The 57,064-nt window shown below is 55.4% G+C and carries 56 protein-coding genes and 1 tRNA gene (2 of these 57 running past the window's edge); 28 read left to right on the top strand and 29 right to left on the bottom strand.

The features are described from left to right. The 4 genes from NR195_RS08925 to NR195_RS08910 all read left to right on the top strand — a co-directional run. A protein-coding gene (locus NR195_RS08925) for an extracellular solute-binding protein (RefSeq protein ID WP_010252044.1) crosses the window boundary here: on the top strand, positions 1–969 show its 3' portion. It extends 363 nt beyond the left edge of the window; the window shows 969 of its 1,332 coding nt (coding positions 364–1,332); its start codon lies beyond the left edge, outside the window; its stop codon occupies positions 967–969. A gap of 57 nt (positions 970–1,026) precedes the next feature. Beyond that, on the top strand, positions 1,027–1,899 hold the full coding sequence (locus NR195_RS08920; protein WP_010252041.1) for a carbohydrate ABC transporter permease: 873 nt from the start codon (positions 1,027–1,029) through the stop codon (positions 1,897–1,899). Next, on the top strand, positions 1,899–2,714 hold the full coding sequence (locus NR195_RS08915; protein WP_010252038.1) for a carbohydrate ABC transporter permease: 816 nt from the start codon (positions 1,899–1,901) through the stop codon (positions 2,712–2,714). Before NR195_RS08920 ends, NR195_RS08915 begins: the two co-directional genes overlap by 1 nt. 103 nt (positions 2,715–2,817) lie before the next feature. Then, positions 2,818–4,149, top strand: a complete 1,332-nt coding sequence (locus tag NR195_RS08910) for a glycoside hydrolase family 28 protein (RefSeq protein WP_033759728.1) — start codon at positions 2,818–2,820, stop codon at positions 4,147–4,149. Between the two features lies 1 nt (position 4,150). On the opposite strand, the gene NR195_RS08905 is transcribed toward NR195_RS08910, so the two are convergent. Continuing rightward, positions 4,151–5,221 carry a tartrate dehydrogenase gene (locus tag NR195_RS08905; protein WP_033787519.1) on the bottom strand — a complete coding sequence of 357 codons (1,071 nt, stop codon included), beginning with the start codon at positions 5,219–5,221 and terminating at the stop codon, positions 4,151–4,153. Positions 5,222–5,285: 64 nt separating this feature from the next. On the opposite strand from NR195_RS08905, the gene NR195_RS08900 reads away from it, so the two are divergent. Together NR195_RS08900 and NR195_RS08895 are read left to right on the top strand one after the other, a co-directional pair. Further along, positions 5,286–6,224 (top strand): LysR family transcriptional regulator, encoded by a 939-nt coding sequence (locus NR195_RS08900; protein ID WP_022625248.1) that lies wholly within the window; start codon positions 5,286–5,288, stop codon positions 6,222–6,224. A 201-nt stretch (positions 6,225–6,425) separates the two neighbouring features. Next, positions 6,426–7,520 carry a YncE family protein gene (locus NR195_RS08895; RefSeq protein ID WP_187511252.1) on the top strand — a complete coding sequence of 365 codons (1,095 nt, stop codon included), beginning with the start codon at positions 6,426–6,428 and terminating at the stop codon, positions 7,518–7,520. 30 nt (positions 7,521–7,550) lie between these two features. Here NR195_RS08895 and NR195_RS08890 read toward each other — a convergent pair whose 3' ends face one another. The 4 genes from NR195_RS08890 to NR195_RS08875 form a co-directional block, all read right to left on the bottom strand. Beyond that, positions 7,551–7,844: a DUF1330 domain-containing protein gene (locus NR195_RS08890; RefSeq protein WP_010252030.1), complete on the bottom strand. Its 294-nt coding sequence runs from the start codon at positions 7,842–7,844 to the stop codon at positions 7,551–7,553. Between the two features lie 10 nt (positions 7,845–7,854). Further along, complete coding sequence (gene yghU, locus NR195_RS08885) at positions 7,855–8,718, bottom strand: glutathione-dependent disulfide-bond oxidoreductase (RefSeq protein ID WP_022625250.1); 864 nt, start codon at positions 8,716–8,718, stop codon at positions 7,855–7,857. A gap of 218 nt (positions 8,719–8,936) precedes the next feature. Beyond that, positions 8,937–9,815, bottom strand: a complete 879-nt coding sequence (locus NR195_RS08880) for a sugar phosphate isomerase/epimerase family protein (protein ID WP_256844425.1) — start codon at positions 9,813–9,815, stop codon at positions 8,937–8,939. Between the two features lie 18 nt (positions 9,816–9,833). Beyond that, a complete protein-coding gene (locus NR195_RS08875; RefSeq protein WP_256844424.1) occupies positions 9,834–10,877 on the bottom strand; it encodes a Gfo/Idh/MocA family protein in 1,044 nt (347 codons plus the stop codon). A gap of 330 nt (positions 10,878–11,207) precedes the next feature. On the opposite strand from NR195_RS08875, the gene NR195_RS08870 reads away from it, so the two are divergent. From NR195_RS08870 to NR195_RS08860, 3 genes are all read left to right on the top strand, one after another. Continuing rightward, the gene (locus NR195_RS08870) at positions 11,208–12,233 is read left to right on the top strand and encodes a LacI family DNA-binding transcriptional regulator (RefSeq protein ID WP_010252022.1); all 1,026 of its coding nucleotides are present in this window, start codon (positions 11,208–11,210) and stop codon (positions 12,231–12,233) included. 150 nt (positions 12,234–12,383) lie between these two features. Then, the gene (locus NR195_RS08865; RefSeq protein ID WP_256844423.1) at positions 12,384–13,301 is read left to right on the top strand and encodes a TIM barrel protein; all 918 of its coding nucleotides are present in this window, start codon (positions 12,384–12,386) and stop codon (positions 13,299–13,301) included. A gap of 10 nt (positions 13,302–13,311) precedes the next feature. Beyond that, the gene (locus tag NR195_RS08860) at positions 13,312–14,481 is read left to right on the top strand and encodes a Gfo/Idh/MocA family protein (RefSeq protein WP_010252017.1); all 1,170 of its coding nucleotides are present in this window, start codon (positions 13,312–13,314) and stop codon (positions 14,479–14,481) included. Between the two features lie 101 nt (positions 14,482–14,582). Here NR195_RS08860 and NR195_RS08855 read toward each other — a convergent pair. The 6 genes from NR195_RS08855 to aspA all read right to left on the bottom strand — a co-directional run bounded on the left by NR195_RS08855 (position 14,583) and on the right by aspA (position 20,310). Then, positions 14,583–14,658 (bottom strand) — tRNA-Phe (locus tag NR195_RS08855). A 107-nt stretch (positions 14,659–14,765) separates the two neighbouring features. Next, positions 14,766–15,341: a transcriptional regulator gene (locus tag NR195_RS08850; protein ID WP_010252014.1), complete on the bottom strand. Its 576-nt coding sequence runs from the start codon at positions 15,339–15,341 to the stop codon at positions 14,766–14,768. Positions 15,342–15,404: 63 nt separating this feature from the next. Next, positions 15,405–17,105, bottom strand: coding sequence for a protein-disulfide reductase DsbD (locus NR195_RS08845; protein WP_245115658.1), 1,701 nt, complete (start codon positions 17,103–17,105; stop codon positions 15,405–15,407). Next, on the bottom strand, positions 17,081–17,395 hold the full coding sequence (gene cutA / locus NR195_RS08840; protein ID WP_010672018.1) for a divalent cation tolerance protein CutA: 315 nt from the start codon (positions 17,393–17,395) through the stop codon (positions 17,081–17,083). The genes NR195_RS08845 and cutA overlap by 25 nt, the downstream gene beginning before the upstream one ends. A gap of 65 nt (positions 17,396–17,460) precedes the next feature. Next, positions 17,461–18,762, bottom strand: a complete 1,302-nt coding sequence (locus NR195_RS08835; RefSeq protein ID WP_033759606.1) for an anaerobic C4-dicarboxylate transporter — start codon at positions 18,760–18,762, stop codon at positions 17,461–17,463. Between the two features lie 111 nt (positions 18,763–18,873). After that, positions 18,874–20,310 carry an aspartate ammonia-lyase gene (gene aspA, locus NR195_RS08830; protein WP_010251996.1) on the bottom strand — a complete coding sequence of 479 codons (1,437 nt, stop codon included), beginning with the start codon at positions 20,308–20,310 and terminating at the stop codon, positions 18,874–18,876. Positions 20,311–20,638: 328 nt separating this feature from the next. On the opposite strand from aspA, the gene NR195_RS08825 reads away from it, so the two are divergent. The 5 genes from NR195_RS08825 to NR195_RS08805 all read left to right on the top strand — a co-directional run bounded on the left by NR195_RS08825 (position 20,639) and on the right by NR195_RS08805 (position 24,577). Continuing rightward, a complete protein-coding gene (locus NR195_RS08825) occupies positions 20,639–21,100 on the top strand; it encodes an FxsA family protein (protein ID WP_010251992.1) in 462 nt (153 codons plus the stop codon). 460 nt (positions 21,101–21,560) lie between these two features. Beyond that, positions 21,561–21,854, top strand: coding sequence for a co-chaperone GroES (locus NR195_RS08820; protein ID WP_022625257.1), 294 nt, complete (start codon positions 21,561–21,563; stop codon positions 21,852–21,854). A 49-nt stretch (positions 21,855–21,903) separates the two neighbouring features. Further along, entirely contained in the window at positions 21,904–23,553 is a 1,650-nt protein-coding gene (groL, locus tag NR195_RS08815; protein ID WP_010251987.1) for a chaperonin GroEL, read from the top strand. A gap of 217 nt (positions 23,554–23,770) precedes the next feature. Beyond that, on the top strand, positions 23,771–23,926 hold the full coding sequence (locus NR195_RS08810) for a DUF1508 domain-containing protein (RefSeq protein ID WP_073999522.1): 156 nt from the start codon (positions 23,771–23,773) through the stop codon (positions 23,924–23,926). Between the two features lie 303 nt (positions 23,927–24,229). Further along, positions 24,230–24,577 carry a DUF4156 domain-containing protein gene (locus NR195_RS08805; RefSeq protein WP_010251983.1) on the top strand — a complete coding sequence of 116 codons (348 nt, stop codon included), beginning with the start codon at positions 24,230–24,232 and terminating at the stop codon, positions 24,575–24,577. A 53-nt stretch (positions 24,578–24,630) separates the two neighbouring features. On the opposite strand, the gene epmB is transcribed toward NR195_RS08805, so the two are convergent. Then, positions 24,631–25,659, bottom strand: coding sequence for an EF-P beta-lysylation protein EpmB (gene epmB, locus NR195_RS08800; protein WP_033770862.1), 1,029 nt, complete (start codon positions 25,657–25,659; stop codon positions 24,631–24,633). Positions 25,660–25,702: 43 nt separating this feature from the next. Here epmB and efp point away from each other — a divergent pair, with 43 nt between their 5' ends. The 3 genes from efp (at position 25,703) to NR195_RS08785 (ending at position 26,689) form a co-directional block, all read left to right on the top strand. Continuing rightward, positions 25,703–26,269, top strand: coding sequence for an elongation factor P (efp, locus tag NR195_RS08795; protein WP_010251979.1), 567 nt, complete (start codon positions 25,703–25,705; stop codon positions 26,267–26,269). 51 nt (positions 26,270–26,320) lie between these two features. Further along, positions 26,321–26,452 (top strand): entericidin A/B family lipoprotein, encoded by a 132-nt coding sequence (locus tag NR195_RS08790; protein WP_003848306.1) that lies wholly within the window; start codon positions 26,321–26,323, stop codon positions 26,450–26,452. A gap of 102 nt (positions 26,453–26,554) precedes the next feature. Continuing rightward, a complete protein-coding gene (locus NR195_RS08785; RefSeq protein WP_003848302.1) occupies positions 26,555–26,689 on the top strand; it encodes an entericidin A/B family lipoprotein in 135 nt (44 codons plus the stop codon). Positions 26,690–26,744: 55 nt separating this feature from the next. On the opposite strand, the gene NR195_RS08780 is transcribed toward NR195_RS08785, so the two are convergent. Next, on the bottom strand, positions 26,745–27,269 hold the full coding sequence (locus NR195_RS08780) for a lipocalin family protein (RefSeq protein WP_010672015.1): 525 nt from the start codon (positions 27,267–27,269) through the stop codon (positions 26,745–26,747). Positions 27,270–27,404: 135 nt separating this feature from the next. On the opposite strand from NR195_RS08780, the gene epmA reads away from it, so the two are divergent. Beyond that, positions 27,405–28,382, top strand: a complete 978-nt coding sequence (gene epmA, locus NR195_RS08775; RefSeq protein WP_003848297.1) for an elongation factor P--(R)-beta-lysine ligase — start codon at positions 27,405–27,407, stop codon at positions 28,380–28,382. A gap of 151 nt (positions 28,383–28,533) precedes the next feature. Here the strand turns inward: epmA and degS are convergent, their stop codons facing one another. From degS to zapG, 3 genes are all read right to left on the bottom strand, one after another. After that, positions 28,534–29,595 carry an outer membrane-stress sensor serine endopeptidase DegS gene (gene degS / locus NR195_RS08770; protein WP_010251964.1) on the bottom strand — a complete coding sequence of 354 codons (1,062 nt, stop codon included), beginning with the start codon at positions 29,593–29,595 and terminating at the stop codon, positions 28,534–28,536. An 89-nt stretch (positions 29,596–29,684) separates the two neighbouring features. Further along, the gene (degQ, locus tag NR195_RS08765) at positions 29,685–31,058 is read right to left on the bottom strand and encodes a serine endoprotease DegQ (protein ID WP_010251960.1); all 1,374 of its coding nucleotides are present in this window, start codon (positions 31,056–31,058) and stop codon (positions 29,685–29,687) included. Between the two features lie 110 nt (positions 31,059–31,168). Next, positions 31,169–31,570: a Z-ring associated protein ZapG gene (gene zapG, locus NR195_RS08760; RefSeq protein WP_003848291.1), complete on the bottom strand. Its 402-nt coding sequence runs from the start codon at positions 31,568–31,570 to the stop codon at positions 31,169–31,171. 178 nt (positions 31,571–31,748) lie between these two features. Here zapG and zapE point away from each other — a divergent pair, with 178 nt between their 5' ends. The 5 genes from zapE (at position 31,749) to sspB (ending at position 35,402) form a co-directional block, all read left to right on the top strand. Further along, the gene (gene zapE, locus NR195_RS08755) at positions 31,749–32,876 is read left to right on the top strand and encodes a cell division protein ZapE (protein ID WP_191914273.1); all 1,128 of its coding nucleotides are present in this window, start codon (positions 31,749–31,751) and stop codon (positions 32,874–32,876) included. Between the two features lie 227 nt (positions 32,877–33,103). Next, complete coding sequence (rplM, locus tag NR195_RS08750; RefSeq protein WP_008925400.1) at positions 33,104–33,532, top strand: 50S ribosomal protein L13; 429 nt, start codon at positions 33,104–33,106, stop codon at positions 33,530–33,532. Positions 33,533–33,547: 15 nt separating this feature from the next. Further along, the gene (gene rpsI, locus NR195_RS08745) at positions 33,548–33,940 is read left to right on the top strand and encodes a 30S ribosomal protein S9 (protein ID WP_008925401.1); all 393 of its coding nucleotides are present in this window, start codon (positions 33,548–33,550) and stop codon (positions 33,938–33,940) included. Positions 33,941–34,271: 331 nt separating this feature from the next. Then, the gene (gene sspA / locus NR195_RS08740) at positions 34,272–34,913 is read left to right on the top strand and encodes a stringent starvation protein SspA (protein WP_009092481.1); all 642 of its coding nucleotides are present in this window, start codon (positions 34,272–34,274) and stop codon (positions 34,911–34,913) included. Between the two features lie 3 nt (positions 34,914–34,916). Beyond that, a complete protein-coding gene (gene sspB / locus NR195_RS08735) occupies positions 34,917–35,402 on the top strand; it encodes a ClpXP protease specificity-enhancing factor (RefSeq protein ID WP_256844422.1) in 486 nt (161 codons plus the stop codon). A gap of 111 nt (positions 35,403–35,513) precedes the next feature. On the opposite strand, the gene NR195_RS08730 is transcribed toward sspB, so the two are convergent. After that, a complete protein-coding gene (locus NR195_RS08730; RefSeq protein ID WP_031592002.1) occupies positions 35,514–37,271 on the bottom strand; it encodes a sulfite reductase subunit alpha in 1,758 nt (585 codons plus the stop codon). A gap of 185 nt (positions 37,272–37,456) precedes the next feature. After that, positions 37,457–42,988 carry a glutamate synthase-related protein gene (locus NR195_RS08725; RefSeq protein WP_256844421.1) on the bottom strand — a complete coding sequence of 1,844 codons (5,532 nt, stop codon included), beginning with the start codon at positions 42,986–42,988 and terminating at the stop codon, positions 37,457–37,459. 889 nt (positions 42,989–43,877) lie between these two features. Here NR195_RS08725 and arcB point away from each other — a divergent pair. Both arcB and mtgA read left to right on the top strand, forming a co-directional pair. Then, entirely contained in the window at positions 43,878–46,211 is a 2,334-nt protein-coding gene (gene arcB, locus NR195_RS08720; protein ID WP_010251930.1) for an aerobic respiration two-component sensor histidine kinase ArcB, read from the top strand. A gap of 888 nt (positions 46,212–47,099) precedes the next feature. Beyond that, a complete protein-coding gene (gene mtgA / locus NR195_RS08715; protein ID WP_010251926.1) occupies positions 47,100–47,819 on the top strand; it encodes a monofunctional biosynthetic peptidoglycan transglycosylase in 720 nt (239 codons plus the stop codon). Between the two features lie 3 nt (positions 47,820–47,822). On the opposite strand, the gene npr is transcribed toward mtgA, so the two are convergent. The 11 genes from npr to NR195_RS08660 form a co-directional block, all read right to left on the bottom strand. After that, positions 47,823–48,095 carry a PTS phosphocarrier protein NPr gene (gene npr, locus NR195_RS08710; protein WP_010251923.1) on the bottom strand — a complete coding sequence of 91 codons (273 nt, stop codon included), beginning with the start codon at positions 48,093–48,095 and terminating at the stop codon, positions 47,823–47,825. After that, the gene (rapZ, locus tag NR195_RS08705; RefSeq protein ID WP_010251920.1) at positions 48,092–48,946 is read right to left on the bottom strand and encodes an RNase adapter RapZ; all 855 of its coding nucleotides are present in this window, start codon (positions 48,944–48,946) and stop codon (positions 48,092–48,094) included. The genes npr and rapZ overlap by 4 nt, the downstream gene beginning before the upstream one ends. Before the next feature lie 47 nt (positions 48,947–48,993). After that, positions 48,994–49,473: a PTS IIA-like nitrogen regulatory protein PtsN gene (gene ptsN / locus NR195_RS08700; RefSeq protein WP_010251916.1), complete on the bottom strand. Its 480-nt coding sequence runs from the start codon at positions 49,471–49,473 to the stop codon at positions 48,994–48,996. Between the two features lie 152 nt (positions 49,474–49,625). Then, a complete protein-coding gene (gene hpf, locus NR195_RS08695; protein WP_010251913.1) occupies positions 49,626–49,913 on the bottom strand; it encodes a ribosome hibernation promoting factor in 288 nt (95 codons plus the stop codon). 21 nt (positions 49,914–49,934) lie between these two features. Then, on the bottom strand, positions 49,935–51,368 hold the full coding sequence (gene rpoN / locus NR195_RS08690) for an RNA polymerase factor sigma-54 (RefSeq protein WP_010251911.1): 1,434 nt from the start codon (positions 51,366–51,368) through the stop codon (positions 49,935–49,937). Positions 51,369–51,416: 48 nt separating this feature from the next. Further along, entirely contained in the window at positions 51,417–52,142 is a 726-nt protein-coding gene (gene lptB, locus NR195_RS08685; RefSeq protein WP_003851107.1) for an LPS export ABC transporter ATP-binding protein, read from the bottom strand. Between the two features lie 5 nt (positions 52,143–52,147). Then, positions 52,148–52,699: a lipopolysaccharide ABC transporter substrate-binding protein LptA gene (gene lptA / locus NR195_RS08680; protein ID WP_010672013.1), complete on the bottom strand. Its 552-nt coding sequence runs from the start codon at positions 52,697–52,699 to the stop codon at positions 52,148–52,150. Then, positions 52,674–53,246, bottom strand: coding sequence for an LPS export ABC transporter periplasmic protein LptC (gene lptC, locus NR195_RS08675; protein WP_010251907.1), 573 nt, complete (start codon positions 53,244–53,246; stop codon positions 52,674–52,676). The genes lptA and lptC overlap by 26 nt, the downstream gene beginning before the upstream one ends. Continuing rightward, positions 53,243–53,809: a 3-deoxy-manno-octulosonate-8-phosphatase KdsC gene (gene kdsC, locus NR195_RS08670; protein WP_010251905.1), complete on the bottom strand. Its 567-nt coding sequence runs from the start codon at positions 53,807–53,809 to the stop codon at positions 53,243–53,245. Before kdsC ends, lptC begins: the two co-directional genes overlap by 4 nt. Before the next feature lie 13 nt (positions 53,810–53,822). Then, positions 53,823–54,806, bottom strand: a complete 984-nt coding sequence (gene kdsD, locus NR195_RS08665) for an arabinose-5-phosphate isomerase KdsD (protein WP_010251903.1) — start codon at positions 54,804–54,806, stop codon at positions 53,823–53,825. Positions 54,807–54,822: 16 nt separating this feature from the next. Further along, complete coding sequence (locus NR195_RS08660) at positions 54,823–55,803, bottom strand: calcium/sodium antiporter (RefSeq protein WP_010251901.1); 981 nt, start codon at positions 55,801–55,803, stop codon at positions 54,823–54,825. On the opposite strand from NR195_RS08660, the gene NR195_RS08655 reads away from it, so the two are divergent. The 3 genes in view from NR195_RS08655 to mlaE are tightly spaced (at most 4 nt apart) and all read left to right on the top strand, a layout consistent with a single transcriptional unit that may run on beyond the window. After that, on the top strand, positions 55,802–56,059 hold the full coding sequence (locus NR195_RS08655) for a hypothetical protein (protein ID WP_124889623.1): 258 nt from the start codon (positions 55,802–55,804) through the stop codon (positions 56,057–56,059). The genes NR195_RS08660 and NR195_RS08655 overlap by 2 nt on opposite strands. Continuing rightward, positions 56,031–56,846, top strand: a complete 816-nt coding sequence (gene mlaF, locus NR195_RS08650; RefSeq protein ID WP_010251897.1) for a phospholipid ABC transporter ATP-binding protein MlaF — start codon at positions 56,031–56,033, stop codon at positions 56,844–56,846. The genes NR195_RS08655 and mlaF overlap by 29 nt, the downstream gene beginning before the upstream one ends. 4 nt (positions 56,847–56,850) lie before the next feature. Next, positions 56,851–57,064, top strand: the 5' portion of a protein-coding gene (mlaE, locus tag NR195_RS08645) for a lipid asymmetry maintenance ABC transporter permease subunit MlaE (RefSeq protein ID WP_010251894.1). 569 nt of this gene lie beyond the right edge of the window; the window shows 214 of its 783 coding nt (coding positions 1–214); it begins with the start codon at positions 56,851–56,853; the stop codon falls past the right edge of the window.

Below are 57,064 nucleotides of genomic sequence, written 5' to 3'. Positions count from 1 at the left end.
AGCAACGGCTGGACCACACGCTTCCCGGACTCGATTCTGAAACGTAACCGCTGGTCAGACAGCGGCGAGTTCGGCAGCGGCAAACTCTATGGCGTCGCCAGCCTGGGCGAGATGGTCGGGCTCTATTACAACAAAGCGCTGCTGGATAAAGCAGGTATTGCCGTGCCGAAAACGCTGGCTGAGCTGGAAAGCGCGATGGCGAAACTGAAGCAGCAGGGCACCGCGCCGATGATGCTCGGTCTGCTGGATGGCAACATGGGCCAGCAGCTGCTCAGCACCCTGTGGCAGGCGCAGATTGAGAGCCACGACCGCAAGACGCTGGATAATCTGATTTACGATGTGGGCGGCACCTTCAAAGACAGCAAGCTGGTCAATGCCGCCTCTATGATGAAGAGCTGGACCGACAAAGGGTACTTCTTCCCTGGCTTCCAGGGCATCGGTCACGACGATGCGGCGACGCTGTTCCAGAACGGCCAGGCTGCGTTCCTGGTCAGCGGCACCTGGTATCTCGGCCAGTTTAAAGACAACAAAGATATTCACTTTGCCGCGATGCCTGCCGGTGAAGGCGTGAAGCAACCGCTGATGGTGGGCGGTACCGATCTGGCGTTCTCCATCACCAGCACTGCCAAAGGCAAAGACCAGCAGGAAGGTGCGGCGAAGTTCATCAACTATATGGTCTCTGATGCCATGGCGAACCGCTGGCTGAAGGTGGGCTTCCTGCCTGCCAGCACCAACAAAGCGGCGAAAATGCCAGCGGACAATCCGCTGCTGGCCGAGGCGTATCAGGTCTGGCTGACACTCAATGATTACGACGGTTTAGGTCACTACGTGGACTGGGCGACACCCACCATGAACGCCGAGCTGAATCAGAACGTTCAGCTGCTGCTGGCAGGCCGTCAGACACCCGATCAGATGGTAGTTAATTTTGATAACAACTATCAGCGTTACCTGAAAACGCTGAAGCATTAAGCCGGAGGCCCGGCGAACAGCCGGGCCTGAGCCTCGTTCTGAACCACGAGTAGAGTTATGTTGAATTTAAGTGGCTGGCGTAATTTTCTCTATGTTCTGCCTGCGGTGCTGGTCTATGCGGTGTTTCTGCTGTTCCCGCTACTGGCCTCGCTGGGCATCAGTTTTACCGAATGGGACGGCACCTCGCTGCCGGTGTTTAGCGGCGTCAGCAACTATCTGCGGATGTTCAGCGATCCGGTGTTCTGGATTGCGCTGGGCAATAACGCCATCCTGATGCTGTTCTATACCCTGTTGCCGATTGGCGTCGGCCTGCTGCTCTGCAGCTTTCTGTATGACACGCGCAACAACAGCGAACGCAGCGTGCTGCGCATTCTCTTTTTCCTGCCCTACATCATGCCGATGGCGGTGCTGGGCGTGGTGTGGCGCTGGCTCTATAACCCGGCGTTTGGTCCGATCGACCAGATATTACGCGCAATCGGGTTGCCCCAGCTGGCGCTCTCCTGGCTGGGTGATTTTACCTGGGCGCTGCCCGCCGTGGGTCTGGTCGCCACCTGGTACTTCTTCGGTTTCTGTCTGGTGCTGTTTATGGCGGGCCTGCAGCGCATGGATCCCTCACTGCTGGAAGCGGCCGATCTCGATGGCTCGTCGCGTCGCCAGAAGTTTATGCGCATTACGCTGCCAGGCCTGCGACCCGAGCTGCGGATTGCCCTGCTGCTGACGGTGATCGCCAGCCTGAAAGCCTTTGACCTGGTCTATGTGATGACGCAGGGCGGCCCGGGCACCTCCACCATGGTGACCAACATCTTTATGTATAAGCAGGGCTTTGATCTGCACTACTTTGGCTACGCCTCGTCGGTGGCGGTGTTCAGCATGGTCATTGTTTTAGGGATTAACTATCTGATCCATCTGGCCTTAAAGGAGCGTTACTGATGCGAAGCACGCCGGTGATTTCACGCGCGCTGATCTGGATCGTGGCGCTGATGACGATTCTGCCGTTCCTGATGGCGCTGATGACGTCGTTCAAAACCCAGATGGAGCTGTTTCAGGGGGTCTTCACGCTGCCCGCCTCGCTGAATTTCAAAAACTACCTGACCGCGTGGCAACAGGGCCACTTCAACGTCTACTTCCTCAACTCGGTGCTGGTGGTGATTCCGGTGGTGCTGTTCAGCGTGCTGCTGGGCATTCTGGCCGGGTTCGGTTTCGCGTGGCTGAAAATCCCTGGTAAAAAAGTCATCGGAGCGATGCTGGCGCTGGGGATGGTATTGCCGAGTGAAGCCTTTATCATTCCGCTCTATCACGAGCTGCGCTGGATGGGGCTGACCAACACCTATCTGGCGCTGATCCTGCCGCAAATTGCCCTGTCGCTGCCCTTTACCACGCTGATGATCGCCAGTGCTTTCCAGCAGGTGCCGAAAGAACTGGTGGAAGCGGCGGTAATGGATGGGGCATCGCGGGTCAAAATTCTGTGGGGCATTCTGGTGCCCGCTATCTGGCCGACCCTCTCAACGCTGGGGCTGCTGCTGTTTATCTGGACCTGGAATGAGTTCCTGATCCCGCTGATTCTGGTCAACAAGGATGAGTTACGCACACTGCCAATTGGCATGATGTTTTTCCAGAACAAAAACACCATCGACATTCCGGTGCTGATGGCGGGCGCGATGATTGTGATTATGCCGCTGATCGTGGTGTTCCTGATTTTCCAGCGCAAGTTCATCAGCGGCGTCACCGAAGGGGCCGTGAAGTAATCTTTGATAGCCCGCACGAAACGGCGCACTGGCGGCCAGACAAAGGTTTGCCGCGCCGTATCGTGCTGCAATTCCTCCTCCTCAATCCTGCGGGAGACGCATGATGCACCTTTCCCTTGCTGATTTTCACCCTGTCGCCGATGGCGAAACCCCGGACACGGCCGTGCTGCAACGCGCTATGGATCAGATTGCGGCGGCGGGCGGTGGCCGTCTGACCCTGCCTGCCGGGCGTTATCGCAGCGGCTGCCTGAATCTGCCCTCTGATTTTGAACTCCATCTTGAAGCGGGCGCGGTGCTGATCGCCAGTCAGCGGCTGGCTGATTACCAGGCGGTACAGGCGCTGAGCTGTGCTGAGAAGTCCCACAATGTGCTGCTCTATGCGCTGGGCCAGCGCAATATCACCATCAGCGGCACCGGCCGTATAGACGGTGACGGTGAAGCCTGGTTTGCCGCTGAGCGTGACGAGCAGGGCTATCGCCTGCCGCGTGCGGACCGGCCGCGGATCATTGTGTTTGAAGATTGCGAGCAGGTAACGCTGACCGCCTTTACCATCGTGCAGGCGCCGATGTGGACGGTGCATCTGGTGAGCTGTCGCCATGTGCATATCGACCACCTCACCATCGACAATGCCATGACCATGCCGAATACCGATGCGCTCGATATCGACAGCTGCGAAGCGGTGTTTGTCAGCAACAGCTATCTCAGTGCCGCCGATGATGCCATCTGCATCAAAACCACCCATAAACCGGCCGCGCTGCGGCGTCCGGCGCGGCAGATTATGATCACCAACTGCCTGCTGCGTAGCTACAGCTGCGCCTTTAAAATCGGCACTGAAACCTGGGATGATGTGGAAGATGTCACGGTGACCGGCTGCACCATTTTTGATTCCAACCGTGGCATCGGCATTCTGTCGCGTGACGGTGGCGCGATGCGGCGTCTGCTGTTCAGTAATCTGACTTTTGCCTGTCACCATGCGCCGCCCTGTCACTGGGGAAAAGCCGATCCGCTGCATATTTCGGTGCGCAGGCGCGATCCCGCCATTACGCCCGGCATCGTAGAGCAGGTGCAGTTCAGTAACGTTACGGGCGTGGCGGAAGGGGCGATTAACCTGCATGCGGCAGAACCGGGCTGGATACGCGATGTGGTCATCAGCCAGCTGCAGATGCGGCAGACCGTGGCACCGGTTGCACAGGGACACTATGACGTACGGCCGCCCTGTAACCCGGACTCCCCGACCGGCATGGGGCTGGATAACGCCTACAAACTTGACCCGAAAACCGGCGAAGCTTTTGGCGTAGAGCGCTATCCCGGCGGGCTGCCGGGCCTGTTTGCACGCGGGGTGGAGAACCTGCAACTGCACAGCCTGGCGATAGTACGGCCGGAACCGTTACCGCCAGGCTGGCACCCCGAGTGCGTGGTGCAGTTGCCGGACTAAATCACAGCGCGGCGGCGATGGCCATACCGAGCTGTTCGGTGCTGGCGCTGCCGCCGAGATCGCGTGTCAGGTGCTCGCCCGCTGCCAGCGTGCGTTCAATCGCGTCTAACACCGCATCACCTGCCGCTTTGTAGCCGAGGTGCTCCAGCATCATCGCGCCACACCAGATCTGTCCGATGGGATTGGCGACGCCTTTACCGGCGATATCGGGCGCAGAACCGTGAACCGGCTCAAACAGGCTGGGGAACAGGCCTTCCGGGTTGATATTGGCCGAAGGGGCGATGCCGATAGTGCCGGTACAGGCCGGGCCGAGATCGGAGAGGATATCGCCAAACAGATTGCTGGCGACCACCACATCAAACCAGTCCGGATGCAGCACGAAGTTAGCGGTGAGAATATCGATGTGATACTTATCGACGCGAACATCGGGGAACTGACCGGCCATGGCTTCAACGCGGCTATCCCAGTAGGGCATGGTGATGGCAATGCCGTTCGATTTGGTGGCGGAGGTCAGGTGTTTCTTCGGCCGACTCTGCGCCAGCTGATAGGCAAACTTCAGGATGCGATCGACGCCGGTGCGCGTCATCACCGTCTCCTGAATCACCACTTCACGTTCGGTGCCGGGGAACATGGTGCCGCCGACGCTGGAGTATTCACCCTCAGTGTTTTCGCGTACCACATAGAAGTCGATATCGCCGGGCTGACGGTTCGCCAGCGGCGCTTTGACGCCTGGCATCAGTCGCACCGGACGCAGATTCACATATTGATCGAACTCCCGGCGGAACTGCAGCAGCGAGCCCCACAGTGAAACGTGGTCGGGCACCACATCGGGCCAGCCGACTGCGCCAAAATAGATCGCATCAAAGGCTTTCAGCTGTGGAAACCAGTCGTCAGGCAACATTTTGCCATGCTGCTGCCAGTAGTCGGCACTGGCGTAATCGAACCACTCCCAGCGCAGCGGAATGTTAAATTTCTCTGCGGCCGCATTCATTACACGGACGCCTTCCGGCATCACTTCTTTGCCGATGCCGTCGCCAGGGATCACGGCAACAGAGTGAATTTTGTCAGTCACAGGGTACCTTTCCGGTTGATGTTCGAATTGTGTACGCAGTATAACTGTCGCTTACGGGGAAATAATGAGCCTGAAAGGCAATCCAGTGTTGAATAAAAGTAGAGAATCCCGCACCTCCACCGATGATTTAGCCTTCTTTGTTCGCCTGGCTGCGCTGGATAGCCTGACTGCGGCGGCGCGCGAACTGGGACTGTCGCTGGCGGCGGTCAGCAAACGTCTGAGCCAGCTGGAACAGCGGCTTGGTGTGCAACTCCTGCGCCGCACCACGCGACGACTGGAGCTGACGCCGGAAGGGCGCCGTTATCTGGCGGGTGCGCGTCCGTTGCTGGATCAGCTGGCGGCGCTGGAAGAGGCGGTCAGCGGCGAAACCGCTCAGCTGCGCGGCACACTTAACATTAACGCCTCATTTGGCTTTGGCCGTCGGCATATTGCGCCCTGCGTCTCGGCTTTTGCCGCGCTGCACCCGGAACTCTCGCTGTCGCTGCAGCTCAGCAGCCAGCCACTTAATTTTCTTGATGCCCACATGGATATTGATATCCGCGTCGGGGAACCGCCCGACTCACGGCTGGTGGCGCGCAAACTGCGTACCAATCCGCGCATTCTCTGCTGCTCACCCGCCTATGCCGCCCGGCACGGTCTGCCGGAGACAGTGCGCGATCTGGCACAACACAACTGCATTTTACTGCGCCAGCACGACAGCGATTTTACCCTGTGGCGACTGACCAGCGGCGAACAGAGCATCAATCAGAAAGTGCGCGGCAGTCTGATCACCAACGATGGCGAAGTGGCGATGCGGCTGGCGATGGATGGACATGGCATCTTGCTGCGTTCCTGGTGGGATGCGCAGCACAGTCTGGCGACGGGCGAACTGCTGCCGGTGTTACCCGACTGGCAGGCACCGGATGGCGATATTTTTGCGGTCTGGCAGGCGCAGCGTCAGCTTCCGGCGCGTATTACCGCATTTGTGGCGTTTCTGCAGAGCAATCTGCAATCGGTTGATTAGTAAGGCTTTTAAAGGCAGTTTCTGGCGCAGCCAGACGCCTGCGGACAATAAATATACCGCATTAAGCTGATTCGGTTGCGTCATCATGCCGCTGCGTTTACAGCGTTTTAGCGGCTGCGTATGATTCTTATTCTTTTTATTTCCTGCCTGTCCTCTGCGTTGTGGCCAGCCGGGAGCAGCAGGCAGATAGGGGAGTTAAGTATGAAAGCGTTGTTCAGTCCGCGTACAGCGGCACTTACACTGGCGATGGTGACCACCTTCAGCCTGACGGCGTGCCAGATGCCGGCGAAAAAAGTGGATGCCAGTGCGCCGGTGGTGATGCAGCCCTCCAGCCCTGATAACCTGATTCAGCGCGAGCTGGGTGAAGGTTTGTATGAGATGGCCTATCTGCCAGCAAAAAATGCCCTCTATGTCGCCAGCGCGCAGGGATTTAAAGATATCAGCGGCGGCATGATCTACCGTCTTGATGCTTCCACGCTGCAGAGCACCGGCGCGGGACACTTCGACCTGAAAAACTTTGGTCTGATCAGTGCGCCTGACGGCAACGCACTCTACGCCACCAACACGCTGGATGGCGGTATCTCTAAGATCGATCCTGATAACGGTAAGGTGCTGAAGCGCCTGATGTTTGACGAGAAAAACGAGAAAGGCATGCCCTATGGCACGCGTGAAATCTTTCTGCATGACGGGCTGCTCTATGTCGGCGGCGTGGGCGATCCAGGCGTGATCTGGGTGGTTGATGCTAAAACCCTGACGCTGAAAACCCGGATAAAAAATGCCGGGAAGTGGGTCACAGGCATCATCTTCTCGCCGGTCAGCGACCGTATTTATGCGGCGAACGGCAGCGGAGAAATCCTGGTGATCAATCCGCGCAATAACAAAATCGAGCAGCGCCTGACGGCGGGTGACGGGCAGGAGTATCTGTTCCTGAATATGGCCGAGGATCCGGCAACCGGTCGTCTGTTTGTTACGGATAATTCAAAAGCGAAAAATACGCTGGTGTTTGATGAGCGCAGCGGCAAGGTCATTAAGCGTCTGAATCCGGGCGACTCACTAGGGATTAAGTTTAATGGCAAGCGCAATGAGATTTATATCAGCCAGCGCGAATCGAAGAAGGTGCTGCAGCTGGATGGCACCACCTATGAGGTGAAAAACAGCTGGTCATTTGATAGCCACCCCAACAGTCTGCTGGTCTCACCGGACGGGCAGACCCTGTTCGTCACCCTGAAGCAGGGCTTCAATGACGATCACAGCAGTCAGGGGCTGGATGGCGTGGCGCGTATCACACTGCAATAAGAAAAGGCGGCATCGCTGCCGCCTGCATCTTTACTTAGCCACACCTTCTACCAGCACCACGCGATAGTTCGCGCCTTTCAGACGGTGCGCTTTGGCAGCCTGATATTCCGGGCTGTCATACCAGGCATGTGCGGCTTCGCGGCTCGCGAATTCCAGAATCACCACGCCTTCTGCTTCCTGTCCTTCCAGCGTTTCCAGTTCGCCATAAAAGGCGAGAGGATTGATCTGATGATCGCCGCGAGCCTCGCCCGCTTTCTCGGCATAGATCGCCATTTCGTCCTGGTTCAGGGTGTTATCACGAATAAATACAACATATGCACTCACAGATCTCTCCTTAAGCTTTTTTATCCTGGGTTTTGGTATCGAAGTCAGCGGCATCATGACGCTCGTGCAGCTGATCGGCCGGGTCGCCCATGACACGGTTGACCTTGCGGCCACGAATTACAGCAGGTCGCAGCGCGATCTCTTTCGCCCAGCGCACCACATTTTTATAGGAGTGCACATCCAGGAATTCGGCACCGCCATACTGGTCATTCAGCACCATGTTGCCGTACCACGGCCAGGTGGCGATATCAGCGATGGTGTAGTCATCACCGGCCAGATAGCGGTTATCTGCCAGCTGACGATCCAGCACGTCGAGCTGACGCTTCGCTTCCAGCGTGAAGCGGTTAATGGCGTACTCAATTTTTTCTGGCGCGTAGTGATAGAAATGACCGAAACCACCGCCCAGGTAAGGCGCTGAGCCCTGTAACCAGAAGAGCCAGTTCAGGGTTTCGGTGCGGCCAGCGATATCTTTCGGCAGGAAGTAGCCATACTTCTCCGCCAGATAGAGCAGGATGTTGCCCGATTCAAATACCCGAATCGGCGGCGTTGCTGAGTGGTCGCTCAGCGCCGGGATTTTCGAGTTCGGGTTTACGTCGACAAAACCGCTGGAGAACTGATCGCCTTCGCCGATACGGATCAGCCAGGCATCATATTCCGCATCGTTGACGTTAAGCGCCAGCAGCTCTTCCAGCAGGATGGTCACTTTCTGGCCGTTAGGCGTGCCAAGCGAATAGAGCTGTAAAGGATGCTTGCCGACCGGCAACGCTTTTTCATGGGTGGGACCAGCGAACGGACGATTAGTTTTAGCGCCGTTACCTTTGGCTTCAGGGTCCCAGGTCCAGACTTTTGCGGGCTGATATGCATTTTCCGACATAATGAAAGTTCGCCTTATGGTGTGGTATTGGTCTGGAGTGTAGCAGGTGCTGCGAAGGGAGTTTAACTCTGCTGGCTGCGCAAGGCCGTGCTGCAGGGGGCTGATGTCAGGCGGGCAGCGGCACAGGAGAAAAGTGAATAAAAGTGTGTCAGGCAGGTGGTTCGTTATCCTGAGCGGAGGTGGCCGTGCAGTCAGCAGCGACTGCACGGCAGGCAGGGTTACAGCAGTTCACGCTCAATCAGTTCGCGGGTTTCTACCGCCTGAACCTTCATCTTTTCCGGGTAGCCAAACAGAGACGCCGCGATGATCGGTTCACCGCCGACTTTATAACTGCGGGTGGCAAAGCCGTTGTCGCGCAGCGTTTTAAACAGGGTGTCGAAGTCCACTTCGCCTTCGCCCACGCCGACATGCTGGTGAATGGTGGCATCCACCCCTGGCGGGTTAACGATGTAGCGACAGTGTTTTGTATGGTTCATGGTGTCGGCGATCAGCATGTGTGACAGATCGTCACCGGCATACTCCAGCATCGGTTTCACATCACCTTTGCCTTTGTCATAAAAGAAAGTGTGTGGCGCGCTGTAGATATACTTCACATTATCGCTGCGGAACGACTTCACGATATCCACGGTTTCGTTGTTCTCTTCGCAGAAATCCCATGGATGCGCCTGGATTTCGACGCGGATGCCTTCACGTTCGATGATCGGCAGCAGCTCTTCCATGGAGCGATAGAACATCTCTTCACAGATTTCCGGCTCGTTAGGCGTGCCGGAGAGCTCGGTGTTGATCACCTGCACACCCATCTCAACCGCGATCTCAATCATCCGCTTCCAGTTCTTCACCGCCGCCTGACGACGCAGCTCATCCGGGCCGGACCAGCGATAGACCACGATAAACGAGGAGATCTCCAGCCCGGTGGCGTTTAACGCATTCTTATACTCGGTGATGATTTCACGGCTGGCTTTAGGATGCTTATAAAACGGGTTGATCTGCGGATGCGGCGACTGTTCGATATATTTGTATCCCCAGTCGGCCACCTGATGAACCATACGGGTGATGCCTAAATCTTTAATCACATCCACATCAAAAGCGATTTTCATCTTTCTGCTCCGGGCACATTAAGGTTGCTGTTCTTCATTGAAGGTCACGCCAATCTGCAGCCTGACGTTGTCCATCGCGGCCAGGGTGGTAATCGCCTGGTCAAGCGAATGGATGGGTGAATCGATCCGGTTCTGACCGATACACCAGGCGAAATGGTTAATTTCATGACAGAGCTGTTCATAGCGGCTGGCAGGCTCCTGCCACTGCAGGCGATGACGCCGATCGCTGGAGGTCAGGGTGAAGTTACCGGGCGCATAGAACTGTCCCGCCAGTTCCAGCGTGGCCTCGCGTCCGGCGATCACCGCGCCGCCTGGCGTGTTGCTGAACAGGGTGGTATTCAGCACCGAATGCATGCCGTGCTGATGGGTAAACAGCATCGACGTCTGACCGTTTACACGCCCATCCGGGACGGACTGGCCCCGGGCGACGATCGTGTCAGGCGCACCGCCGCCAACAAACACGCTAAGCGCCACCAGATAGCTGCCCAGATCCAGCATCGGGCCGCCCGCCAGATCGGCATTGAAGATGCGATGGTCCGGGGTGAAAAACTCGCCATGATCGGCAATCAGGGTGTGAACATCGCCGAGCACGCCATCCTCCAGCAGCTGACGGATAACGTCATATTTCGGTGTGAAGTTGCACCACATCGCCTCCATACAGAGCAGGTTCGCGTCAGCGGCGGCCAGTTTAAGCTGTGTCGCCTGTTGAGCATTCAGCGCCAGCGGCTTTTCAATCAGCAGATGCTTTCCGGCGGCAATCGCGCGCAGACCATCGGGAAAATGGTGGTTGTGGGGCGTGGCGATATAGACCGCATCAACATCCTCCCGCGCCAGCAGCACGTCGATACTGCCCGTGGCATGGCTGATTGACCATTTGTCGGCAAAGGCCTGCGCTTTTGCCGGGTCACGCGCAGCCACCGCCGTGATCTGCTGATGGGTATGCTTGCGCAGTGCATGGGCAAAATGGTCGGCGATCCAGCCCGGCCCGATAATGCCCCAGCGCAACTGTGGTACCTGGCTGGCAGCGGTCAGGCGTGGAACCGGAAGCGTTGAAGGGAACATAACTTTTCCTTTTGTACGTGCAGGCAGGTGCTGCTCAGGGCTCCACTATAGAAAGCCCGCCGTCGTCGCTCTAACCTTTTAATGATGTGATCCCATCAACCCGATCGGCGCAGGATTTTTATCCGTTTTAGCAAATGGGCGTTTTAAAGAGAATGCAGAAAGAAATGAATGTTTCATTTTGCGAGGAAGATCAAGATTAACGCTGACTTTCTATCAAATAAATGAGAGGAAATGGCTTTGCCGCGATAGAGTGTTGATGTCTCAGACAACAGAATATTTAGGCGTAGCCGTCAGCCAGCGCTACAGAGAGCAGAAGCAGGGAGAAGGATGATGTCAAAAGTGACGATGACCGCTATTGCGCAGGCGGCGGGCGTGGGCGTGGCCACCGTGGATCGGGTGCTGAATGGACGCGCGCCGGTGCGCAGCGTGACCGAGCAGAAAGTGCTGGCTGCGGCCCGCGAGCTGGGCTATCACCTGACACAGGCACACATCCGGACAACATCGCCGCTCGCTGCGGCAACAGTTCGCGTGAGCTTTATCCTGCTGCCTGCCCGTTATTCGTTTTATCAGCAGCTAGGCGAGGTGCTGAAACAGCAGCTGAAGGCTCAGCAGCCACAGGGCAGCGAACCTGAGTTTTGCTGGCATGATATTCACGAAGTGGAGGCGGTGGCGCACTCGCTGCGTCTGCTGGCACAGCGCAGTGATGTGATTGCGCTGGTGGCGCTGGATCATCCGCTGATTCGTCACGCGATTCAGGATGTGTCCCGACTGGGCGTGCGGGTTTACGCGCTGTTTTCTGATTTCTCGCCCTGTGAGCATGCGGGTTTTATCGGCATTGATAATCAGAAAGCGGGACGTACGGCGGCCTGGATGGCACAGCATCTGCTGCGTCAGCCGGGATGCGTTGGGGTGCTGCTGGGCGATCACCGCTTTACCTGCCAGGAGAGCAGCGAGATCAGTTTCCGCTCTTACCTGCGCGAGTCAGGCATCAGCCAGCGGGTACTGGAACCGTTAAAAACGCATGAGTCGGGTGAAGGGGGCTATCAGGCGACCCGGCAGTTGCTGGACACTCATGATGATCTGGTGATGATTTATGCGCCCTGCGGCGGCATCGAGGGCGTGGTGCAGGCGCTGCGTGACAGCGGACGCAGGCAGATCGATCTGCTGTGCCACGGTCCGCTGCCCGGCGATGAGCTGGCGCTGATTGATGGCACCATTACGCTGATGTTGCGCCATCGTATTGATGCCATGGCTGCGGCGGTGATCGCCACCTGCCTCAACAGCCGGATGGAACAGCGCGACCATTTTGCTCAGGTGACCGTACCCTTTGAAATCGTGACGCGTGAAAACCTGTAGAAAGAGCAGGTTAGCGGGTATTTGATAGAAAACTATCATATAAAGAAATATTTAAACGCGATCTCTATCAAAAAATGAAACTTTCATTGTTGTCTGAGATGAAATTTTCATTTGATACTGCCAGCAGTTCTCACTGCACAGGCAGATATCATGACCTTTCACATTGCTAATGCGCCCTGTAGCTGGGGCGTCGACGATCCCGCTAATCCCTGGCTGCCGCCATGGCAGAAAGTCCTGACTGAAGCCGCTCTGGCTGGCTATCCCAGTATCGAACTTGGCCCCTGGGGCTATCTGCCAGCGGATGCAGCCGAACTGACCCGGCAGCTTAATGCGCATCAGCTTTCGCTGGTGGCGGGTACGATTTTTGATGATTTGGTCAGTGAAGCGCATTTCCCTGAACTGGTCACGCTCACCCACAACCTGTGCCGTACCCTGGCCAGCGTACCAGCCGCCGTCAAAACGCCCGGCGCCAGCGCGCCTTATCTGGTGGTCATCGACTTCGGGAATCCGGAGCGGGCGAAATATGCCGGTCAGTCAGAAAAAGCGCCACGGCTCTCCGCTGACGACTGGCAGCGCATGATGCGACACATCACCATTCTGAGTGAGATTGCCTGGCAGGAGTATGGCGTGCGACCGGTGATCCATCCGCATGCGGGCGGCTGCATTGAGTTTGCCGATGAGCTTGCGCGGCTGGTCAGTGATATTCCGCATCAGGTGGCTGGTTTATGTCTGGATACCGGCCATCTCTATTACGCCGGGATGGATCCGGTCGCTTCACTGCAACAGTACTGGACCCGCATCGATTACCTCCACTTCAAAGACGTTAACCAGCGGGTCTGGCGAGACGCCCTCTCTCGCGGACTCGACTTTTTCACTGCCTGCGCGCAGGGGGTGATGTGTCCGCTGGGGCAGGGCGCAATTGACTATCCGGCGGTGCGCACGCTGCTGACTGAGCGTAACTATCAGGGCTGGATCACCATCGAACAGGAGCGTGATCCGCGCCATGCCGACACCAGTCTGCGGGATGTTAAAGCCAGCCTGGACTATCTCCGATCAACAGGATTCTGAGGACAACAGCATGATTAACGGTAAAAAAGCGGCTAATCGCTCGCTGCGCTGGGGCATGATCGGCGGCGGCGGCACCAGCCAGATTGGCTATATCCATCGCTCTGCGGCACAGCGTGACGGAAACTTTGTGCTGCTGGCGGGGGCGTTTGATATTGATGCCGCACGCGGGCGTGAGTTTGGTCAGGCGCTGGGTGTGGCACCGGACCGCTGTTATCCCGATTATGCCAGCCTGTTCGCCGGGGAAGCCGCGCGTGAAGATGGCATTGAGGCGGTGTCTGTCGCCACGCCTAATAATACTCATTTCGCCATTTGCCGCGCGGCGCTTAATGCCGGGCTGCATGTGGTGTGCGAGAAGCCCCTCTGTTTTACGGTCGAAGAGGCGGATGAGCTGGAGCAGCTGAGCCGGGAGAAGCAGAAGGTTGTTGGCGTCACCTACGGTTACGCCGGGCATCAGCTGGTTCATCAGGCCAGGGAGATGATCGCCGAAGGGGCTTTGGGTGAGATCCGCATCGTTAACATGCAGTTTGCTCACGGCTTCCATAATGAGGCGGTGGAGTTGCAGAGTGAAAGCACCCGCTGGCGGGTCGATCCGCGCTTTGTCGGCCCGAGTTACGTGTTAGGCGACCTGGCGACGCATCCGTTATTTATTGCAGAAACGATGTTGCCACAGCTGAAAGTGACGCGTCTGCTCTGTTCGCGTCAGAGCTTTGTCGCGTCGCGTGCGCCGCTGGAGGATAACGCCTTTGTGATGATGGAGTATGACAACGGCGCGGTCGGCACGTTATGGGCGTCGGCGGTGAATGCCGGATCGATGCACGGGCAGAAGATTCGGGTCGTCGGATCGAAAGCCAGTCTGGAGTGGTGGGATGAGCAGCCGAACCAGTTGCGCTATGAAGTGCAGGGCGAGCCAGTGCGCATTCTGGAGCGCGGCATGGGCTATCTTAATCCGCGCGCGCTGGAAGAGGACCGCATTGGCGGAGGGCATACCGAGGGGTTATTTGAAGCCTGGTCCAATCTTTATCGTCGCTTCGCACTGGCGATGGATGCTACCGATCGCCGTGACACCGATTTCCTGCAGGATTTCTGGTATCCCGACGTGCATGCCGGATTAATGGGCGTGCGCTGGGTTGCGCAGTGCGTGAAATCGGCGGATGCCGGTGCGGTGTGGGTGGCGTGCTGAAGCAGAGGGTGAGCCACAGGATGTGGCGAGTGTATCGAACCTTCGATAACGGGTTCGCTCCACAAAAGCAAAAAACCCGCCAGAGGCGGGTTCTTTAAATATGGTGCCCGAACCCGGAATCGAACCAGGGACACGGGGATTTTCAATCCCCTGCTCTACCGACTGAGCTATTCGGGCAACGGGGCGCATTAAACCGTAAAGGCCGCGGGTCGTCAACGGCTTTCACCAAAAAACCCCTGGAAACGTGACTGATTGCCTGATTTTCAGTCAAAGCGGGTAAAACCTCAGGCCAGCGCGCCATTTTTACGGCACAGCGCGATGCTGTAAACATCCTCCGCCAGCCGCTGTGCAGTGGCGACATCCTGCACATTGCGCTTCACCAGCAGCTTGCTGAGGCAGCCTTCAAGAATCAGCTCCATCTGATCGGCCACCATGCTGGGGTTGTCCAGCGCCTGCTCCACCAGAATGTCGTGGGTGAACTGCCATGAGCCGCGTTTCTGCTGTTCGGCCAGTTGATGGATGGGCTGATCGGGCTGCGGGTAGAAGCTACAGGCGGCAATAAACAGGCAGCCTGGAAAGCGTCCTTTGCTGACCTGCTCACTCAGGACCTCATAGCGTGCCATCAGCTTCTGGTCGGGCGACAGCGATTCATCCAGCAGGATCTGGCGTCGCCAGGTATCAATCTGCTGCCCGTGATAGCGCAGTGCATCGTAGAGCAGGGCGTCACGATCGGGCCAGAACTGCTGAAGCTGATCACGGGTTAATTCGGATCCCGCCAGGGTTTCCAATGAGAGGGTGGCGGCGAGGCCGTTCTGTTCAAGCACATTCAATGCATGCTCGAGTATCTGTTCACGCTGCAAGTGACTCTCCTCTGGTATGCAGGCCCGGTAAGGCACCGGGCAATGACCTGACTCCAGTGTTGTTTACGGGGTAAGTTTCTGCAAATGCGCCCGGAAGTCGGCGGCATTGAGAAACCCGGTGATGCGCGATCCGGCGATTTCGCGGCCCTGCGCATCAAAGAACAAAATCGTCGGTAAGCCCAGCACCTGAAGGTGCTGCAACAGCGCGTTATCACTGGCGTTGTTGGCGGTGACGTTGGCCTGGAGCAGCTGTACCTGACTCAGGCTATCGCGCACGGCGCTGTCACTAAAGGTATATTTTTCAAACTCTTTGCAGGCGACGCACCAGTCAGCGTAGAGATCGACCATGGTGATGCGGCCACGGGCCTGCTGCAGCGCGCTATCGAGCTGCTGCGGCGTCTGGATAGTATGGAACGGCAGCGGTGCCACAGCCTGCTGCTGCGCCGATCCGCCAAAGGCCCAGTCCTGCAACGGGCGTGCGCTGATCAGCGCAGCGGCCAGCATGATAATCTGCACTACGCGCCACTTACCGCTGCTGGCGCGCAGGCTGACGCTGAACGCCCAGCCAAAGAACGCCACGCCGAGCAGGCTCCAGAGTCGCAATCCCCACGCATCGCCCAGCACCCGCTCCAGCAGGAAGACCGGCAGCGCCAGGATGACAAAACCAAAGCCCTCTTTAACGGTTTGCATCCACGGGCCGCTTTTTGGCAGCAGCCGGTTGCCAAACAGGGTCACGGCGATCAGCGGTAATCCCATTCCGACCGCATAGAGCCACAGCGTCCCGGCACCGGCCCACAGATTTCCGCTCTGCGCGATGTAAAGCAGAATGGCGCTGAGCGGGGCCGTGGTGCAGGGCGAGCAGATCAAACCCGCCAGCGCGCCCATCAGGAAGACGCCGGGCAGCGAGCCACCCTGCTGACGATTACTCCACAGGGTCAGGCGGGTTTGCAGGCTGGCGGGCAGTTGCAGCGTAAACAGGCCGAACATCGACAGCGCCAGCACGATAAACAGCAGTGAGAGCGTGAACAGCACATAAGGATGCTGCAACGCGGCCTGGAAGCGCAGGCCCGCTGCCGCGACGACCACTCCCAGCAGCGTGTAGGTCAGCGCCATCCCCTGCACATAGACCATCGCCAGCGCGAACAGTCGGCCCAGCGAATAGTGGCGCTGTCCGCCAAGGATAATGCCGGAGATCAGCGGATACATCGGCAGTACGCAGGGCGTAAACGCGACACCGATACCAATCAGTAGCGCCCAGAGCGGCGAGAAAGGCAGCGGGCTGGCGGGCGCGGGCTGAGCGCTGACCGGCGGCGGTGCGCTGCTGGCGGTCACCGCACTTACCGGAACGCTGCGCGTTTCTGGCGGATAACAGAATCCGGCGGCGGCACAGCCCTGATAAGTCACACTGAGCGTGGCGCCGCTGGCCGCCTGCTGCAGCGTCACCGGCAGCGTCAGATCCTGCGGATAGATTTCACTTTTGCCGAAGAATTCATCTTCATGCGGCTGACCAGCCGGCAGCGTTAACGGCGCGATGGTCGCGTTCTGCGGTGTGATGTGGATCTGCTGGCGATAGAGGTAGTAACCCGATTTCACTTTCCAGTGCAGGTTGAGCTGCGCGCCCTGCTGGTCGAAGTCAAAAGTAAAGGCCTGATCGACCGGCACAAAGCGACTGGTCGCCGGATTTGAAAAGAGTGAAGCGTGCGCCTGCAGGCCGATAAACAGCGTCAGCAGAAGCGTAATTAAGCGAGAGATGCGTGCAGCCATGACAAGTATTCACTGTCTCCATATTGAACCGGCAGCGCCAGCAGTTCGGGCACATCGTAAGGGTGAGCGTCTTTGAGCAGATCACACAGCGCCTGCTGATGATCGCTGTCGCATTTCAGCAGCATCTGGACTTCGCTGCTCTGCTCCATTTTTCCCTGCCAGAGATACCAGGAGGTGGCGCCCGGCAGCAGTGTGACACAGGCCGCCAGCCTGGCTTCCAGCGCTAAGCCAGCAAGGTGCTCCGCCGTGGCCTGATCGGGCGTGGTGCAGAGGATAACGACAGCATTCATCCTGTGACTCCTGTTTTAAAGAGCGCCGATGATAGCACGCTCCATCCGTAACACGAGGAGTGCGCTTATAGCAGCAATCCGCCAAAAACGAAGCCAGAGAGCACCGACAGCGCAATGGCGATCACGCCGGGAATGATAAAGGCATGGTTAAACACATATTTGCCAATACGGGTCGAACCCGTGTCATCCATCTCGACGGCGGCCAGCAGGGTCGGGTAGGTCGGCAGCACAAACAGCGCTGAAACCGCCGCGAAGGAAGCGATGGCAGTAAGCGGCGTAACGCCCAGCAGCAGCGCGGCGGGCATCAGCGCTTTGGTGGTTGCAGCCTGCGAGTAGAGCAGCATCGAGGCGAAGAACAGCACCAGCGCCAGCATCCACGGATAGGTTTTCAGCGTGTCGCCCGCCAGCATCTGAATCTCCGCCAGATGTGCCTTCACAAAGGTATCGCCCAGCCAGGCGACGCCCATTACGCAGATACAGGCGCTCATGCCGGACTTGAAGGTGCTGGCGCTGAGGATTTCGCTGGTGTCGAGTTTGCAGGTCAGGCTGATCAGCGTGGCGATGGTCAGCATAAACACCACAATCGCTTCATTGCGTGGCAGCGGCGGATTGACGATCAGCCCGACGCTGGCGCTGGTCGCGGTGGCATAAAGCACCACGGCCACAATGCCCGTCAGAAACAGCAGCACCGATTTTTTCGCGCCCGGTTTTGCCTGGTAGAGGCTGGCGCCGCGCAGCGTGACTTCGCCTTTGGCGAGACGCGCCTGATAAACCTCATCATCCTTTAGCTCACGGCCTAAGAAGTTAGTCACCAGAGCCGCCAGGAAGAGGCCCACCATGGTTGAGGGGATGGCAATCGCCAGCAGCGTGATATAGCTGACGCCGCGCGGCTCAAGCAGGGTGGCGAAGAAGACCACTGCGGCTGAAATGGGTGATGCGGTAATCGCGATCTGCGAAGCCACTACCGCAATCGACAGCGGCCGGGAAGGGCGAACGCCTTGCTCTTTCGCCACTTCTGCAATCACCGGTAATGTTGAGAACGCGGTATGTCCGGTACCGGCCAGCAGCGTCATCAGGTAGGTCACCAGCGGGGCCAGCAGCGTAACGTGGCGTGGATGACGGCGCAGCAGGCGTTCCGCCAGGCTCACCAGATAATCCATGCCGCCTGCCACCTGCATGGCGGCTATCGCGGCGATCACCGCCATGATGATTTCAATCACATCGAACGGAATAGCACCGGGTGCCATGCCAAATCCCAGCGTCAGGATCAGCACGCCCATTCCGCCTGCGAACCCGATACCAATGCCGCCAAGACGTGCGCCCAACCAGATCGCCATCAAGACGATAAGCAGCTCAACCACAAACATGAATGACTCCTGAAAGATAAACCGGTAATAGCCGGGTGTGCTGTTTAACAAAAAAAAAGGCACACCGTGTTGATCGCGGTGTGCCTTTGGTTAACCAGCGTCGGTTAAACCTTACTGTTCGTTTTCATCAGTATAACGTTTGGCTTTATAAACCGGGTACATCAGGTTCTGCACCGAGAAGATATCGTCCAGCTCACTTTCCGTCAGCAGGCCGCGCTCCAGCACCACCTCACGTACGCTTTTACCGGTTTCCGCACAGATTTTACCGACGATGTCGCCGTTATGGTGGCCGATGTAAGGGTTGAGGTAAGTCACGATACCAATCGAGTTGAAGACATAGGCTTCGCACACTGCGCGGTTGGCGGTAATGCCGTTGATGCACTTCTCCAGCAGGTTGTAGCAGGCGTTAGTCAGAATGCTGATCGACTCAAACAGCGCCTGACCAATCACCGGCTCCATCACGTTGAGCTGCAGCTGGCCCGCTTCAGAGGCCATCGTCACGGTGATGTCGTTACCAATCACTTTGAAGCAGACCTGGTTTACCACCTCCGGTACAACCGGATTGACCTTGGCGGGCATGATAGAGGAACCCGCCTGCAGCTCTGGCAGATTGATTTCATTCAGGCCTGCACGCGGGCCAGAGGAGAGCAGGCGCAGGTCGTTACAGATTTTAGAGAGCTTCACCGCCAGACGTTTCAGCGATGAATGGACCATCACATAGGCGCCGCAGTCGGAGGTTGCTTCAATCAGATCTTCCGCCGGCACCACCGGCAGGTTGCTGACTTCCGCCAGACGCTGTACCGCCAAATGCTGATACCCTTCCGGCGTATTGAGGCGGGTGCCGATGGCGGTCGCGCCCAGGTTCACTTCCAGCAGCAGTTCCGCGGTGCGCAGAATGCTTTTGGTCTCTTCGTTCAGCAGTACGCTGAAGGCGTGAAATTCCTGCCCGAGGGTCATCGGCACGGCATCCTGCAACTGGGTACGGCCCATTTTCAGGATGGTCTGGAACTCATCGGCTTTGTGCTGGAAGCCTTCGGCCAGCTGGCTGATGCCATCAAGCAGTTTCAGTAGCGAGCTGTAGACCGCGATGCGGAAACCGGTTGGGTAAGCGTCGTTGGTGGACTGGCATTTGTTCACATGATCGTTGGGGTTGAGGTACTGATATTCCCCTTTCTGGTGGCCCATCAGCTCAAGGCCGATGTTCGCCAGTACTTCATTGGTGTTCATGTTGACCGAGGTTCCGGCACCGCCCTGATAAACATCCACGGGGAACTGGTCCATACAGCGGCCGTTGTTAAGCACTTCGTCGCAGGCCTTAATGATGGTATCGGCAATGTTGCGCGGGATGGTCTGCAGCTCTTTGTTGGCCATCGCCGCCGCTTTTTTTACCATCACCATGCCGCGGACAAATTCAGGTATGTCGCTGATTTTGCTGTTGCTGATATAAAAATTCTCAATCGCACGCAGAGTATGAACGCCATAATAGGCATCCGCCGGAACTTCGCGCATACCTAACAGGTCTTCTTCGATACGAATGTTGTTCGCCATGATAACCTTCTTGTTGTTGCCGCTAACCATCACAAAGGATGTGTTTATTTTGTCGTGGTGTACCCGTGCCGACATATTATCCGTCTTCATAGGGGCGTGTGCGATCATATTCTGATGCATATGAAAAGCACGCATGCAGATCACTTAATGCTGCAGCCTGGTTAACGATATGTGAAGTTGGTTACAAAATTAACCCCGCAGGATAAATTTGACAGGATCGGTTGAAAATGGCGACGCGGGTGCCCATCTCTTTTCTTATCATCCTCAGGATGAACGCTTTCTGCTGACCGGCACGCTGCCGTTCAGCCCCTACTTACAGGAGAGTACGGTGCGCTGGATACCGTTATTAGTCTTTTTCGTTCTGGCCTGGATTGAGATTTCCCTCTTCATTCAGGTTGCACACGTCATGGGCGTGCTGCTTACCATGCTGCTGGTGGTCTTCACCTCGTGCATCGGCGTTTCGCTGGTCAAAAATCAGGGCATGAAAAACTTTATGCTGATGCAGGAGAAGCTGGCACGTAATGAAAGCCCGGCCAATGAGATGATCAAAAGCGTGTCGCTGATCATCGCCGGTTTCCTGCTGCTGCTGCCTGGTTTCTTTACCGACCTGCTGGGCCTGCTGCTGCTGCTGCCACCGGTGCAGAAACATCTGACGCTGAAGCTGATGCCTCATCTGCGCGTCTGGCGGGGACCGGGAGCCGGACCAGACAGCGGCTACACCATGGATGGCGAGTTCGAGCGTAAAGACAGCGATCGCCTTGAGCATCATGACGATCACAAGGATCGTTAACCGCAGCTGTCACCTTTGAAAGCGCAACCCTCGGGTTGCGTGAGATTGTTGAAAAACCTGACCCGGCCAGCTGTGAGACCGGAGCCGCACAGGGAACAGGGTCAGATCGGAAAGTCGCAAAATCGTCATCCATGACTGCTCGGCCCGCGCCATCCGTGGCGCGGGACGCTTTCCTCTTCTGACCCTGTTTCCTGCGCCCTGAGCTTAGCCGTTGCTGCCAGGGTCATCCTGTACTGAGTTTGTCAGCACGCTGGCGCAACCTTCGGGTTGCGTTTTTTATTTGCCCCATCATCTGTTCAAAAAGCCATCACTTATCACTCACAGGTAAAAAATTTGTTGTCCGCCCCCTTGAAAGTGGGTGGTAGCGGCCCTATCTCTCTGGTCACGAGGCCGGAAGCCATGCAGCCCGGTGTTCAACCCCAAAACTGAATGATTGGACTTCTCAAAGGAGAGCTATCAAATGAAAATTCGTCCATTGCACGATCGCGTTATCGTCAAGCGTAAAGAAGTTGAAGCTAAATCAGCTGGCGGCATCGTGCTGACCGGTTCCGCAGCCGGTAAATCCACCCGTGGTGAAGTACTGGCTGTCGGCAATGGCCGCATCCTTGAGAGTGGCGACGTTAAGCCGCTGGACGTGAAGGTTGGCGACATCGTGATCTTCAGCGAAGGTTACGGCGCGAAAACCGAGAAAATCGACAACGAAGAGGTGCTTATCATCTCTGAGAGCGACATTCTGGCCGTTGTTGAAGCGTAATTTTTACGCGTAATTCACTGAACGAAACGAATTTAAGGGATATTTAAAGATGGCAGCTAAAGACGTAAAATTCGGTAATGACGCACGCGTAAAAATGCTGCGTGGCGTGAACGTACTGGCAGATGCAGTAAAAGTTACCCTGGGTCCTAAAGGCCGTAACGTAGTCCTGGATAAATCTTTTGGTGCACCGACCATCACTAAAGATGGTGTTTCTGTTGCACGTGAAATCGAGCTGGAAGACAAGTTCGAGAACATGGGCGCGCAGATGGTGAAAGAAGTTGCCTCTAAAGCGAACGACGCTGCGGGCGACGGTACCACCACTGCAACCGTACTGGCACAGTCTATCATCACCGAAGGCCTGAAAGCGGTCGCAGCGGGTATGAACCCGATGGACCTGAAGCGCGGTATTGACCAGGCTGTTATCGCTGCGGTTGAGAAACTGAAAGCGCTGTCTGTTCCTTGCTCTGACTCTAAAGCGATTGCGCAGGTAGGTACTATCTCTGCTAACTCCGATGAAACCGTGGGCCAGTTGATTGCTCAGGCGATGGAGAAAGTGGGTAAAGAAGGCGTGATCACCGTTGAAGAAGGCACCGGCCTGCAGGATGAGCTGGATGTGGTTGAAGGTATGCAGTTTGATCGCGGCTACCTGTCACCTTACTTCATCAACAAGCCAGAAACCGGTGCGATTGAACTGGAATCTCCGTTCATCCTGCTGGCTGACAAGAAAATCTCTAACATCCGTGAAATGCTGCCAGTGCTGGAAGCCGTTGCGAAAGCCGGCAAACCACTGCTGATCATCGCGGAAGATGTTGAAGGCGAAGCGCTGGCAACACTGGTGGTTAACACCATGCGCGGCATCGTGAAAGTGGCTGCGGTTAAAGCACCAGGCTTCGGCGACCGTCGTAAAGCTATGCTGCAGGATATCGCTATCCTGACCGGTGGTACCGTAATCTCTGAAGAGATCGGTATGGAACTGGAGAAAGCGGCTCTGGAAGATCTGGGCCAGGCAAAACGCGTTGTGATCAACAAAGACACCACCACCATCATCGACGGTGTGGGTGAAGAAGCGACAATTCAGGGCCGTGTAACCCAGATTCGTCAGCAGATCGAAGAAGCAACGTCTGACTACGACAAAGAAAAACTGCAGGAGCGCGTAGCGAAACTGGCAGGCGGCGTAGCCGTTCTGAAAGTAGGCGCAGCAACTGAAGTTGAAATGAAAGAGAAGAAAGCCCGCGTTGAAGATGCGCTGCACGCAACCCGTGCTGCCGTTGAAGAAGGTGTGGTTGCTGGTGGTGGTGTGGCGCTGGTTCGCGTGGCAGCACAGCTGGTTGATCTGCGCGGTCAGAACGAAGATCAGAACGTCGGTATCAAAGTTGCGCTGCGCGCGATGGAATCTCCACTGCGTCAGATCGTTTCTAACGCCGGTGAAGAGCCATCTGTTGTCGCTAACAACGTGAAAGCGGGCGACGGTAACTACGGTTACAACGCGCAGACTGAAGAGTACGGCAACATGATCGACTTCGGTATCCTGGATCCAACCAAAGTGACCCGTTCTGCTCTGCAGTACGCGGCCTCTGTTGCGGGTCTGATGATCACAACCGAATGTATGGTCACTGACCTGCCAAAAGGTGACGCACCTGATTTAGGCGGCGGCGCTGGCGGTATGGGTGGCATGGGCGGTATGGGCGGCATGATGTAATTGCCGTTGACTGCTTAAGTCATCAAAGAACCCCCGATCGGAAACGGTCGGGGGTTTTTCTTTTTCAGCGTCTGAATGCTGGCAGCAGCAGGAAAAACCCATTAACTTTTTTTATGTTCTGCATCATGGTTTAGTCAGGGCGGGATGCTCTAACGTGGATCCCGGCGCAAAATAGCGCGCTCTGAAAGGGATAAACAACAGATTAAGGAAAATTAAAATGCACGATAAATGGGATTTTTATAAGGACGAAGCACACAAGTGGCGCTGGAGAAGAACGGCGCCCAACGGCAATATTACCGGCGCCGCCAGTCAGGGCTACGTTAACAAAGCCGATTGCATCGAAAATGCACGACGTAATGGCTACACCGGTTAAGGGCATCACGCTCTGACATCACCCCCGATCGGAAACGGTCGGGGGTTTTTCTTTTGGGTGGGAAAATAGTATAAGTAAGGCGCAATCGTTCGTCTTTCCTCTTGATATGTCACGCTGTCTGCGGCTGCGCCGACTGATCGACTGGCTTCATTTTATTCACCAGCATCGGCACGCTTGCCAGCCTGCAAGCGGCGTGAAATATTGAGACGATATAACGGGATAAGGGCAATGAATGTGCAGAAAGAAAAATCCTTTTTCTGCTACGCTGCCACCCGACTCTGATGATAATAAATGGGGATTACAATGCGGATTAACCTCTTGCTCGGACTGACGGCTGGCGCGTTATTGCTGGCGGGCTGCAGCAGCTCTACGCAACTCTCTTCAGCAGGACAGCGCGTGACGTTCACCGATCAGCAGCCTGGCAATACCTGTCAGCTTCTGGGCAATATTACCGGCTCTCAGAGCAACTGGCTGAGCGGTGCAGGCGGGGAAACCAGCGCACTGCGTGGCGCAGCAAACGACCTGCGCAATCGCGCAGCGGAGATGGGCGGTAACGTGATTTATGGAGCAACCAGTCCGACGCAGAACCTGTTGTCCGCGTTCGCGCCACTCGACAGCAAAATGACCGGCCAGGTCTACAAGTGCCCATAATGTGAATCAGGCAGTCTGCCAAATTGAACCGGCCAGCCTTTTACTGGCCGTTTTTATTCCTGACGTAACTGTAAATCTAACGGTGTTTTACTTGGCTCTCCGCCAATTTCACGCGCCAGCTTTGGCACCAGATAGCCGGAGACCTGTGACAGTAATGCACGCACCAGCTGGCGGGCCTCGTCATCTGACACAAAGAAATGCGCCGCACCCTGTACCTTATCCAGCACGTGCAGATAGTAGGGCAGAATGCCGGCATCAAATAGCGCATTGCTCAGGGTGGCCAGCGTCTGCGCATTATCGTTGATGCCACGCAACAGCACGCTCTGATTCAGCAGGGTGACACCGGCACGCTTCAGGCTGCTCATCGCCTCACGCAGCTCATCATCAATCTCCTGCGCATGGTTGATGTGCGTCACCATCACCACCTGCAGATGCGTCTCGCTGAGCATCTGACAGAGCTGATCGGTAATGCGCGCCGGTATCACCACCGGTAAACGGCTGTGGATGCGCAGACGTTTCAGATGCGGGATCTGTTCCAGCGCGGCGATAAGCCAGGCGAGCTCATGATCTTTCGCCATCAGCGGATCGCCGCCGGAGAAAATGATCTCATCCAGCTCGGGATGATTGGCGATATAGTCCAGTGCAGCCTGCCAGCTACGCTTGTTGCCGGGATTATCCTGATAGGGGAAATGACGGCGGAAGCAGTAGCGACAGTTGACGGCGCAGCCGCCTTTTACCAACAATAAAGCCCGGTTTCGGTATTTATGCAGCAATCCAGGTACAACGTTGCTTTGTTCATCGAGCGGATCGGTGCTATAACCTGGCGCATCAGTGAATTCCTGGCGGCGGGTCAGTACCTGAAGCAGCAGCGGGTCGTGCGCATCGCCTTTTTTCATCCGGCGGATGAACGCATGCGGTACACGTAAGGCGAAAAGACGCCGCGCATCCGCACCTTCAGCCAGCTCAGTGTGCTGATCAAGGGCTAAAATCCGCAGTAATTCATCAGGTTCGGTGACAACATCCGCAAGTTGCTGCAACCAATCTTCTCTGGAAGGTGTTTTTAGGGTTACAATGTGTGCCATTTTTTTGGCTTAGTACCAGTGTCAATTTTCGTAGAGGGCCTTCATGGCGACTTATTCTAGCAACGATTTCCGTCCCGGTCTTAAAATCATGTTCGAAGGCGAGCCGTATGCCATCGAATCCAGTGAGTTCGTTAAACCGGGTAAAGGTCAGGCATTCGCGCGCGTTAAAATGCGTCGCCTGCTGACGGGTTCTCGCGTTGAGAAAACTTTTAAATCTACCGACTCCGCCGAAGGCGCTGACGTAGTAGATACCAACCTGAACTACCTGTACAACGACGGTGAGTTCTACCACTTCATGCATCCGGAAAGCTTTGAGCAGTTCCAGGTTGAAGAGAAGACGGTAAGCGATGCAGCGAAATGGCTGCAGGATAACGCTGAATGTATCGTTACGCTGTGGAACGGTCGTCCGATCGCCGTTCAGCCGCCGAACTTTATCGAAGCTGAAGTTATCGAAACCGATCCAGGCCTGAAAGGTGATACCGCAGGGACTGGCGGCAAGCCAGCTAAACTCTCTACCGGTGCCGTGGTGAAAGTGCCACTGTTCGTGCAAGAGGGCGAAGTGGTGAAAGTTGACACCCGCTCTGGCGAATACGTGTCACGCGTGAAATAAGATTCGCAGGCGCATCTTCTGGTGCGCCTTTTTCTTGTCTGAGAGAAAAAAATGATCAAGCTGGCAAAATTAATCGCGTTCGCGTTGCTGGTCTCCTCTGCGCTAAGCGCCTGCAACACATTCCACGGTTTTGGCGAAGATGTCTCTCACTTAGGTGGTGCCATTTCGCGAGCAGCAAAATGACCTTAACTGATTGTCCTTTTTAAAGTCTCACCAGCAGCAACTGCCGGAAATCCGGCTATGCTTAAAGCGCTGTACTTTACATCCATCAAAAAGGACATTGTTATGTTAAAGAAAAGTATTGCTGCAATCTTCTCTGTACTGGTGCTCTCTTCCCTGCTCACAGCTTGTAATACAACGCGTGGCGTAGGTGAAGATGTCGAAGCGGGCGGCCAGGCGATTCAGAACAGCACGAAATAACCTGTTATTCCAACCGGTACGAAATGCTTTTCGTACCGGCTTGTCAGATTCTGCACTATTTCTGTTTTACCCAGATTAACTCTTCAACCGGGAAACCATCCCGACGCGCCTGATCAACCAGTTTCTCTTTTACGCCCGGTTCCAGTTGTGGTGTGCGTGACAGTATCCAGAGATAGTGGCGATTCGGTCCACATACCAGCGCATAGCGGTAGTCAGGATCGAGAGCAATCACGTTATAGCCGCCATAGAAGGGGCCGAAGAAAGAGACTTTCAGAGAAGCCCGCGTGGGTTCACCGGTGAAGTAGGCTTTGCCGACGCTCTCCTGCCAGCGCTGCTTTTTGACGTTATAGCCACGGTTGATTACCTTCAGGCCGCCATCTTCACGCGGGCTGTAGTTTGCCGTTACCTGTTCAAGTCCGCGCTCAAAAGGGTGGTTAAGGCGGGCAATCTCATACCACTGACCGAGATAGCGCTGGCTGTCAAAGTTATCTACGACCGTGACGTTCTTTGGCGGCGTAGTGCTGCAGGCGACAGAGAGAAAAGCACTCAGGCTGGCAACAACTGTTTTCCATGGAGACATAGTGGGATTCCTTTGTGATTTAACCGCTTAAGTATAGAAGCCGAAACGCTGTTTTTGGCAGTACGGGCACGAGATTGTTTGCCGCAGGCATTGCAGGTAGACTTCCCCCCCTAATTTGCATCAGGAGTCATCACCATGAGCGAAACGGCAAGCTGGCAACCAAGCGCATCCATCGCCAATTTGTTAAAACGCGCCGCTATTTTAGCAGAAGTGCGTCGTTTCTTTGCCGATCGCGGCGTGCTGGAAGTGGATACGCCGGCGATGAGCCAGGCCACCATTACCGATATCCATCTGGTGCCATTCCAGACGCGTTTTGTCGGGCCTGGCGCGGCACAGGGGCGCGATCTCTGGCTGATGACCAGCCCGGAATATCATATGAAACGCCTGCTGGCGGCGGGCAGTGGCCCGATCTACCAGATGGCGCGCAGCTTCCGCAATGAAGAGGCGGGACGTCACCACAACCCGGAATTCACCATGCTGGAGTGGTACCGGCCGCATTACGACATGTACCGTCTGATGAACGAAGTCGATGATCTGATGCAGCAGGTGCTGGAGTGTGACAGCGCTGAGTCGCTCTCCTATCAGCAGGCGTTTATCCGTCATCTTGAGCTGGATCCGCTGTCAGCGGATAAAGCGCAGTTGCGTGAAGCGGCAGAGAAGCTGGGTGAAGGTGAGCTGGCGCGTGCAGAAGAAGATCGCGATACCTTACTGATGCTGCTGTTTATGCTGGGTGTGGAACCGAAGATTGGTCAGGATAAACCCTGCTTCGTTTATCATTTCCCGGCCAGCCAGGCAGCCCTGGCGGAGATCAGCACCGAAGATCACCGTGTGGCCGAACGCTTTGAGGTCTATTACAAAGGCATTGAGCTGGCGAACGGTTTCCGTGAACTGACCGACAGCCGTGAGCAGCGTCAGCGTTTTGAGCAGGATAACCGTCGCCGTGCGGCGCGCGGCCTGCCTGTGCATCCTATTGATACGTATCTGCTGGATGCGCTGGCGCATGGCATGCCAGCCTGTTCCGGGGTCGCACTGGGTATTGATCGCCTGATCATGCTGGCGTTGAAAGCGGAGTCATTGAGTGATGTGATCGCGTTCCCGGTGGATCGCTGCTAATCGGTTAATCACAAACGATGGCGGATTAGAGGGGAAGGGTTGGCCCGGATGAAGAGCAAAGCGTCCGAGCCAGGATGGCGAGGCCGACCGCCATGGATGGCGGCCTTCTTTGCGATCAGCCGGGCCATCCCTGACCTGGCACAGGTTTCAGCTAGCTGCTGCTGTCAGGAAACTCCTGAATAGTGACCGGCAGCGTCAGTTTCTGATCGTTTCGCAGTACCTGCACATCAATCACTGAACCCGGGCGAATTTCTGCCACTTGATCCATGGTCTCCTGCGCGGAGATGGCCGGCTTGCCATTAACGCTGAGCAGCACATCGTTGGCCTGAATCCCGGCTTTATCCGCTGGCCCATCTGGCGTGACCACGCTGACAATAATGCCCTGAACCCGATCCAGATTGCTGCCCTGTCCATGCAGCGGCGGCAGCTCACGCCCGGTAATGCCGATATAGCCGCGGATCACCCGACCATCACGAATCAGCTTATCCATGATCTTCGAGGCTAAAACGGTTGGAATGGCGAAACCAATCCCTTCCGGGGTTTCACCATCACTACTTTTATCAAAGGTCAGGGTGTTAATGCCCATCAGCTCGCCTAGCGAGTTAATCAGCGCGCCGCCGGAGTTACCCTGATTGATTGACGCATCGGTCTGCAGGAAGTTCTGTCGGCCTGATGAACTTAAGCCAACCCGGCCCGTGGCGCTGATAATGCCCTGCGTGACCGTCTGACCGAGGTTATAGGGGTTGCCGATCGCCATCACCACATCCCCGATATGCGCCTGGCGATTTGGATTGATGGGGATAACGGGCAGGCCGGAAGCCGTGATCTTCAGTACCGCCAGATCGGTCATGCCATCGGAACCCACCAGCGTCGCTTCAAAGAAGCGGCCATCCTGCAGCGCCACGATAATTTGATCGGCATTATTGATCACATGCTTATTGGTAAGGATGTAGCCTTTTGCATTCATGATCACCCCTGAACCCAGGGTCGTGATGCCACGATTGTTGTTGCCGTGGGCGCTACGATTGTAAACGTTCACAACGGCAGGCACGGCGCGGCGCACCCCTTGATTGAAGCTAAAGGGCGTTTCGTCTGTAATATTTTCGTGGTTATAGAGGGCGTCGCTGCCCATACGCAGTGCAGGCAGTGCTGCGAGCAAAATACCCGCCACAATCAGGCCCAGCACCACGGCACGCAAAAGTTTAAGAAACATGGTGTTAAATTACGCCAGGGGAGATCGCAGGGGAGAATAGCATGAGAGCGGCGGACACACACGTGCTTGTGTCCGCCGTAATGCGAGGTTTATCTCAACAACAGATAGATACTTTCATCGCCGCGCACCACATTCAGTGCCAGTACCGGCGGTTTCCCTTCCAGTATTTTACGCATTTCAGCAATGGTCTGAACCCGGTTGCGGTTAACGCCGATAATCACATCATCTTTCTGCAGACCAACCTGTTCAGCCGGTGTGCCTTTTTCGATGGTATCGACCTTCACGCCTTTATCACCGGTTTTAGTCTGTCCATCACTCAGGGTTGCGCCCTGAAGCGCGGGTGACATCAGCTGTGCGCTGGCGGTGCTCTGTGCGCTCTGCTCCAGCGTAACGGTAACCGTTAATGGCTTACCTTCACGCAGCAGGCCAAGCTTAACCTGTTCACCTGGCGGCGTGGTTCCCACTTTGACGCGCAACTCAGCGAAGCTGGTAATCGGCTTGTCGTTGATCGACGTAATGATATCGCCTGACTTCACGCCCGCTTTCTGCGCGGCAGATTGCGGTAAGACTTCAGAGACAAAGGCGCCGCGCTGTGCATCGACATTGAATGCTTTAGCCATATCGGCTGTCATTTCAGTGCCTTTGATGCCGAGCTGACCGCGCTTCACTTCACCAAATTTAATCAGCTGCTGCGCGAGGTTCATCGCCATATCACTCGGGATAGCAAAGCCGATACCGATGTTACCGCCGCTGGAGGCGAGAATCGCAGTGTTGATACCGATCAGTTCGCCGTTAAGGTTGACCAGCGCACCGCCTGAGTTGCCACGGTTGATCGCGGCATCGGTCTGAATAAAGTTTTCCAGCCCTTCCAGGTTCAGGCCGCTGCGCCCCAGTGCGGAGATAATACCGGAGGTGGCCGTCTGTCCCAGACCGAACGGGTTACCGATCGCTACCGCGAAATCACCCACTTTCAGCTGGTCAGAGTCCGCGACTTTTACCTGCGTGAGGTTTTTTGCGCCCTGAATCTGAATCAGCGCGATATCGGTCTGCTCATCATGGCCAATCAGTTTGGCTTCATATTCACTGCCGTCACCAAGCTGTACGTTGATTTTATCCGCACCGTTGACCACGTGATTGTTGGTGAGCACGTAGCCTTTCGCGGCATCGATGATCACGCCAGAACCTAAACCTTCAAACGGCTGTGGCTGACTATTTCCGCCAGGCATCTGACCAAAAAAACGCTTCAGCGGTTCAGGAATATCCTGAGCCTGTGCACCCGAATCAGTGCCTTCCACGTGCACACTGACCACGGCAGGTAACACTTTCTCCAGCATCGGCGCCAGACTCGGCAGCGGCTGGCCCGCAATTTGTGCTGGCAGCGTTGCCATCGCGTCTGGCGCGGCGGCAAGGCTCATCCCAATACTCAGGGCTAATGCGCTAAACAGGCGTGCTTGTTTTTTCATTGCTACAACGCTCTCGCTGCAAAAGGTGGGAGGAATTAATAAGTGTGACAGTCGTTTGCGGTCAGGGTTCGCAAAAACAGCGGGCGCAGACAGGCTGCGCCCCAAAAAGATTAGTCGCGGGCAGGGCGCTCGCCACGCAGTAAACCGGATGCGCCTTCAGAATAGTCGCGCGGCATCTGCACCGGCACCTGATCGTTGTCCGCTTCGGCTTCAGTCAGCTGATAGGCAAACGGATTTTTCTGGCCAGGCAGATTCGGCAGCAGGTCATTTGAGCCTTTTGCCATGTGCTGATAGAGCTGACGATAATCACGCGCCATGTTGTCCAGCAGCTCCGCGCTCTGCGCGAAGTGGTTGGTCAGCTCTTCGCGATAATCCGCCAGCTCCGCTTTCGATTTTTCCAGCTCGTACTGCATGCTGCGCTGCTCACGCAGCTTTTTGTTGCCAAAACGCATGGCGACTGCGCCGACAATAATACCAACCACTAAACCAATTAGCCCGTATTCCCAGGTCATAATGACTCCCGTGTTATTTCCATTGTTCCGTAGGGCATTGCACCATTTCAATAATAGTCACTATACCCGTTAATCTTATGGATGTGGAACTCTGGAGCAGCATGGCTTAGTGTAGAACGGCCTTTTTTTCAGCAACCGTGGTATGAATCAGACACCATTCAGGGACTTTGAAACAACAATGCAAACCTCAACTCCGCTTTCACGCTATGAACAGGCGCTGTCGCAGGGCGAATTCAGGCCCGATGACGTACAACGTGAAGCGATTACCCGTTTAGACGCGCTGCAGCAGGCGCTGGTTGCCCGGCAACAATCCGCCGCGCCTGCCACATCCGGCCTGCTGGGTCGCCTGTCAAAATTGATCGGTAAAGAGAAAAACGAGACGCCACAACCGGTACGTGGACTCTATATGTGGGGCGGTGTCGGTCGCGGTAAGACCTGGGTCATGGATCTCTTTTTTCAGTCTATTCCTGGCGATCGCAAACTGCGTCTGCACTTCCACCGCTTTATGCTGCGGGTGCATGAAGAGCTGACGCAGCTTCAGGGGCAGAGCGATCCGTTAATGATTATTGCGGACAGATTCAAAGCAGAAACGGACATCCTCTGTTTTGATGAATTTTTTGTCTCCGATATCACCGATGCGATGCTGCTGGGCACGCTGATGGAAGCGCTGTTTGAACGCGGCATTGCGCTGGTGGCCACCTCGAACATTCCGCCTGATGATCTCTATCGTAATGGTCTGCAGCGCGCGCGCTTCCTGCCTGCCATCGAGCAGATCAAACGTCATTGTGATGTGATGAATGTGGATGCCGGTATCGACTACCGGTTACGCACGCTGACCTCCGCGCACCTGTGGAACTCTCCGCTGAACAAAGAGACGCACGCTGAAATGGCGCGGATGTTTAAAGCGCTGTCGGGCAGCCAGCCTGAAGATGCGCCGGTTCTGGAAATTAATCACCGCCAGATGCCGACGCTGGGCGTCAGCGAGGGCGTACTGGCGATTAATTTCACCACCCTGTGTGGCGAAGGGCGCAGCCAGCATGACTATATTGCGCTGTCGCGCCGTTTTCACAGCGTGCTGCTGTATGACGTGCCGGTGATGATCTACAAAACCGAAGATCAGGCACGGCGTTTCCTGGCACTGGTCGATGAGTTCTATGAACGGCATGTGAAGCTGGTGGTCGCGGCAGAAACGTCACTGACCGAGATTTATCAGGGCACGCGGCTGAAGTTTGAATACCAGCGCTGTTTATCGCGACTTCAGGAGATGCAGAGCGAAGAGTATCTGCGTTTACCGCACCTGCCGTGAGAATAATCGGGATAAATACCGAAATAGGGTTCGATTTTTGTAACCGACTTCTCTATAATCTTGCGACCCCACGTTACAGCAAAGGATTTTTTTCCCAAATCCTCTGTGTTCCAGTAACTCTATCCGAAGGGGTGGCTTGCTGGTCAAAATGGTCGTGTGAGCCTCATTCGTTTACTTAAGCGTTTGGGATTTCACCAACGTGTAACTTAATTTGGGTAAGCTTTTCGATGAAAACTTTTACAGCTAAACCAGAAACCGTCCAACGTGACTGGTTTGTAGTTGACGCAACGGGCAAAACTTTGGGTCGCCTGGCGACTGAACTGGCGCGCCGTCTGCGTGGTAAGCATAAAGCGGAATACACTCCGCACGTTGATACGGGTGATTACATCATCGTTCTGAACGCAGAAAAAGTTGCTGTAACCGGCAACAAGCGTACTGACAAGATCTACTATCACCACACTGGCCACATCGGTGGTATCAAACAGGCGACCTTTGAAGAGATGATTGCTCGCCGTCCTGAGCGTGTGATTGAGATCGCGGTTAAAGGCATGCTGCCGAAGGGCCCGCTGGGTCGTGCTATGTACCGTAAACTGAAAGTTTACGCAGGCAACGAGCACACCCATGCGGCACAGCAACCGCAAGTTCTTGACATTTAATCGGGATTAAAGGCAATGGCTGAAACTCAAAACTACGGCACTGGTCGCCGCAAAAGCTCTACCGCTCGCGTATTCATTAAGCCGGGTAGCGGTAACATCGTAATTAACCAACGTTCTCTGGAACAGTACTTCGGTCGCGAAACTGCCCGCATGGTAGTTCGTCAGCCGCTTGAGCTGCTGGACCTGGTTGGTAAATTCGATCTCTATGTCACTGTTAAAGGTGGCGGTATTTCTGGTCAGGCTGGTGCGATCCGTCACGGTATCACCCGCGCTCTGATGGAATACGACGAATCACTGCGTGGCGAGCTGCGTAAAGCTGGCTTCGTAACGCGTGATGCGCGTCAGGTTGAACGTAAGAAAGTCGGCCTGCGTAAAGCACGTCGTCGTCCTCAGTTCTCCAAGCGTTAATTGTTTGCAGCTCCGGCTGCGGCAATTGGCTCAAAAAACCCGCTTCGGCGGGTTTTTTATTTTCTGCCTTCCCATAAACTGTCCGCGAAAACCGTAACGCCGCGCTCAATTTACCTGCAAAGATTCATTCCACGCCCACAAACAGCCTAAAATCTGGTAAACTCTGTGTCACTTTGCGCCCGCAGGCCGGTGCGTTATGCGCCTCCCCACTGTCGGGGCGTCAGTATCTGTGACGCAGCTAACCAGGTTGCGTGCGAGTTCGATAAGCAAGTGAGTCGCCGTGTGGTTGGCTATTCGCAGTATCTTTTTGTGAACAAACTTGGAGGTTTTCATGGCTGTCGCTGCCAACAAACGTTCGGTAATGACGCTGTTTTCTGGTCCTACTGACATTTTCAGCCATCAGGTACGTATCGTCCTGGCGGAGAAGGGTGTCAGCGTAGAGATCGAGCAGGTCGAAATGGATAACCTGCCGCAGGATCTGATTGACCTCAATCCGTATCGCACGGTACCGACGCTGGTAGATCGTGAGCTGACGCTGTATGAATCACGCATCATCATGGAATATTTAGATGAGCGCTTCCCGCATCCGCCACTGATGCCGGTTTATCCGGTTGCCCGTGGTGATAGCCGCCTGATGATGCACCGCATCGAGCAGGACTGGTATAGCCTGATGAGGAAAGTAGAGAACAGCAGCGGTCAGGAAGCGGAAGCGGCACGCAAGCAACTGCGTGAAGAGCTGCTGGCTATCGCGCCACTGTTTGGCCGTACGCCTTATTTCATGAGCGAAGAGTTCAGCCTGGTTGATTGCTATCTGGCTCCACTGTTATGGCGTCTGCCGTCAATGGGTATCGATTTGATCGGCTCAGGTTCAAAAGAGCTGAAAGGTTACATGAATCGCGTATTTGAGCGTGACTCTTTCCTCGCTTCATTAACTGAAGCTGAACGTGAAATGCGGCTGCAAGCCCGGGCTTAACGTATGGAAATGTCGCAACTTACTGCACGTCGTCCCTATCTGCTGCGCGCCTTTTATGACTGGTTGCTCGACAACCAGCTGACGCCGCATCTGGTGGTCGACATAAATCTGCCGGGTGTGCAGGTGCCGCTGGAGTATGCGCGCGATGGTCAGATAGTCCTGAACATTGCGCCACGTGCTGTCGGTAACCTCGATCTGGCAAACGATCAGGTGTCGTTCAACGCCCGCTTTGGTGGCGTTCCTCGCCAGGTTAACGTGCCGATGGCGGCGATTCTGGCAATCTATGCGCGTGAAAATGGCGCCGGGACGATGTTTGAACCGGAACCGGCTTACGAGCTGGGCACGCAAGAGGCGTCAGAGGGTCAGGAAGAGACTATGATGTCGGTGATTGATGGTGATCGTCCTGACGATGCCAGCGATGACGAGACACCGCCTGATGACGATCCACCGCCACGTGGTGGACGACCTTCACTGCGCGTAGTGAAATAGCAGTGACATAACAGCGAATACCCGTCCATCCGACGGGTATTTTTTTGCCTGTCAGCCATAAAAAAATCCGGCTGCCTGCGCAAGCCGGATTTTTTCAGCAGACCATCGCGATCAATAGACGTCGCGCAGGTAGCGCTTCTCTTTCTTCAGCTGATCGACATAGTCAGCAGCGCGCTCGGTGGAGAGACCACCAAACTGGCGAACCACTTCATAAAGCGCATTATCCACGTCCTTCGCCATACGCGATGCATCGCCACAGACATAGAAGTAAGCCCCTTCCTGCAGCCAGGCATACAACTCAGCGCCCTGTTCAAGCATCCGGCTCTGCACGTAGATCTTCTTCTCCTGATCGCGTGAGAACGCCAGATCCAGGCGCGTTAGTAAGCCATTATCGCGCCAGGCAAGTAATTCATCCTGATAGATAAAGTCATGTTCCTGATGCTGATCGCCGAAGAACAGCCAGTTTTTCCCCTGCGCGCCGGTTGCCTGGCGCTCCTGCAGGAAGGCACGGAATGGCGCGATACCGGTACCTGGTCCCACCATGATCAGCGGTGCGCTGTTGTTGGCAGGCACGCGGAACGATTTATTGGGTGAGATAAAGATGGCAGGCTTTTCACCGCGACGCACACGCTCGGCCAGGTAGGTTGAGCAGACGCCACCGCGATTACGGCCGCCACTGTGATAACGCACCGAGGCAACGGTCAGATGTACCTGGTCTGGATGGGCTTTAGAGCTGGATGAAATAGAGTAAGCGCGATGCTGCAGCGGACGCAGCAGCGCGACAAACTCGGGTACCGCCAGCGTGCGCGTCAGTTCAAGCTGTAGCAGGTCAAGGGTATCTTTGCCCCACAGCCACACGCCCAGCGCATCTTTATCATCATGCTGTAACACATGACGCAGCTCCTGGTTGGTGGTGTTCTGTCCGACCCACTCGATTAACTTGCGTGACGGCTCTGAGATCTCAAACTGATAGGTCAGCAGGTCGCCAAGGCTGCGATCAAAGCCGGGCACCGGCGTCTCGTAGTCCGCGTTAAGCTGGGTCAGCAGCAGGCTGACCAGCGACGGCTCGTTGACCGGAATTACGCCCAGCGCATCGCCCGCTTCATACTTCAGGCCGCTGTCAGACAGGTCGAACTCGAAATGACGAATATCTTTGGCTGACTGCTCGCCTGACAAACGCTTGTTAGTGATCAGCGCGGCGGCGTAAGGATTGGATTTGTTGCTGCCTGGAATGACTGGCGCTTCAGGCGCGCTTTCCAGCACGGTGCCGCTGCTGCCCGCGCTGGCGGCAAACTGTGGCATTGAGCTGTTCAGCCACTCGCTGGAAGGCTCCTCAAAATCGATATCACAATCGATACGATCAACCACGCGTTTCGCGCCCAACTGCTCAAGGCGCATATCAATAAACTTGCCCGCCTGACAGAAGCCATCGTAGCCGGTATCGCCAATCGCCAGCACGGCGAAATGCATCTGCTCCAGACGCGGTGCGGTACTGGCAGAGATCGCATCCCAGAACAGCTGCGCGTTGTCCGGCATTTCACCTTCGCCATAGGTCGAGGTGACGATCAGTACATGGCGCATGGTGGCAAATACGTCGAGATCGACATCGCCCAGCGCCTGAACCACCGGCACCAGACCTTTAGCGCGCGCAGACTTCGCTGCGGTCTGCGCCAGTGCTTCAGCATTGCCGGTCTGTGAGCCATAAAGAATGTGCAGTTGCGTCGTCGCGGCTGCGCCTGTGCCCGCGGCGGGTTGCTGCTTGTCTTCTAATACCAGCAAACGGGAGTGCAGACCCGCAAGAAAGCCAGCCAGCCAGTACTTCTGATCGCCATTAAAAGGTGCATCTTCTGGAATATAAGGAATTTTCATGGGTACTTTTACTCAATCCCGTTCTCGCCCGTCATCAGTGGCATTGTCCGGTGTGAAAGCGGTTCCGCTTTCCCGCGCCGCAGTGTGTGCGACAGGGGAGAGCGGTGCTGCATCTGTCCGGTACAACGATTAATCCGGGCAATGATCAATTAATAATATTCAGTTCAGCCTGATCAGTATCACTGTCAGGAGAGTTTACCCACCGCAGCGGCGATTTCCGGCAATGCCGCACGTGCAAACAGCTCTTCAAAGTCAGGCAGGTGGCCCAGCACTTCCCGGTTACAGGCATCCTGATACATGATCCAGCCATAGGTTGCCAGACTGTCCATGGAGCGGATGTTACGTTGCGTTAGCGCCGCTTTGTAATCTGACATGCGTTTGGTACCAATCAGACTCGCCAGTTCATCATCGCTGTAGCTCTCGATAGCGGAACGGGCATGACGCTGCAGCTTGCTTATCAGCGAAAAGTCTTCCGTCATCAACAGATTACGGACTGCTTTTTCAACTGCCGCATCTTCAACCGGGGTGCCTTTCGGTAATTTGCCCAGCGCCAGCTGCTGGGCAAAACTCAGCACGGTGTAGTTGTTCAGCAGGACAAACATCTCCAGCGTATCGGTCGCGCCATAAGCCGGTACGGCACCGTTGGCGATGGTTTTACCCTGACGCCATGCGGCTTTAAACTTCGCCACCTGATGGCCTGCCAGCGCCGTCGACAGCTCTTCGAGCAGATCTTTGCGGCTCTTGGCTTTCAGAATCTCGCCGCCATCCTGATAGAGCAGCAGCGAGCGCGGCATCACGTAAACAAAGTGGTGACACTCCGTTTCCCAGTTCTCCAGCAGCCAGGCGGCACGCGGTGATTTGGTCGCCTCCAGATGCCAGTTCAGCATGGTCAGCACCGCCTGCTTGTGAACCTGGGCCATCTCATCCTGATCGGCAATCGAGCCGAACTGCACCGAATCACCGGCAGCATGGCTGGCCAGCGATCCATAGGGGTCGTACTGGTAGGCGAAGCCGCCGCTCATGCCGTTGCCAAATCCTTTACCGAAGGTGCCCAGGTTGAGGATGGCACCGTTGGTCATATATTCGCAGCAGAAGTCACCGACGCCTTCAACCACGGCGGTGGCACCGGAGTTACGCACCGCGAAACGGTCACCGGCCTGGCCCTGCACGAACAGACGTCCGCCTGTCGCGCCAAACAGCGCAAAGTTACCAATCAGCACGTTGCCATCGGCATCCTGCGCGCCGCCACCAGGCGACATCACGATCAGTTCGCCGCCACACTGTCCTTTGCCGACACCGTCGTTACAGGTGCCGTAATGGGTCAGCTGCATGCCATCGTTGCAGAAGGCACCAAACGACTGACCGGCAGAACCGGTGGTGGAAATTTTTACGCTCTCAGGGGCCAGATAACGACGACCGCGGTCGTCAGTCAATACGGCAGGCATCGCCTGCAGCTGCTCAGAACTCAGCTGATGGTTCAGCATCCGCTCAATATCGATGGCCAGCTGGCCGCCGACACTTTTGTTTCGGTTATTCAGCACGATGTTGTTGCCCAGAGTGACGTCAGGATTTCCCTTATTCACCAGCGACAGCATCAGTTGCTCAATCCAGACATCATCCAGCTCAAAATCTTTTTCCAGATAAACTGGCTTGTCGATTTTCAGCTCAGGCACCACGGTAAGCATGGCGCGTAAGTCGAGCTTGCCCACTTCCAGCGGGTGATCCATCAGGTGCAACAGGTCAGAGCGACCGCGTGCCTCACGCAGGGAACGCAGGCCCATACGCGCAAGGATTTCACGCACTTCATGCGCCACGTTGAGGAAATACTGCGCCAGCTGACGCGGATCGCCATCAAACGCTTCGGCATTCGTGGTTAAGCCAGCCGGGCACTTAACGTTACAGTTCTTCGCCATCACGCATTTCAGCATCATCAGCGCCGTCGTACCGAACTCAAAGCTGTCGCCGCCAAGCAGCGCAGATTTCACCACGTCGCTGCCGGTCTGCTGTGCGCCAGAGCAGCGCAGCAGCACTTTCTCACGCAGGCCGTTGGCGCACAGCGCCTGGTGGACTTCAGCGATGCCGATTTCAGCCACGCGTCCGGTATATTTCAGGCTGGTCACCGACGCAGCGCCGGTACCGCCGGTGTTACCCGCAACGTTAATCACGTCTGCACCGGCTTTGGCCACGCCGACCGCGATGGTGCCGATCCCTTCAGACGAGACCAGCTTGACGATAACGCGCACCCGCGCGGCTTTGCAGTCGTGGATCAACTGCGCCAGATCTTCGATGGAATAGGTGTCGTGATGCGGCGGCGGTGAGACCAGCTCGACGCCAGGCGTACCGCCACGCGCGGCAGCAATCTCGACGGTAACTTTGGCCGCCGGTAGCTGGCCGCCTTCGCCAGGTTTCGCACCCTGACCAATTTTGATCTCCAGCTCTTCCAGCATCGGATCCGCCAGATAGGCAGCCCAGACGCCGAAACGGCCCGAAGCCAGCTGTTTGATGCGTGAGGCACGAATGGTGCCGTGACGGGAATAATGCTCGCCGCCTTCACCGCAGTTACTCATGCCGCCGACCATATTGGTACCGTGCGCGACCGCTTCATGAGCGGGAGCCACCAGCGCACCGTGGCTCATCGCCCCGGAGGCAAAGGTACGGGTAATTTCACAGGCTGGCTGCACTTCGCTCAGCGGCAGTGAGGGCAGGGTGGTGAAGATACGTGACAGATAATCGGCCGCTTTACCGTAAGCGGTCACTTTCAGACCGCCAGTCACCACTTCGCTGCTTTCGATATCGTCACCGAAGCGGGATTTCAGGGCGCGAGACAGGTTCTGCAGGCGTTCGCTCTCAGGCTTCAGTCCTTCAATCGCATCGGTCAGACGCAGCATAAAGTGATTCAGGCTGCCATCTACCGCTTCACACTCCATGCCACGAATGGCAAAGCCATTGTTGGTCAGCGAGTAGCGTCCCAGCTTGCGGCGGAACTCCGCTTCGCTGTCGATGTGGGTCAGGTCAGCCGGGAATGTCAGGATGTCGCGCAGGGCCGCCGGGCGACGTTTACGCTCTTCATACATCAGGCTTGAGAACTGACGGTAATCAGCAGTAATCGCGAAATTATTAATCACCTCATCCGGGATGCGTTCAAAGCTGCTGTCTTTAAAGGTCTCTGGCTTGATGCCAAACGCATTATCCAGTTTAGCCAGCGTCATCAGGCGGATGAAGTTGTCCTCTTCGCGCGCTTTATCGGCAAAGCGAATCGGCTCTTCGGTCATATCGATAAAGGTCCGCACGGCGATGGTGCCGTAGGAGTGACCTGCGCCTTCTGCACGCTCTTTAAACAGGCCCAGCAACGGAACTTCAGATTCGCCCTGAATCTTCAGTGCACTCTGGTGCCAGTCAACGGCCATCTGCGCGATCGTCGCGAAGCCTGCACCGCCCACCGGCGTTTTGATATTCGGGAAATACTTTTTCAGCACCGGGTCATCGGTGTTAAGGAAGTTAGGCTCAAAGAACTCGCCGCTGCTGTAGCTCTCAACGGTACAGAGGCCCACTTTGCCCATGGTTTTCATCAGTGCTTTTTCAGCCGCTTTGGCATAGCGCTTAAAGGCTTTGTTACCTTCTTCACCTTCACCAAATTTCTCCTCTGCGCGCATCTGTACGCCCAGCGGATAGATAGCTGACGCCCCAAAGCCAAGTGTGGCGGCAATGTGGTGCGAGGAGATGCTCTGGCCGCTTTCAACCACCAGAGAAACATCCAGACGCAACCCTTCCTTTATCAGGCGCTGGTTGATGGCGGAAACCACCAGCAGCATCGGGATCGCGGCGTGCTTTGAAGAGATATGGCGATCGGTAAGTACGGCGATGCCACCCTGGGTACGGGCAAAATCAACCACCTGTTGCGCCAGGTCATCAATCGCTTTTTCCAGGGCATTCGCGTTCGCGGTGGTGCTCAGCAGATCTTTGCCGATCACCGGCTCATAGAGCATCTCAAAGCGGGCATAAGGTGCGATGGTCTGCTCGCGTAAACGCAGCATATCGAGGTGGCTGAGAATCGGGGTCGGCACCACAATCTGACGGCCTTTGCTGCGGCCCAGATGGGGTTTTGCCCCCAGCGCGACACGCAACGTCATGCCATCCACTTCGCGGATAGAGTCCAGCGGCGGGTTGGTAACCTGCGCAAAGCGCTGAGAGAAGTAGTGCGCCATGCCGCCTTCATGATCGGATAAGCCGTTGATGGCGTTGCCGTAACCCATCGCAGAGATCTTCTCTGCGCCGGTATTCAGCATCGGGTCCATCATGAACTTGAAGCTTTCCTGATTGTAGTAGTAGGCAACAAAGCGCTGATACGTTTTCAGATCGCCACGATAACGCAGCGGTGAACCCTGCTGTTCTGCCGGGATCTCGGGCAGATCGTCAAGACCGACGCGCGCTTCACGCAGCAACGCCGAATAATCTTTCTCTGCGGCCAGTTTTTCCAGCGCCTGCAGCGTGGTATAGCTGCGTTTTTCACGGTGATCGAAATAGAGCATACCGCCCGCTTCGATACGCCCACGACGCAACACGCTTTCAGGTGGGAAGGCGATCTGGCCGGCTTCCGACATCGCACCGATATAGTCAGCGGTTTCTACTGAACGCAGGGGACGCAGACCCAGACGATCAAGACGGGCGCCAATCACTTCGCCATTACCAAAGATTAAGGCAGCAGGGCCGTCGTTCTTCTCTTCATACAGCGAGAAGTACTCCAGCATGTCACGCACTTCTGGCGACAGCGCGCTGTCGTTTTCCCAGGCGGGCGGCATCATCGACACCACGGCGGTGATCAGATCGAGGTCATCTTCCATCAGACGGCTGTGGATGCTCTGATCCAGGCGCGAACTGTCGGACTGGCCTTTAGGCCGCACGATTGTCTTGCCACGGGCCAGTGCCAGCGCGGACTCAGCGATGCGGTTTTTACGGTCAGTGTTCAGCTCGCCGTTGTGCGCCATCAGGCGGAACGGCTGCGCCATCGTGGTATGGGGATCGGTGTTAGTGGAGAAGCGGGTATGGAAAAACAGCCCGCGCACCTGATGATCGGGATCGGTCAGATCTTTGAAGTAAGGGATCACTTCATTGGAATTCAGGCGGGCTTTGAACACCTGCGTGCGTGACGACAGCGACAGCGGATAGAGACCGCCAAATTCACTTTCGGTAAAGGCACGGGCTTCAATGGTTAACAGGGCACGGTAGATGCGTTTTTCGAAGTCGTTCTGATCAACCACATCCTGTGGCGCAGTGAAAATCCACTGCAGAATCGGTAACTGGAACTGCGCGGCTGCCGGGCGCGTTACGCTGCTGTCGAGCGGCATGTCACGCTTCATGAGTACCGGCAGACCAAAGCTGCTGAGGGTTTCATCCACCAGACGTTCGGCATTCGCGCGCAGCTCAGCATCTTTCGGCACAAAGAAGTTACCGATACCAAAGCGTCCCGCTTCCAGCGGCTGGCCGGTAATTTTGCGGAAGAATTGCAGCGAAAGATCAACGTTGACCCCCGCGCCGTCGCCAACGCCTTCCGCTGACATGCCGCCGCGGTGAGGCACCGTACACAGGGCGCTGTGCGCCATCTGCAGAATCTCGTGGGTCTGCTCGCCGTCCTTACGCGTAATGAAACCTACACCACAGCTGTCACTGCCTGCTGTCGGATCATACAAGCCATAGGATTGAGGTTTTTTAGTGGACATTGAGGGTCTCCTTAAACTGCTTTGACATTACCTGCACTGTTTCAGGGTCTGAGCGCAACGGGGGCGCTATCATTTTCATCGCCATGCTCTGTCGAGCGCGCGTCATAGCCCTGAGCATTTCTCTCCAGACATCGGTAAAACGTCCTTAATTGAGCTGCTCTCTGATTTCCGGTCTCTTAAAGGAGATGACTTAAACCACGCGGGAGTCTTCTTGTTGCATAGATATGCCGAGACAATGGCCCGTCTGGAAAGCTTTCAGCGGATTTCCAACTTATCGGGAAAGCGTAATCAGGTCAAATAGGGCGGTCAGACGGGATTATCATGCGTTTTATCTGCTTAAGTCTATGAATTAAATGCTTTTTAAGGTTTAAAATGTATCACTCTGGTGCCTGGCGACAGGCCGATAAATGTGAACTGACTCACTGTAGTGCAGGCGTCAGATCTCTGCACCATGCTGGTGACAGGGTGTTAAGCAGCATTAAATGCTGTTCAGCACCCATGATGCATAGCATGTATCTGTTTTTCTTATGTCCGGTTATTTGAATGAAACCGCGGTTGGTTATAAGAAAAATTAATCAGCATGGGCATGCTTAAAACAGCATTAAAGATGAATGGCTATGCATATAAAAGGGTGTGCCTGTGCAACAGGACGCTGCCAGGATATTGAAAAAAGGCCGTACAGAGAAATCGGTGATTCGCTGGCGGCCTTACAGATTATTCATTTGGCACAGTCAGTCAAGGGTTTTAACCGCTTTGTCCTTAACGTCGCCGATCGGCGAGGCTGCTGCACCATAAAAGCGCATTTGATCCCTTATCTCCACGCGACGTGCTGCGACGGCAGCGGGTTAACTGCGCTATTATGAGGCTGTTTCTCTTCCAGGGAGTTGTTATGAAACAAATTCGTCTGTTGGCGCAGTACTACGTTGATTTAATGGTGAAGCTTGGACTGGTGAGGTTCTCGCTGCTGCTGGCGTCTGCGCTGGTGGTGCTGGCGATGATTGTCCAGATGGCGGTCACGATGGTACTGCGGGGCCATGTCGAGAGCATTGACGTGGTGCGTTCGGTCTTCTTCGGGCTGCTGATCACGCCCTGGGCGGTCTATTTTCTCTCGGTGGTGGTCGATCAGCTGGAGGAGTCACGGCAACGACTGGCACGGCTGGTGGATAAGCTGGAAGAGATGCGTACCCGCGATCTGGAACTCAATCAGCAGATGAAAGAGACCATTACGCAGCTGAATCAGGAGATCAGCGATCGTAAAAAGGCGGAGCTGGCACGCGAACAGGTGATGGATAAGCTGCGTGAAGAGGTAACGCGTCGTGAGCAGGCACAGATTGAGCTGGAACAGCAATCCTCCTTCCTGCGCTCCTTCCTGGATGCCTCGCCTGACCTGGTGTTCTATCGCAACATCGATAAACAGTTCTCCGGCTGCAACCGTGCAATGGAGCTGCTGACCGGCAAAAGCGAAAAGCAGCTGATTGGCCTGACGCCGCGCGATATCTATGATGATGAAGCGGCCACTAAGGTGCTGGAAACGGACGAAAAGGTATTCCGCCACAACGTCTCGCTGACCTATGAACAGTGGTTGCAATATCCCGACGGACGCAAAGCCTGCTTCGAGATCCGTAAAGTGCCTTACTACGACCGTGTGGGTAAGCGCAGCGGATTGATGGGCTTTGGCCGCGATATAACCGAACGTAAGCGCTATCAGGACGCGTTAGAGAACGCCAGCCGGGAGAAGACCACCTTTATCTCTACGATCAGCCACGAGCTTCGTACGCCGCTTAATGGCATTGTCGGCCTGAGCCGCATCCTGCTGGACACCGACCTTAATCAGGAACAGCTGAAATATCTCAAAACCATCCACGTCTCCGCCATCACGCTGGGCAATATCTTCAATGATGTGATTGAGGTGGACAAAATCGAGCGCCGTAAAGTACAGCTGGATAATCAGCCGCTCGACTTCACCGGTTTCCTGGCCGATTTAGAAAACCTCTCTGGCCTGCTGGCACAGCCGAAAGGGCTGAAGTTTGTGCTCGCGCCGCAACTGCCGCTGCCGCATATGATCTCGACCGATGGAACGCGTCTGCGCCAGATTCTGTGGAACCTGATTGGTAACGCCGTGAAGTTCACCCAGCAGGGCGAGATCGTGGTGCGGGTAACCTATGAGCAGGACGAGACGCTGCGCTTTGAGGTGCAGGACTCCGGCATGGGTATCCGTCAGGAGGAGCAGGACAAGATCTTCGCTATGTATTATCAGGTCAAAGATCAGCATGGCGGTAAACCGGCTACCGGTACCGGCATCGGGCTGGCGGTATCACGCCGCCTGGCGCAGGCGATGGGCGGTGATATCCGCGTGCACAGTGCGCCGGGACAGGGTTCCTGCTTCACCGTAGAGATTAAAGCGCCACGCATTGCTGAAGAGGTGGAGGATGAAGGCGTGGACGACAGCCTGCCACTGCCTGCGCTGCACGTGCTGCTGGTTGAAGATATTGAGCTTAATGTGATTGTGGCGCGCTCGGTACTGGAGAAGCTGGGCTGCAGTGTAGAGGTCGCCATGACCGGCAGCGAGGCGCTGGCGATGTTTGACCCGCTGGAGTTTGACCTGGTGCTGCTGGACATTCAGCTGCCCGATATGACCGGGCTGGATGTCTCACGTGCGATTCGCCAGCAGTACCAGGGAACGCATCTGCCCCCGCTGGTTGCTCTTACCGCCAATGTCCTCAAAGACAAAAAAGAGTACTTCGATGCGGGAATGGATGACGTGCTCAGCAAACCGCTGGCAGTGCCGGCACTCACTGCGATGATTAAAAAGTACTGGGATTATCAGGCAGAACCGGAAGAGGAGATCGCTGATGTCAGCGATGACAAAACCCGGATGCTGCTGGATGTCGCGATGCTCGAACAGTATATCGAGCTGGTTGGTCCCAGCCTGATTACCCAAAGTCTGACGATGTTTGAAAAGATGATGCCGGACTACCTTGCGGTGCTGGAGTCGAATCTGATGGCGCGCGATCAGAAAGGCATTGCTGAAGAGGGACACAAAATCAAAGGGGCGGCGGGTTCGGTCGGGCTGCAGCGTTTGCAGATGCTGGCGAAACAGATTCAGAGTCCGGAGTTACCGGCGTGGTGGGACAATGTAGGTGAATGGATTGATGAGCTGAAGCATGAATGGCGACACGATGTGCAGGTATTACGCGACTGGGTGGCAGAGCAGGATAAGTGATACCCCGGAAAAAAATGACCCCAGCCGAGGCCGGGGTGCGCGAAATACTGCGCCAACACCAGGGAAATCATTGCGGCCGCTATGATTTGAATAATTAATGCAGCCGCAGGGTATTGGTTAACACTGTCATCACCTTAGCAAATTCATCTTCTCATGCGACAAGATTCATTAAAATTTGTGATATTGAGCAGCGTTTAAATACAGAAAACATTAATTTGGCAACACAGTCAAGTAAGGAATTAATTTCTGTGCTGTGTTGCTGCTATTTTAATCAGTTTTACGCTTTTTCGTGTAGTTTTAATGCTGCCGGGCAGGGAAACTGAGGCTGAGCAGCACCAAAGTGAGCCGCCGTTAACATTTGCCTTTTGAGTGAGGCTAACGCGCTGATATTGCAAGCGCGCTGCCTGAAATGACACGAATTATCCAAAACGATTTGGAATGATAAAAAAGAATCTAAAAGTTTGTCCTTCTGTCGTTCTGCTATCAGGGTTATTCCTGGAAGGAAATAGTGCCATTCTGGCAACCCGTGACGCTATTAAGCGCTGCTTATTTATCCGTTATAACGATAATTCTGATTAACCTTTAGGCGCGGCAGGATTAAGAAAACAATAACAGTTAAGCATGGTAAATGATTCATGCGGGCGCTTATTACTCATGATTAAGTGTTTATCTGGAAAGATGCTAAGCAATGGCAATGAATGGAACCGATTCCTTTTTTGCGGAAGTACTTGAACTATTTCGAACTGTTGCAGCATGTTGATGCAAAATGATTGAATAAAGTCTGGAAACAGCCTGTCAGTTTTCAGCGATAATCGTAAAAAGGCTGCTTTTTTAGCAGTGATTACATGAGTGATTGATTAACGTCTGAAACAAGTGTGGGAAGATTGCATGAACAAGCATAAAGGAAGCGTCGGACAGCGTATCAGACGTATTGTTGGTCGTATCGTACTGGTGTGGCTGGGAATATGGCTGGCGGGCATTTTACTCTTTTCGTTCTTACCCGTGCCGTTCTCAGCGGTGATGGCTGAACGACAGATTGGAGCCTGGTTACGCGGTGATTTTAGTTATGTCGCCCATTCAGACTGGGTCGGCCATGACGAGATTTCGCCCTGGATGGGGCTGGCCGTTATCGCCTCAGAAGATCAAAAGTTTCCCACCCATTGGGGCTTTGATGTGGCGGCGATTGAGTCTGTACTGGATAACAGCGATAGCCGGATGCGTGGGGCGTCCACGCTGTCTCAACAGACGGCGAAGAATCTGTTCCTCTGGGATGGTCGCAGCTGGGTGCGTAAAGGTCTGGAAGCGGGTCTGACGGTAGGAATTGAAACGGTCTGGACGAAGCGGCGTATTTTAACCGTCTATCTCAATATTGCGGAGTTCGGGCCCGGCATCTTTGGCGTTGAGGCGGCTTCTCAGCGCTACTTCCATAAGCCTGCCAGCCGGCTGACCGCAGCAGATGCCGCCTTACTGGCAGCGGTGCTGCCTAATCCGATACGTTATCGTGCTGCAGCACCCTCAGGCTACGTCAGAGAGCGGCAGCAGTGGATACTGCGTCAGATGCGCCAGCTTGGTGGGGAAGGCTTCCTGCAGCGTAATCAGCTCGACTAAGCATTAATCTTCATCGAAACCCGCTTCAAATAACTCAATGACCGCTGCCAGCGCCGGGATCTCCTCCGGGCCGCTGGCTTCAATCTCAATGTGGCCGCCTTTTGCCGAGTCGAGCATCAGCAGCGCAATCACGCTGCTGGCTTCGGCTTCAGTGCCCGCTTCATTACGCAGTAATACTTCGGCATCAAAGCTCTGCACCAGCTCAAATAACTTCATCGCCGGACGTGCATGCATGCCCAGCTTATTTTTGATTTCTACAGTTTGTCTGACGGTCATGATTTGCGCTTTTCCAGCGTACGATGGCGTGACTGCACATTCTTACCCCGTGAACGGAAGTAATCTGCCAGCTGTTCTGCAATATAGACTGAGCGGTGTTTACCGCCGGTGCAGCCAATCGCCACGGTAAGATAGCTACGGTTATTGGTCTCCAGCATCGGCAGCCAGAGTTCAAGGTAGCTGCGCGTCTGGTAGATAAAATTATGCACTTCAGTGTGGCGATCAAGGAAGGCCGCCACAGGACGATCGAGGCCGGTCATCGGGCGCAGTTTGGGATCCCAGTGGGGGTTGGGCAGAAAGCGCACGTCAAATACATAGTCAGCGTCAATCGGAATGCCATGCTTGAAGCCAAACGACTCAAACACCATGGTCAGCTCACGTTCACGCTTGCCCAGCAGGCGGGTACGCAGCATCTCTGCCAGCTCGTGCACCGACATCTCTGAGGTGTCGATGATCAGATCGGCACGCGAACGAAGTGGCTCCAGCAGATCGCTCTCTTCATCAATCGCGCTCTCCAGCGAGAGGTTTTTGCTGGAGAGGGGATGCAGACGGCGCGTATCGCTGTAACGACGAATCAGGGTGTTGCGATCGGCGTCGAGAAACAGCAGCTGAGGGGAAAATGTATCAGGCAGATTATTCAGTGCGGTTTCAAAAATTTCCGGGGATTCGGGCATATTACGCACGTCGATGCTGACCGCCGCTGAAATATTGCGCTCAGCCAGTGAGTTAGCTAACTCAGGCAGCAGCACGACCGGCAGGTTATCAACGCAGTAGAACCCCATATCTTCCAGCGCACGGAGCGCCACTGACTTCCCCGAGCCTGAACGACCGCTAACGATCATCAGCACCATGACCTTCTCTCCCGTTTTAAAACCGGCACCGGGCCGGTAAAGACGCGTTACTGCTCCGACTGGACTTCCGTAATAATGGCATAGAGCTCTTCATCACTCTGCGCTGCGCGCAGACGACGGCAAACCGTTTTATCTGCCAGACGCTTTGCCACCAGTGACAGGGTGTGCAGATGTGTTTTGCACTGGTCAGCCGGGACCAGTAAGGCAAACAACAGATCGACCGGCTGGTTGTCGACGGCATCAAACGCAATCGGCTGTTCGAGGCTGATAAACACCCCAACCGCGCGCAGCGTATCCTCTTCCAGCTTGCCGTGAGGGATGGCTATCCCGTTACCAATACCGGTACTGCCCATGCGTTCGCGGGTCAGGATCGCTTCGAAAAGCGTCTGGTGCGGCAGGTTGAGCTGCTTAGCGGCCAGTTCGCTGATGATTTCCAGCGCACGTTTTTTGCTCTGGCAGTGGACGCCGCTGCGGGTGCAGTCTGGCGAAAGCACTGTGCTCAATTCCAGTGTGAGATCGTTGTTCATTATCGTTTCACTTGCGTGTTCACCAGGCCATTCACCGCCAGCGCGTATTGACGCGTGTGACAAACGGCGCCTGCTCAGATGACAAAACGGGGCGGATTATCCGCCCCATCCTGTCGGCTCTGCGCGCCAGGCGCGCGTCGCTAGCGTGAAGGTTAGTGTTTTTTCAGTTTATCTTTGTGTTTGGTCAGCTGACGGGTGAGCTTATCGATCAGTCCGTCAATGGCCGCATACATATCTTCCGCTTCGGATGTGGCGTGCAGCTCGCCACCATTCACGTGTAGTGTTGCGTCAGCCACCTGCGTGACTTTCTCAACCTTCAGGACAATATAGACCTGATTGATATGTTCAAAATAGTGTTCCAGTTTGGCAAATTTACCGTTGACGAATTCACGCAGAGGTGGAGTGATTTCAACGTGTTGCCCGGTCAGGTTCAGCTGCATAGGTCTTCCTTCTCATTTCTTTCAAACCAGTTGTTTACGCTGGTTCGATGGCGGGATGGATAAAGACTCACGATATTTGGCGACGGTACGCCGTGCCACCATGATCCCCTGATCAGATAACATGGAGGTCAGTTTACTGTCGCTCAAGGGTTTGGCTGGATTTTCCGCCGAAATTAATTTTTTCACCAGGGCACGAATCGCGGTAGAGGAGGCTTCACCGCCACCTTCCGTATTAACGTGACTGGAGAAAAAGTACTTCAGTTCAAAAATGCCACGCGGGCTGTGCAGATACTTCTGCGTGGTAACGCGGGAGATGGTCGATTCGTGCATCTCAACGGCCTGGGCGATATCCGCCAGCACCATCGGGCGCATAAATTCTTCACCCTGCTCGAAAAAGGCCTGCTGCTGCTCAACAATACAGCGCGTCACTTTCAGCAGGGTATCATTGCGGCTTTCCAGGCTCTTAATCAGCCAGCGGGCTTCCTGCAGATTACTGCGAATGAACTGGCTGTCGCTGTCGTTCCGCGTCGCGCCGCTCATTGCCGCATAGTGCTGATTGATCTTCAGACGTGGCACGCTATCGGCATTGAGTTCAACCGTCCAGCGGCTGCCGATCTTACGCACCAGCACATCGGGAATGACATATTCTGGTTCGCCGGTGTTGATCGACTGACCCGGACGCGGGTCCAGCGACTGAATCAGCAGCATCGCCTCTTTCAGCACCTCTTCTTTGAGGCGTGTGACCCGCATCAGGCTGCGGAAGTCATGGTTTGCCAGCAGATCGAGATGTTCGCTGACGATCAGACGCGCCTCTGCCAGCATCGGCGTTTCGGGCGCATATTGTGAAAGCTGCACAAGCAGGCAGTCACGCAGGTCGCGCGCGCCAACACCAATCGGGTCAAAGCGCTGGATGCGTTTCAGCACCGCTTCAACTTCATCCGCTTCGAGCTCATCATCGCCGATGCTGTCAAGGATCTCCTCAAGCGAAACGGTGAGATACCCGGTGTCATCAATAGCATCGACAATAGAGGTGGCAATGGCGCGATCGGTATCGCTGAACGGCGTCAGTCCGACCTGCCACATCAGATAATCCTGCAGCGACTGGGTCGTTTCGCCCTGATAAACCGGTAACTCATCATCCTGGTAATCGGTGCCGGTGCCGGAAGGCGTACCCGCGGTGTAGATCTCATCCCAGGTCGCATCCAGCGGCAGTTCATCAGGCATCTCTTTCTGCTCAAGCGCTTCGCGTGTATCCAGCGCCTCGGCCTCTGAAGACTCCCGTGAATCGATCTCTTCATGCAGGTCAGTCTGCTCAAGCAGCGGATTACTTTCCAGCGCAAGCTGAAGCTCCTGCTGGAGTTCAAGCGTAGAGAGTTGCAGCAGGCGAATCGCCTGTTGCAATTGCGGAGTCATTGCCAGCTGTTGGCTGAACCTGAGTTGTAAACCTTGCTTCATAGACAGGATGATCGTTCCCAGGTAAACATCGGTATTAACGACACCTTATCAGAGTCTGAACTCTTCACCCAAATAAACCCGCTTAACCTGCTCATCCGCAAGAATTTCATTCGGTGTGCCGTGTGCGATCAGGTGCCCCTGGCTGACGATATAAGCCCGCTCACAGACCGCTAACGTTTCGCGTACGTTATGGTCGGTAATCAGCACACCGAGGCCGCTGTCACGCAGATGCTCAATGATCTTCTTAATGTCGATAACGGAGATGGGGTCAACACCGGCAAAAGGTTCATCCAGCAGGATAAATTTAGGATTAGCCGCCAGTGCCCGCGCAATCTCAACACGACGTCGCTCACCACCTGAAAGTGCCTGGCCCATGCTGTCGCGCAGGTGCTCAATGTGAAACTCTTCCATCAGCTCACGGGCACGATCCTGGCGTTGCTCTTCGGTCAGATCGTCACGGATCTGCAAGACCGCCATCAGGTTATCGTAGACGCTGAGGCGACGGAAGATCGATGCCTCCTGCGGCAGATAGCCGATGCCACGACGCGCACGGGCATGCAGCGGCAGGATGCTGATATCTTCATCATCAATAATAATGCGGCCAGCGTCACGCGGCACAATGCCCACTACCATGTAAAAGGTGGTGGTTTTACCGGCACCGTTCGGGCCCAGCAGGCCGACAATCTCGCCGGATTTTACCTGCAGGCTGACATCTTCTACCACGCGACGGCCTTTATATGCCTTCGCCAGGTTTTCTGCGATTAATGTGGCCATAGCTATCAGTTACTCTTCTTTCCGCTGTTGGACGAACCTTTGTCCTGAAGTTGCGACGGCACCAGTACAGTCGTGACGCGCTTGTTCTGGCCCTGACTGAAAGCCTGCATTTTCTGCTCTTTCACCAGGTAGGTAATACGATCGCCTTTGATGTTGCTGTCCTGCTGCTCAATGAACGCATTGCCGGTCAGTTCAACGAAATCATTAGCCAGTTCATAGTGCAGTTTTGCGGCATGGCCCTGCACAGGCTTACCGCTGTCCTGCATCTGATAGAAGGTGGCGGGATTACCGTAGGCGTCAACGATGGTTTTCTTGCTGTCGCCGCCCGGACGGGTCACCACGACTTTATCTGCCGTGATTTTAATTGAGCCCTGCGTCACGATGACATTGCCGGTAAAGGTCGCGACATTGCCTTGCAAATCCAGCGCCTGATTCTGCGAGTCAATATTGACGGGCTTGTCCGAGTCACCGGTCAGAGCCAGCGCCGGAACGCTGGTTGCCAGCAGCATGCTGGCCAGTAAAAGCTTCAGGCTATTTTTGTTCATTTTGAATTTCATAAGAGGTTTTGACCTTCTCGATTAACTCGGCGTTTTTTGTCCGTAAATTGCCGCGCATTTTCATGCCGGTGGAGTTAAAACTGCGGCCATACAATGTCACCTGGTCATCAGAGGTAACGTCCTGAGTGACAAGATTAATCTGGGCGTTATCGGTTTTGATCCGCTCAAGCTGAGAATCCTGCGTCAGCGTATTCAGCTCAACATGGCCATACAGGTAAAGCATACGATCTTTGGTGAGCTTTGCTTTATCCGCGCGTAACGTCCAGGTAGGGATTTTGTTCTCATCAAAGGTGGTCATGACCGGATTGTCGAACCAGCTCAGTTCATCATCCGAAAAATAGGTCACTTTGTCAGAGACCAGTTTATATGACAGCGCGCCCTGCGGGTTATAAACCACAGTGTGTGAATCAGCACTGGTATAGGTCGGTGACTGACTGTCCGTGCCGACTGGCGTGCCATCGTCATCCTGGTTAGTAAGATTCCAGCCGATCAAAACCAGTGCAATCAAGGTCAGAATCAGCGTTATCCAACGCCTGCTTTTACTCATACTGATTGCCCTTTGGCATCCTCAAATTTGTTCTGCGCCATTAAGATCAGGTCACATACTTCGCGAACTGCACCGCGTCCACCGGCAATCCGCGTGACATAATGCGCGCGCGGCAACAGGATCGGATGTGCATCCGCCACTGCCACGCTTAAACCCACTTTCGCCATAACCGGCCAGTCGATCAGATCGTCACCGATGTAGGCGACCTGGTCGTCGGAAAGAGACAGTTTATCCAGAAGTTCACGATAGGCCAAAAGCTTATCCGATTGTCCCTGATAAAGATGACGGATGCCGAGCGTTTTGCAGCGATCTTCCATCAGACGGGCATTGCGGCCGGTAATAATAGCCACTTCCACATCGGAGGTCAGCAAACAGCGAACGCCGTAACCGTCCCGCACGTTGAATGCCTTCAGCTCTTCGCCATTATTCCCCATGTAGATCACTCCGTCGGACATCACGCCATCGACATCGCAGATCAGCAGACGAATCCTGCTGGCGCGCGCCATAACGTCAGCGCTGACCGGGCCGTAGCAGGTTTCAATCGGGTGGGTTGCCTGTTGCATTTTCTCTTCCTGTTCAGACTACGCCAGCGCGCAGCATGTCATGCATATGTACCACACCGAGCAGATGGTCGTCATCGGCCACCAGAATCGAGGTAATGTTTTTGGTCTGCATCAGGTTCAGGGCTTCCACCGCCAGCATATTAGGCCGGACGCGGATGCCACCTGGCGTCATCACTTCCCCGATGGTGGCGCGCTGGAAATCGATGCCCATATCAAAGATGCGGCGCAGGTCACCATCGGTAAAGATACCTTCAATTTTCATCAGGTCGTCGACGATCACCGTCAGCCCCAGATTTTTGCGGGTAATCTCCAGCAGCGCATCGCGCAGCGAGGCGTCCCGTGTGACGTGCGGCAGCTCATCGCCACTGTGCATGATATCAGCCACATGCAGCAGCAGTTTACGGCCCAGCGCACCACCAGGATGGGACAAAGCAAAGTCTTCGGCGGTGAAGCCGCGCGCTTCCAGCAGCGAAACCGCCAGCGCGTCACCCATCACCAGCGTGGCCGTGGTGCTGGTGGTCGGTGCCAGACCCAGCGGGCAGGCTTCCTGCGGAACATGGACACACAGATGCACATCGGCAACCCGGCCCATCGCACTGTCAGGCCGTCCGGTCATGCAGATCAGCGTAATGTGCTGACGCTTTAAAACCGGAATCAGCGCGAGGATTTCGTTCGACTCACCGCTGTTGGAGATGGCGATGACCACATCATTTTTGCTCACCATGCCCAGATCGCCATGGCTGGCTTCGGCCGGATGAACAAAAAAAGCGGGCGTGCCGGTACTGGCAAAGGTCGCCGCCATTTTTTTGCCGATATGGCCAGACTTGCCCATGCCCATCACCACCACTTTACCCTGACAGGCGTAGATCAGGGCGCAGGCGCGGGCGAAATCGTCGTTAATATATTGATCGAGTTGTTCCAGACCTTCGCGCTCAATGCGCAGTACGGTTTTCCCCGCCTGCTGGAAATCAAATGCTGTTGGTTGCTGATATGACATAGTGAGTCTGTCCTTGTTAGCCGTCCATGAATGCCGGCTGCATCCACAGCAGCGTCACCCAGACGAAGAAACCACAGAGTAAAAATAAGCCTGCCGTACGGCCAACGCGGCGGCGACGTAGCAGGCAGAGCAGGGCAAACAGCACGCTGACTCCCAGCATCACCCAGTAATCACGGGCGAAGGCGTGATAATCGACACTGCCAGGGTGAATCAGCGCCGGCAGACCCAGCACAATGGCAATATTATAAATGTTGGCGCCGATCAGATTGCCGATCGCGATATCATCTTCGCCTTTCAGCGCACCGGCAATAACCGTTGCCAGCTCGGGCAGGCTGGTGCCCACGGCGATCAGCGTCAGGCCCATCACCAGTTCGCTGACGCCAAAATAGTCGGCAAACGCCGTGGCATTGTCGATCACCATTCGTGTCGACATCGGCAGGATAATCAGCGCGACGGCCAGCCAGAGAAAGGCCACCGTATTTCCGCTCTCTTCGCGTGGCAGCTCGGCCAGCTGCTCGCGGGTCAGGGTGTCGTTGTTATCCCGTTCTGCTTTACGCGCAATGCGAATCACCACCATCAGATAAATCGCGGCAATGGCGATCAGGCCTATTCCATCCAGTCGACTAAGCTGATTGTCAAACAGCATGAAACCGCTGAGCAGGGTAACCAGCAACATTAACGGCAGTTCACGGCGTATCAGATTAGAATGGACGCTGAGCGGGTGCATAAGCGCAGCGGCACCCAGGATGAGTAAAATATTGGTAATATTCGAGCCGAGCGCGGTGCCAACAGCAAGATCCATCTGGCCATGCTGCGCGGCGGAAAAGGAGAGGATCATCTCTGGCAGCGAGGTGCCGATGCTGACAACGGTCATGCCAATAATCAGTGGCGGGATGCCAAATGATCGACACAGTATAGAGGCGCTAAACACCAGACGATCGGCACCATATGCCAGTAAAAGCAAACCGATAATCAGCAGTGCAGAAGCTACGAACATGAAAAATCCTTGCGTAAAAACCCAGGCCGGCAATGCCTTTCCCGACCGGTTTAAGGTTCTGTTTGGCGAGACAGGCGCTGATTTTGACCGTCCGGACGGCAAAAGTAAATTTAATGACCATTTTCGCCAAATCTTAGCGGTAAGTTTCTGTAAAGCTATCGTGAATCAGGACCGAACAGGCTACCATCGTACCCCATGTTTACGCCCGATCCTTACAAGAGGTTATAATGATCCAGCAGCAATCGAATCTGGTTGAGGTTCGTGGCGTGAGTTTTTCGCGCGGAGATCGCACCATCTTCGATGACATTTCGCTGACCGTGCCAAAAGGCAAAGTGACGGCGATAATGGGGCCGTCGGGGATAGGAAAAACCACGCTGCTACGCTTGATTGGGGGGCAACTTCAGCCGACCAGCGGTGAAATCTTTTTCCGTGGTGAAAACATTCCGTCATTGTCTCGCACTAAATTGTACGAAGCGCGCAAAAAAATGAGCATGCTGTTCCAGTCTGGCGCGCTGTTTACTGACCTGACGGTCTATGAAAATGTTGCCTGGCCGCTGCGTGAACATACCCGTCTGCCTCCTCCGTTGCTGCACAGCACCGTGCTGATGAAGCTGGAAGCGGTGGGTCTGCGTGGCGCGGCCCAGCTGAAGCCCGCGGAGCTGTCGGGCGGAATGGCGCGTCGTGTGGCACTGGCGCGCGCTATCGCGCTGGAGCCGGAACTGATCATGTTTGATGAGCCTTTCGTCGGTCAGGATCCGATCACGATGGGTGTGCTGGTAAAACTCATTGATGAACTGAACCATGCTCTGGGCCTGACCTGTATTGTGGTCTCGCACGACGTACCGGAAGTACTGAGTATTGCGGACTATGCCTATATCGTGGCCGGACAAAAAATTATCGCACACGGCACCACGCCGGAGTTGCGAGCGAACAATGACCCGCGCGTTCGCCAGTTTATTGATGGCGATGCGGATGGTCCGGTTCCCTTCCGTTTTCCTGCCGGCGACTATCTCGCTGATTTAACCGGCTCAGGGAGTAACTAAACTGATGGTGTTGAAGGCGCTGGCGACATTTGGACGTCAGGGAATTGAAACGTGCGCCAGTTTTGGACGCGCAGGACTCATGCTCTTTCATGCGCTGGTGGGCAAGCCAGCGTTCCGCAGACACACGCCGCTACTGATTAAACAACTTTATAGCGTCGGCGTGCTGTCGCTGCTGATCATCGTGGTTTCCGGTCTGTTTATCGGCATGGTGCTTGGCC

Source organism: Pantoea sp. Ft-CA_14 (assembly GCF_024520875.1).
Lineage (GTDB): Bacteria > Pseudomonadota > Gammaproteobacteria > Enterobacterales > Enterobacteriaceae > Pantoea > Pantoea agglomerans.
This window is presented reverse-complemented; position numbering and strand designations above follow the sequence as displayed.

Coding starts and splice junctions, on each gene's coding strand:
- NR195_RS08920 (WP_010252041.1), top strand. CDS start 1,027: ATGTTGAATTTAAGTGGCTGGCGTAATTTTCTCTATGTTCTGCCTGCG.
- NR195_RS08915 (WP_010252038.1), top strand. CDS start 1,899: ATGCGAAGCACGCCGGTGATTTCACGCGCGCTGATCTGGATCGTGGCG.
- NR195_RS08910 (WP_033759728.1), top strand. CDS start 2,818: ATGCACCTTTCCCTTGCTGATTTTCACCCTGTCGCCGATGGCGAAACC.
- NR195_RS08900 (WP_022625248.1), top strand. CDS start 5,286: ATGAGCCTGAAAGGCAATCCAGTGTTGAATAAAAGTAGAGAATCCCGC.
- NR195_RS08895 (WP_187511252.1), top strand. CDS start 6,426: ATGAAAGCGTTGTTCAGTCCGCGTACAGCGGCACTTACACTGGCGATG.
- yghU (WP_022625250.1), bottom strand. CDS start 8,718: ATGTCGGAAAATGCATATCAGCCCGCAAAAGTCTGGACCTGGGACCCT.
- NR195_RS08880 (WP_256844425.1), bottom strand. CDS start 9,815: ATGAAAATCGCTTTTGATGTGGATGTGATTAAAGATTTAGGCATCACC.
- NR195_RS08875 (WP_256844424.1), bottom strand. CDS start 10,877: ATGTTCCCTTCAACGCTTCCGGTTCCACGCCTGACCGCTGCCAGCCAG.
- NR195_RS08870 (WP_010252022.1), top strand. CDS start 11,208: ATGTCAAAAGTGACGATGACCGCTATTGCGCAGGCGGCGGGCGTGGGC.
- NR195_RS08865 (WP_256844423.1), top strand. CDS start 12,384: ATGACCTTTCACATTGCTAATGCGCCCTGTAGCTGGGGCGTCGACGAT.
- NR195_RS08860 (WP_010252017.1), top strand. CDS start 13,312: ATGATTAACGGTAAAAAAGCGGCTAATCGCTCGCTGCGCTGGGGCATG.
- NR195_RS08845 (WP_245115658.1), bottom strand. CDS start 17,105: ATGGCTGCACGCATCTCTCGCTTAATTACGCTTCTGCTGACGCTGTTT.
- cutA (WP_010672018.1), bottom strand. CDS start 17,395: ATGAATGCTGTCGTTATCCTCTGCACCACGCCCGATCAGGCCACGGCG.
- NR195_RS08835 (WP_033759606.1), bottom strand. CDS start 18,762: ATGTTTGTGGTTGAGCTGCTTATCGTCTTGATGGCGATCTGGTTGGGC.
- aspA (WP_010251996.1), bottom strand. CDS start 20,310: ATGGCGAACAACATTCGTATCGAAGAAGACCTGTTAGGTATGCGCGAA.
- NR195_RS08820 (WP_022625257.1), top strand. CDS start 21,561: ATGAAAATTCGTCCATTGCACGATCGCGTTATCGTCAAGCGTAAAGAA.
- groL (WP_010251987.1), top strand. CDS start 21,904: ATGGCAGCTAAAGACGTAAAATTCGGTAATGACGCACGCGTAAAAATG.
- NR195_RS08810 (WP_073999522.1), top strand. CDS start 23,771: ATGCACGATAAATGGGATTTTTATAAGGACGAAGCACACAAGTGGCGC.
- NR195_RS08805 (WP_010251983.1), top strand. CDS start 24,230: ATGCGGATTAACCTCTTGCTCGGACTGACGGCTGGCGCGTTATTGCTG.
- epmB (WP_033770862.1), bottom strand. CDS start 25,659: ATGGCACACATTGTAACCCTAAAAACACCTTCCAGAGAAGATTGGTTG.
- efp (WP_010251979.1), top strand. CDS start 25,703: ATGGCGACTTATTCTAGCAACGATTTCCGTCCCGGTCTTAAAATCATG.
- NR195_RS08790 (WP_003848306.1), top strand. CDS start 26,321: ATGATCAAGCTGGCAAAATTAATCGCGTTCGCGTTGCTGGTCTCCTCT.
- NR195_RS08785 (WP_003848302.1), top strand. CDS start 26,555: ATGTTAAAGAAAAGTATTGCTGCAATCTTCTCTGTACTGGTGCTCTCT.
- NR195_RS08780 (WP_010672015.1), bottom strand. CDS start 27,269: ATGTCTCCATGGAAAACAGTTGTTGCCAGCCTGAGTGCTTTTCTCTCT.
- epmA (WP_003848297.1), top strand. CDS start 27,405: ATGAGCGAAACGGCAAGCTGGCAACCAAGCGCATCCATCGCCAATTTG.
- degS (WP_010251964.1), bottom strand. CDS start 29,595: ATGTTTCTTAAACTTTTGCGTGCCGTGGTGCTGGGCCTGATTGTGGCG.
- degQ (WP_010251960.1), bottom strand. CDS start 31,058: ATGAAAAAACAAGCACGCCTGTTTAGCGCATTAGCCCTGAGTATTGGG.
- zapG (WP_003848291.1), bottom strand. CDS start 31,570: ATGACCTGGGAATACGGGCTAATTGGTTTAGTGGTTGGTATTATTGTC.
- zapE (WP_191914273.1), top strand. CDS start 31,749: ATGCAAACCTCAACTCCGCTTTCACGCTATGAACAGGCGCTGTCGCAG.
- rplM (WP_008925400.1), top strand. CDS start 33,104: ATGAAAACTTTTACAGCTAAACCAGAAACCGTCCAACGTGACTGGTTT.
- rpsI (WP_008925401.1), top strand. CDS start 33,548: ATGGCTGAAACTCAAAACTACGGCACTGGTCGCCGCAAAAGCTCTACC.
- sspA (WP_009092481.1), top strand. CDS start 34,272: ATGGCTGTCGCTGCCAACAAACGTTCGGTAATGACGCTGTTTTCTGGT.
- sspB (WP_256844422.1), top strand. CDS start 34,917: ATGGAAATGTCGCAACTTACTGCACGTCGTCCCTATCTGCTGCGCGCC.
- NR195_RS08730 (WP_031592002.1), bottom strand. CDS start 37,271: ATGAAAATTCCTTATATTCCAGAAGATGCACCTTTTAATGGCGATCAG.
- NR195_RS08725 (WP_256844421.1), bottom strand. CDS start 42,988: ATGTCCACTAAAAAACCTCAATCCTATGGCTTGTATGATCCGACAGCA.
- arcB (WP_010251930.1), top strand. CDS start 43,878: ATGAAACAAATTCGTCTGTTGGCGCAGTACTACGTTGATTTAATGGTG.
- mtgA (WP_010251926.1), top strand. CDS start 47,100: ATGAACAAGCATAAAGGAAGCGTCGGACAGCGTATCAGACGTATTGTT.
- npr (WP_010251923.1), bottom strand. CDS start 48,095: ATGACCGTCAGACAAACTGTAGAAATCAAAAATAAGCTGGGCATGCAT.
- rapZ (WP_010251920.1), bottom strand. CDS start 48,946: ATGGTGCTGATGATCGTTAGCGGTCGTTCAGGCTCGGGGAAGTCAGTG.
- ptsN (WP_010251916.1), bottom strand. CDS start 49,473: ATGAACAACGATCTCACACTGGAATTGAGCACAGTGCTTTCGCCAGAC.
- hpf (WP_010251913.1), bottom strand. CDS start 49,913: ATGCAGCTGAACCTGACCGGGCAACACGTTGAAATCACTCCACCTCTG.
- rpoN (WP_010251911.1), bottom strand. CDS start 51,368: ATGAAGCAAGGTTTACAACTCAGGTTCAGCCAACAGCTGGCAATGACT.
- lptB (WP_003851107.1), bottom strand. CDS start 52,142: ATGGCCACATTAATCGCAGAAAACCTGGCGAAGGCATATAAAGGCCGT.
- lptA (WP_010672013.1), bottom strand. CDS start 52,699: ATGAAATTCAAAATGAACAAAAATAGCCTGAAGCTTTTACTGGCCAGC.
- lptC (WP_010251907.1), bottom strand. CDS start 53,246: ATGAGTAAAAGCAGGCGTTGGATAACGCTGATTCTGACCTTGATTGCA.
- kdsC (WP_010251905.1), bottom strand. CDS start 53,809: ATGCAACAGGCAACCCACCCGATTGAAACCTGCTACGGCCCGGTCAGC.
- kdsD (WP_010251903.1), bottom strand. CDS start 54,806: ATGTCATATCAGCAACCAACAGCATTTGATTTCCAGCAGGCGGGGAAA.
- NR195_RS08655 (WP_124889623.1), top strand. CDS start 55,802: ATGAAAAATCCTTGCGTAAAAACCCAGGCCGGCAATGCCTTTCCCGAC.
- NR195_RS08660 (WP_010251901.1), bottom strand. CDS start 55,803: ATGTTCGTAGCTTCTGCACTGCTGATTATCGGTTTGCTTTTACTGGCA.
- mlaF (WP_010251897.1), top strand. CDS start 56,031: ATGATCCAGCAGCAATCGAATCTGGTTGAGGTTCGTGGCGTGAGTTTT.